Genomic DNA, 44,690 nt, shown 5'->3' on the forward strand with positions numbered 1-44,690 from the left:
GCAGAGGTTTGAACTCGCTTTCGCGGTCCCACCAGCGGTGTGCCAGGGCCTCGAATTTGGCGATTTCGGCGCGGTCGACGTTGCTCATAAGCATCTCTATTCAAAGCATGGAAAGCGTATCGCCGCTATGTTGCCAGTTTAGGAACGGGCGTGGGGCGGCGCGGATTCGTTCAATGTATGTCAGTTTGTCGCAGTGGTTTGGGAATGTTGTCGCGCCCAAGGTTTATCGGCTGCTCATTTATTTCGTTCATGCGCGGTCTGCCCCCTCTCCCATTTATGGGAGAGGGTTGGGGAGAGGGTCAGGCGAGTAGCTCGGTGTTACCTGGCAGCCCTCTCCCCCGGCCCCTCTCCCGCAAGCGGGAGAGGGGAGGATAAGCAGTGTTACTTGCTGGCAATCCTGGCTCCCCATTCCCTGGCCTTGGCGATCAGCTCGCTTTCGTCCATGCGCGTCAGGCGGCCGTCGTCCAGCAGCTGCTTGCCGCCAACCCACAAATGCTTGACGCAGTCGCGGCCGCTGGCATAGATGAGTTGCGACACCGGGTCGTAGATCGGTTGCTGGGCCAGGCCGGAAAGATCGAAGGCGACCACATCGGCCAGCTTGCCCAGTTCCAGCGAGCCGGTCTGTGTTTCCAGTCCCAGTGCGCGCGCGCCATTCAAGGTGGCCATACGCAAGGCGCTGTGAGCGTTCAGGGCAGTGGCGGAGCCGGCGATGGCCTTGGCCAGCAGGGCGGCGGTACGGGTTTCGCCGAGCAGGTCGAGGTCGTTGTTGCTGGCGGCGCCATCGGTGCCGATGGCGACGTTGACGCCGGCCTGCCATAGGCGTTCGACCGGGCAGAAGCCGCTGGCCAGTTTGAGGTTGGACTCGGGGCAATGCACGATGCTGCAGTTGTGCTCCACCAGCAGCGCCAGGTCCTCGTCATCGATCTGCGTCATGTGCACCGCCTGGAAGCGCGGGCCGAGCAGGCCGAGGCGAGCCAGGCGCGCCAGCGGACGTTCGCCGTGCTTGGCGACGGCTTCGGCCACTTCCTGCGCGGTTTCGTGCACATGCATATGAATGCCGGCATCCAGCTCGTCAGCCAGTACGCGAATCTGTTCCAGCTTGTCGTCGCTGACCGTGTAAGGCGCGTGGGGGCCGAAAGCGATGCGAATTCGCGGGTGTTGCTTGAGGTCATCGAACAGCTGCAGGCCCGTACGCAGCGCTTCGGCAGCGTTGAGTGCGCCGGGTACCGGGAAGTCCAGTACAGGGACGGTGATCTGCGCGCGCACGCCGGCGTTGTGCACACGTTCGGCGGCGGTCTGCGGGTAGAAGTACATGTCTGAGAAGCAGCTGATGCCGCCCTTGATCTGTTCGGCGATGGCCAGATCGGTGCCATCGCGGACGAAATCCTCGTCGACCCACTTACCCTCGGCGGGCCAGATATGTTCGTGCAGCCAGGTCATCAGTGGCAGGTCGTCGGCGATACCGCGCAAAAGCGTCATCGCGGCGTGGCCGTGGGCGTTGATCAGGCCGGGGGCAAGCAGGCATTGCGGCAGCTCGCGCACCTCGGTCGCCGGGTGGCGCAGGGCTTCGCTGCGCGGTGCGATCAGCGCGATACGTCCGTCGCGGATGCCCAGGCCATGGTCGCGTAGCACCACCCCGGCCGGCTCAACGGGCACCAGCCAGGTGGGCAGGAGCAGCAGGTCGAGAGGGGCTTCGGGCATGGGGGATTGTCCGTCTGGCTTGATCGATGCAAGGAAGGTCGCCAGTGTATAGATGAACGCGCGTGGCTTGAAGCCGTGAGGGCGAGCAGGATTGTTCGGCTGGTCTTGGTCGGTCTGCGTATAATCCGCGATTTTTTGGCGGTGACAGATGGAGTGCGCGATGCGCGAGCAATTGCTGGCGGTGGAGAAGGTTCAGGCAATCGAGTGGCGCGATGGCGCGTTGTACCTGCTCGATCAGCGCCTGCTGCCGCATCGGCAGACCTGGTTGCGCTTCGATTCTGCCGCCGAGGTGGCTGACGCGATTCGCGATATGGTGGTGCGCGGCGCGCCGGCTATCGGCATCGCTGCTGCCTATGGCCTGGTGCTGGGCGTCCGAGCTCGGCTGCAGGCTGGTGGTGACTGGCGCGAGGCGCTGGAGGCGGATTTTGTCAGTTTCGAGCGCTCGCGTCCTACCGCGGTAAACCTGTTCTGGGCTCTGCAGCGCATGCGTGAGCGCCTGGCGCGACTCAAGGATGGCGACGACATCCTGGCCCTGCTGGAGGCCGAGGCGGTGGGGATTCACCTCAGCGACCGTGAGGCCAACCTGACCATGGCGCAGTTGGGCATGGAGTTGATTCGCAAGCATCAGGGCAATCCGCAGGTGCTGCTGACGCACTGCAATGCCGGGGCCCTGGCGACCGGCGGCTTTGGCACCGCGCTCGGGGTGATCCGTGCGGCTTATCTGGAAGGCTTGGTCGAGCAGGTCTATGTCGATGAAACCCGCCCCTGGCTGCAGGGAGCGCGACTGACGGCCTGGGAATTGGCGGGTGACGGCGTGCCGGTCACGCTCAATGCCGATGCAGCGGCGGCTCACCTGATGAAGACCAAGGGCATCACCTGGGTCATAGTCGGGGCTGACCGCATTACTGCCAACGGCGATGTGGCCAACAAGATCGGTACCTACCAGCTGGCGGTCAACGCCATGCATCACGGCGTGCGGCTGATGGTGGTGGCGCCGAGTTCGACCATCGATATGAATCTGGAAAGTGGCGAGGACATCGTGCTCGAAGAGCGTGATGGTCGTGAGCTGCTGGAGGTGGCGGGGCATCGGGTTGCAGCGGATGTGCATGCCGTCAATCCGGTGTTCGATGTGACGCCGGCTGATTTGGTCGATTACATCGTGACCGAGAAAGGCGTGATCGAACGCCCCGACAGTACCAAGCTGGCGCAGCTGATGTGTCGCAAGCGCCTGCACTGAGCTGAACGAGCACGGCTTAATCCCTGTAGGAGCCCCGCCCCGGGGCGAAGCTTTTGCTTTTTCAGCTTTTTGCGCTTTATCACCTTCGAGGCATGGGCCGGATGTCGTGGAATGGCCGCCATTCGCCGCGGGGCGCGGCTCCTACACAGATTGCGGTGTTCGGTGGTTCGGCGTAGGAGCCCCGCCCCGGGGCGAAGCTTTTGCTTTTTCAGCTTTTTGCGCTTTATCACCTTCGAGGCATGGGCCGGATGTCGTGGAATGGCCGCCATTCGCCGCGGGGCGCGGCTCCTACACAGATTGCGGTGTTCGGTGGTTCGGCGTAGGAGCCCCGCCCCGGGGCGAAGCTTTTGCTTTTTCAGCTTTTTGCGCTTTATCACCTTCGAGGCATGGGCCGGATGTCGTGGAATGGCCGCCATTCGCCGCGGGGCGCGGCTCCTACACAGATTGCGGTGTTCGGTGGTTCGGCGTAGGAGCCCCGCCCCGGGGCGAAGCTTTTGCTTTTTCAGCTTTTTGCGCTTTATCACCTTCGAGGCATGGGCCGGATGTCGTGGAATGGCCGCCATTCGCCGCGGGGCGCGGCTCCTACACAGATTGCGGTGTTCGGTGGTTCGGCGTAGGAGCCCCGCCCCGGGGCGAAGCTTTTGCTTTTTCAGCTTTTTGCGCTTTATCACCTTCGAGGCATGGGCCGGATGTCGTGGAATGGCCGCCATTCGCCGCGGGGCGCGGCTCCTACACAGATTGCGGTGTTCGATGGCGTGGCGTAGGAGCCCCGCCCTCGGGGCGAAGCCTTTGCGTTCACTGGTCGTGCGGCAGCTGCTGCAGGTTGGTCGTTTCGCCTCTTTCCGTCTCGTTTGCTCCGCTTCTCCATGAGGGGGCTCGGGGTAGGTGTGTGGCGCGCTTTGTGGTAATCTCCGGCAGTTTTCAAGGGGGCTGACTACAGCCACCTTCACTGCATCGAATCGTGACATAACTCGTTGATTTGTCGTGAGTCGCTGATGGCTTGAGGCTATCGCGACGAGCTCCATGGCGTTCAGGAAGAATGGCGCGGAGTTTCACCAGAAAAAGGAACCAGGCTTCTCATGGGCGAACTGGCCAAAGAAATCCTCCCGGTCAATATCGAAGACGAGCTGAAACAGTCCTACCTCGACTACGCGATGAGCGTGATCGTCGGGCGTGCGCTGCCGGATGCGCGCGATGGCTTGAAGCCGGTACACCGTCGTGTGCTTTACGCCATGAGCGAACTGGGCAACGACTGGAACAAGCCCTACAAGAAATCCGCCCGTGTGGTCGGTGACGTGATCGGTAAATACCACCCGCATGGCGACACCGCGGTGTACGACACCATCGTACGTATGGCGCAGGACTTCTCCCTGCGCTACCTGCTGGTCGACGGTCAGGGCAACTTCGGTTCGGTGGACGGCGACAACGCCGCGGCCATGCGATACACCGAAGTGCGCATGACCAAACTGGCCCACGAGCTGCTGGCCGACCTGGAAAAAGAAACCGTCGACTGGGTGCCCAACTACGACGGCACCGAGCAGATCCCTGCTGTCATGCCGACCAAGGTGCCGAACCTGCTGGTCAACGGCTCGTCCGGTATCGCCGTGGGCATGGCCACCAACATCCCGCCGCACAACCTCACCGAGGTGATCGACGGCTGTCTGGCGCTGATGGACAACGCCGAGCTGACCGTCGATGACCTGATGCAGTACATCCCCGGCCCTGATTTCCCCACTGCGGGCATCATCAACGGCCGTGCCGGCATCATCGAGGCCTATCGTACCGGCCGTGGGCGCATCTATATCCGCGCTCGCGTCGAGGTCGAGGACATCGACAAGGTCGGCGGTCGCCAGCAGTTGGTGGTCACTGAGCTGCCGTACCAGCTGAACAAGGCGCGTCTGATCGAGAAGATCGCCGAGCTGGTCAAAGAGAAGAAGATCGAAGGCATCACCGAGCTGCGTGACGAGTCCGACAAGGACGGTATGCGCGTGGTGATCGAACTGCGTCGTGGTGAAGTGCCGGACGTGGTGCTGAACAACCTGTACGCCCAGACCCAGATGCAGAGCGTGTTCGGCATCAACGTCGTGGCGCTGGTCGACGGTCAGCCGAAGATCATGAACCTCAAGGACATGCTTGAGGTGTTCATCCGTCACCGCCGTGAAGTGGTGACCCGCCGTACCGTCTACGAGTTGCGCAAGGCGCGTGAGCGCGGCCACATCCTCGAAGGCCAGGCGGTAGCGCTGTCGAATATCGATCCGGTGATTGAGCTGATCAAGGCCTCGCCGACGCCGGCCGAAGCCAAGGAGCGCCTGATCGCCACCGCCTGGGAATCCAGTGCGGTGGAAGCCATGGTCGAGCGCGCGGGCGCCGACTCCTGCCGCCCGGAAGGGTTGGATGCGCAATACGGTCTACGCGACGGCAAGTACTACCTGTCGCCGGAGCAGGCTCAGGCTATCCTTGAATTGCGCCTGCACCGTCTGACCGGCCTGGAGCACGAGAAGCTGCTGGCCGAGTACCAGGAAATTCTCAACCTGATCGGCGAGCTGATCCGCATCCTGACCAACCCTGAGCGCTTGATGGAAGTCATCCGCGAGGAACTGGAGAAGGTCAAGGCCGAGTTCGGTGATGCCCGTCGTACCGAGATCGTCGCCTCGCGTCTGGACCTGACCATTGCCGATCTGATCACCGAAGAAGAGCGTGTTGTCACTATCTCCCACGGCGGCTACGCCAAGAGCCAGCCGCTGGCGGCCTACGAGGCGCAGCGTCGCGGTGGCAAGGGCAAATCTGCCACTGGCGTGAAGGACGAGGACTACGTCGAACACCTGCTGGTCGCCAACAGTCACGCTACCCTGCTGCTGTTCTCCAGCAAGGGCAAGGTGTACTGGCTGCGTACCTTTGAAATTCCCGAGGCATCGCGTGCTGCGCGTGGTCGTCCGCTGGTCAACCTGCTACCGCTGGACGAGGGCGAGCGCATCACCGCGATGCTGCAGATCGACCTCGAAGCGCTGCAGCAGAGCGCCGGCGCAGACGAAGATCTTGATGACGAAGGCGTAGTGATCGAAGGCGAAGCCACCGAGGTGGTCGAGGCCGAGGAAGTCGAAGAAGTCGAGGGCGAAACCCCTGAACTGGTCGCCGAGCCGACCGGCGCCTTCATCTTCATGGCCACCGCCTTTGGTACCGTGAAGAAGACCCCGCTGGTGCAGTTCAGCCGTCCGCGTAGCGCCGGTCTGATTGCCCTGAAGCTGGAAGAGGGCGACACCCTTATTGCTGCCGCCATCACCGACGGCGCCAAGGAAGTCATGCTGTTCTCCGACGCTGGCAAGGTGCTGCGCTTCGCCGAGAGCAAGGTGCGTACCATGGGTCGTACTGCTCGTGGCGTGCGTGGCATGCGCCTGGCCAAGGATCAGCAACTGATTTCCATGCTGATTCCGGAGTCTGGTGCGCAGATCCTCACCGCCTCTGAGCGCGGCTTCGGCAAGCGCACCGGTCTGGGCAAGTTCCCCCGTCGCGGTCGTGGCGGCCAGGGCGTTATCGCCATGGTCACCAGCGAGCGTAACGGCAAGCTGGTCGGCGCCATCCAGGTGCAGGACGGCGAGGAAATCATGCTGATTTCCGACCAAGGCACTCTGGTGCGGACCCGTGTCGACGAAGTCTCCAGCTCGGGCCGTAACACTCAGGGTGTGACCCTGATCAAGCTGGCCAAGGACGAGACCCTGGTCGGCCTGGAGCGTGTGCAGGAGCCGACTGCGGTGGACGAGGATGAGCTGGTCGAAGGCGAAGAGGGCACTGAAGTCGCCGAAAGCGCCGAAGCACCAGTCGCCGACGCCGAGGAAGGCAGCGAAGAGTGAAGTCGGGCTCTGTGGGAGGGGCTTTAAAAACTCCTCCCACAGACACGGTGACAGTGTGGACATGCCATCGCCTGGTGGTGGCGTTCTGTGAATCTGAGAGAGACAGACGTGAGCAAGCGAGCTTTTAACTTCTGCGCCGGCCCGGCCGCGCTGCCGACCGCTGTACTGCAACGCGCCCAGGCCGAGATGCTCGACTGGCAAGGCAAGGGCCTCTCGGTGATGGAGATGAGCCATCGCAGCGACGAGTACGTGGCCATCGCCAGTCAGGCCGAGCAGGACCTGCGTGATCTGCTCGCTGTACCCAGTGACTACAAGGTGTTGTTCCTCCAGGGCGGTGCCAGCCAGCAGTTCGCCGAGATTCCGCTGAACCTGCTGCCGGAAGACGGCGTGGCGGATTACGTCGAAACCGGCATCTGGTCGAAGAAAGCCATCGAAGAAGCGCGTCGTTACGGTGCCATCAACGTCGCCGCCAGTGCCAAGGCGCACGACTATTTCGCCATTCCCGGTCAGAACGACTGGCAGCTGTCGAAAGACGCTGCCTACGTGCATTACTGCAGCAACGAGACCATCGGTGGTCTGCAGTTCGACTGGGTGCCACAGACCGGCGATACCCCGTTGGTCGCCGATATGTCCTCGGACATCCTCTCGCGTTCGCTGGATGTTTCGCAGTTCGGCCTGATCTACGCCGGTGCGCAGAAGAACATCGGCCCGAGCGGTCTGGTGGTGGTGATCGTCCGTGAAGACCTGCTCGGTCGCGCCCGTTCCAGCTGCCCGACCATGCTCGACTACAAGATCTCCGCCGACAACGGCTCGATGTACAACACGCCCGCCACCTATTCCTGGTACCTCTCCGGCCTGGTCTTCCAGTGGCTGAAGGAGCAGGGCGGCGTCGAGGCTATGGAGCGTATCAATCGCGCCAAGAAGGACCTGCTGTACAAGGCCATCGATGACAGCGATTTCTACAGCAACCCCATTGCTCACAACGCGCGCTCCTGGATGAACGTACCGTTCCGCCTGGCCGACGAAAAGCTGGATAAAGCCTTCCTGGCCGGCGCCGATGAGCGCGGCCTACTCAACCTCAAGGGCCATCGCTCGGTCGGTGGCATGCGTGCCTCCATCTACAACGCCGTTGGTATGGATGCGGTCGAGGCGCTGGTGGCCTATATGGCCGAGTTCGAGAAGGAGCACGCCTGATATGTCCGAGCAGGAGCTGCAAGCGCTGCGGGTACGCATCGACAACCTCGACGAGCGCATTCTTGAGCTGATAAGCGATCGCGCACGCTGCGCCGAAGAAGTCGCGCGGGTGAAAATGAAGGAACTGAAGGAAGGCGAATCGCCGGTCTTCTATCGTCCTGAGCGCGAGGCTCAGGTGCTCAAGCGCGTGATGGCGCGCAACCAGGGCCCGCTCGGTAACGAGGAAATGGCGCGGCTGTTCCGCGAGATCATGTCCTCCTGCCTGGCGTTGGAAAATCCGCTGAAAGTCGCCTACCTCGGCCCTGAAGGTACCTTCAGTCAGGCCGCAGCGATGAAGCACTTCGGTCATGCGGTGATCAGCGTTCCAATGGCGGCCATCGACGAGGTGTTTCGCGAAGTAGCCGCTGGCGCTGTCAACTTTGGTGTGGTGCCGGTGGAAAACTCCACCGAAGGCGCGATCAACCATACCCTCGACAGCTTCCTCGAGCATGACATGGTCATCTGTGGCGAGGTGGAGCTGCGCATTCACCACCACCTGCTGGTGGGCGAGACCACTCAGACCGACAAGATCACCCGCATCTATTCCCATGCCCAGTCGCTGGCGCAGTGCCGCAAGTGGCTGGACGCGCACTACCCGAACGTCGAGCGCGTGGCTGTTTCCAGCAACGCTGACGCGGCCAAGCGAGTGAAGAGCGAGTGGAACAGTGCGGCCATCGCCGGCGACATGGCGGCCAACCTGTATGGCCTGACCAAACTGGCGGAAAAGATCGAGGATCGCCCGGACAACTCCACGCGCTTTCTCATCATCGGCAGCCAGGAAGTGCCGCCGACCGGCGACGACAAGACCTCGATCATCGTCTCGATGCGCAACAAGCCTGGTGCGCTGCACGAGCTGCTGGTGCCGTTCCATAACAACGGTATCGACCTGACTCGCATCGAGACCCGCCCGTCGCGCAGCGGCAAGTGGACCTACGTGTTCTTCATCGATTTCGTCGGCCACCACCGCGATCCGTTGGTCAAGGGTGTGCTGGAGAAGCTCGCTCAGGAAGCGGTGGCGCTGAAGGTGCTGGGTTCTTATCCGAAGGCGGTACTGTAAACCGCGTCCCTGTAGGAGCGGCTTTAGCCGCGATGTTCGCGATTGAAGTTGCTCCTGCGAAGCCTGTGGCGCTCGGTCGAGACAATGAGGTTTTGTAATGAGTTGCGATTTCCTGACCCTGGCCCAGCCAGGGGTGCAAAAGCTGTCTCCGTACGTACCCGGCAAGCCGGTCGATGAGCTGGCCCGTGAGCTGGGTCTCGACCCGGCCGGTATCGTCAAGCTGGCCAGCAACGAAAACCCGCTCGGCCCCAGCACCAAAGTGCTGGCAGCGATTCGCGCCGAACTGGACGAGCTGACCCGCTACCCGGATGGCAATGGCTTCACCCTCAAGACTGCGCTGGCTGCCCGTTACGGTGTCGACGCTGCGCAGGTGACGCTGGGTAATGGCTCCAACGATATCCTTGAGCTGGTTGCTCGCGCCTACCTGGCGCCTGGCCTCAACGCCGTGTTCAGTGACTACGCTTTCGCGGTTTATCCCATTGCCACGCAGGCAGTCGGCGCACAGGGCAAGATCGTGCCGGCCAAGGATTACGGTCACGATTTGCAGGCCATGCTTGCCGCCATCGATGGCAATACTCGCGTCGTCTTCATCGCCAACCCCAACAACCCGACCGGTACCTGGTTTGGCCCGGACGCGCTGGAAACCTTCCTGGCCAAGGTGCCGGAGTCGGTGCTGGTGGTGCTGGACGAAGCCTATATCGAATACGCCGAAGGCGACGAGTTGCCGGACGGCCTTGATTACCTGGCGCGCTACCCGAACCTGCTGGTCTCGCGCACCTTCTCCAAGGCCTACGGTCTGGCCTCGCTGCGCGTCGGCTATGCCATCAGCTCGCCGGCCATTGCTGATGTGCTCAACCGCGTGCGTCAGCCGTTCAACGTTAACAGCCTCGCGCTGGCAGCTGCCTGCGCGGCGCTGAGCGATGCCGACTACCTGGCTGAAAGCCGTCGCCTAAACGATGCCGGCATGCAGCAGCTGGAAGAGGGGTTGCGGGCTCTGGGGCTGAGCTGGATTGCCTCCAAGGCCAACTTCATCTCCGTCGATTTTGGCCGCGACACAGCTGCGATCAACCAGGCGCTGCTGCGTGAAGGGGTGATCGTGCGACCGATGGCTGGTTACCGCATGCCGAATTTCCTGCGTGTCTCCATCGGCCTGCCGCAAGAGAACGCACGCTTCCTCGAGGCTTTGGCCAAGGTGCTGTCGGCGTGACTGTCACTGCAGTGCAATCGTTTACCCCTAAGATCGGCCGCCTGGTAGTGGTCGGTCTCGGCCTGATCGGTGGCTCCTTCGCCAAGGGCCTGCGTGAACGTGGTCTGTGCCGGGAAGTGGTGGGTGTCGATCTGGATGCAGAATCGCGTCGCTTGGCGGTGCAGTTGGGCGTGGTCGATCGTTGTGAGAGCGATCTGGCCGCCGCCTGTCAGGGGGCCGAGGTCATTCAGTTGGCAGTGCCTATCCTGGCCATGGAGAAGGTGCTTGCTCAACTGGCTGCGCTGGATCTTGGCAACGCCGTGCTGACCGACGTCGGTAGCGCCAAGGGCAATGTCGTGCGCGCGGCGCGCCTGGCGTTTGCTGGAAAGGCAGTGCGTCTGGTGCCCGGCCATCCCATTGCGGGGTCCGAGCAGAGTGGGGTGGAGGCTGCCAACGCCGAGCTGTTCCGCCGTCACAAGGTCATTCTCACTCCGTGCGAATACAGTGATGAGGCCGCTCTGGCGCTGGTCGAAGGGCTATGGCGCGAGCTGGGGGCGGATGTCGAGGCGATGGAGGTCGAGCATCACGACCAGGTGCTTGCCGCCACCAGCCACCTGCCGCATCTGCTGGCCTTTACCCTGGTTGACTCGCTGGCCAAGCGCAGCGAGAACCTGGAAATTTTCCGCTATGCCGCTGGCGGTTTCCGCGACTTCACGCGGATCGCCGGCAGTGATCCGGTGATGTGGCACGATATCTTCCTTGCCAACCGCGAGGCCGTGCTGCGCACATTGGATACGTTTCGCGACGACCTCGACGCCTTGCGCGACGCGGTCGACGCTGGGGATGGGCATCAACTGCTGGGCGTGTTCACCCGCGCCCGCGTGGCCCGCGAACATTTCAGCAAAATTCTGGCCCGCAGGGCCTATGTGGACGCTATGCACTCGACCGATCTGATTTTCCTGGCAAAACCCGGTAGCAGCCTGTCCGGACGTATCCGCGTCCCCGGTGACAAGTCCATTTCGCACCGCTCGATCATGCTGGGTTCGCTGGCTGAAGGCACCACCGAGGTCGAAGGCTTCCTCGAAGGCGAAGATGCCCTGGCCACGTTGCAGGCGTTCCGCGACATGGGCGTGGTCATCGAAGGCCCGCACCACGGCCGCGTGACCATCCATGGCGTCGGCCTGCATGGTCTGAAAGCGCCGGCCGGCGCGCTGTACATGGGGAACTCCGGTACTTCCATGCGCCTGCTCTCCGGCCTGCTGGCTGCGCAGCCGTTCGATACCACGCTGACCGGTGACGCTTCGCTGTCCAAGCGCCCGATGAATCGCGTGGCCAAGCCGCTGCGTGAGATGGGCGCGGTGATCGAGACTGGCCCGGAAGGTCGTCCGCCGCTGACCATCAAGGGTGGCCAGCGCCTCACCGGCATGGCCTACGAAATGCCCATGGCCAGCGCCCAGGTCAAATCCTGCCTGCTGCTGGCTGGCTTGTACGCTGCGGGGAGCACCTCGGTGACCGAGCCGGCGCCGACCCGTGATCACACCGAGCGTATGCTGCGCGGTTTCGGCTACCCGGTCAGCGTCGAGGGCAGTACTGCCAGCGTCGAGTCCGGCCACAAGCTGACCGCCACGCGCATCGAAGTGCCGGCGGATATTTCCTCGGCTGCTTTCTTCCTGGTCGCTGCCAGCATCGCTGAAGGCTCCGAGCTGGTGCTGGAGCACGTCGGCATCAACCCGACCCGTACCGGCGTGATCGATATCCTCAAGCTTATGGGTGGCGACATCACCCTGGAAAACCAGCGTGAAGTTGGCGGCGAACCGGTGGCGGACATTCGCGTGCGTGCGGCCAAGCTGAAAGGCATCGATATCCCGGAAGATCTGGTGCCGCTGGCCATCGATGAATTCCCGGTACTGTTCGTCGCTGCCGCCTGTGCCGAAGGCCGTACCGTGTTGCGTGGCGCCGAAGAGCTGCGGGTGAAGGAATCCGATCGTATCCAGGTCATGGCCGACGGTCTGATCGCGCTGGGCGTCAAGGCCGAGCCGACTCCAGATGGCATCATCATCGACGGCGGCACCATTGGTGGTGGTGAAGTCTGGGCGCATGGCGATCACCGTATCGCCATGTCCTTCAGCGTCGCCTCGCTGTGCGCCAGTGCGCCGATCCGCATCCACGACTGCGCCAACGTCGCCACTTCATTCCCCAACTTCCTCGCCCTGGCAGCTGAAGTCGGTATCAATGTGGTCGTAGAGGGCAACGCATGAGCGCGCCGGTAATCACGGTCGACGGGCCGAGCGGGTCGGGCAAGGGCACGCTCTGTTCACTGCTGGCCAAGCAGCTGGGCTGGAATCTGCTCGACTCTGGTGCGCTGTATCGCTTGCTGGCCTTTGCTGCCGGTAACCATGGTATCGATCTGACCAACGAAGAGTCGCTCAAGCAGCTGGCCGCGCATCTGGATGTACAGTTCATCGACAAGCGCATCATCCTCGAAGGCGAGGAGGTGACCGACGCCATCCGTAATGAACAGGTTGGTGCGGGTGCTTCGATGGTCGCCTCGCTGCCTGCCGTGCGCGAAGCACTGCTGCAGCGTCAGCGCGCATTTCAGGAGATGCCGGGCCTGGTGGCCGATGGCCGCGACATGGGCACCGTGGTATTCGCCGACGCGCCGCTGAAGATTTTCCTGACCGCCAGCGCCGAGGAGCGTGCCCGTCGCCGCTACTTGCAGTTGAAGGCCAAGGGCGATGATGTTAATCTCGCGAGTCTTCTCGACGAGATACGGGCGCGCGACGAGCGCGATACCCAGCGCGCGGTGGCTCCGCTCAAGCCGGCAGTCGACGCAATCGTGCTGGATTCCACCGAACTTTCCATCGAGCAAGTGCTTGAACGAATTCTGAGCGAGGTCGCCGATCGCGATCTCGCCGGGTAAGGGCTCTCGGTTGCTTTAAATCGAAGGGTCCGCAAGGAGGCATACGGGAGACCAGTCCTTGTCCCGTAGGCCTCTTTTCATATGAACGAACCCACATGGTCTGGAATGTGGTTTGGGCGAATCCCCGCCCTTGATCAACAGGAATCAACATGAGCGAAAGCTTTGCAGAACTATTTGAAGAAAGCCTGAAATCCCTCGACATGCAGCCGGGCGCCATCATCACCGGTATCGTGGTCGACATCGACGGTGACTGGGTTACCGTTCACGCAGGTCTGAAGTCCGAGGGCGTCATCCCGCTCGACCAGTTCTTCAACGAACAAGGCGAGCTGACCATCAAGGTCGGTGACGAAGTCCACGTCGCGCTGGACGCGGTTGAAGATGGCTTCGGTGAAACCAAGCTGTCCCGCGAGAAAGCCAAGCGCGCTGAATCCTGGCTGGTTCTGGAAGCTGCGTTCAACGCTGAAGAAGTGGTCAAGGGCGTTATCAACGGTAAGGTCAAAGGCGGCTTCACTGTTGACGTCAACGGCATCCGCGCGTTCCTGCCGGGTTCCCTGGTTGATGTCCGTCCGGTGCGTGATACCACTCACCTGGAAGGCAAAGAGCTGGAATTCAAGGTCATCAAACTGGACCAGAAGCGCAACAACGTTGTCGTTTCCCGTCGCAGCGTCCTGGAAGCCGAGAACAGCGCCGAGCGCGAAGCTCTGCTGGAATCCCTGCAGGAAGGCCAGCAAGTCAAAGGTATCGTCAAGAACCTCACCGACTACGGTGCGTTCGTTGACCTGGGCGGCGTAGATGGCCTGCTGCACATCACCGACATGGCTTGGAAGCGCATCAAGCACCCGTCCGAGATCGTCAACGTTGGCGACGAGATCGACGTCAAGGTTCTGAAGTACGATCGCGAGCGTAACCGCGTATCCCTGGGCCTGAAGCAACTGGGCGAAGACCCATGGGTTGCCATCAAAGCTCGTTACCCGGAAAACACCCGCGTTGTTGCCCGCGTCACCAACCTCACCGACTACGGCTGCTTCGCCGAGCTGGAAGAGGGCGTGGAAGGCCTGGTGCACGTTTCCGAAATGGACTGGACCAACAAGAACATCCACCCGTCGAAAGTCGTTAACGTCGGCGACGAAGTGGAAGTCATGGTTCTGGACATCGACGAAGAGCGTCGTCGTATCTCCCTGGGTATCAAGCAGTGCAAGACCAACCCGTGGGAAGACTTCTCCGGTCAGTTCAACAAGGGTGACAAGATCTCCGGCACCATCAAGTCGATCACCGATTTCGGTATCTTCATTGGTCTGGACGGCGGCATTGACGGCCTGGTTCACCTGTCCGACATCTCCTGGAACGAAGCCGGCGAAGAAGCCGTGCGTCGCTTCAAGAAGGGCGACGAACTGGAAACCGTCATCCTGTCGGTTGACCCGGAGCGCGAGCGCATCTCCCTGGGCATCAAGCAACTGGAAGACGATCCGTTCAGCAACTACGTCTCCATCAACGACAAGGGCACCATCGTCCGTGGCGTTGTGAAAGAAGTAGACGCCAAGGGCGCCATCATTGACCTGGGCAACGAGATCGAAGCTACCCTGAAAGCCTCCGAAATCAGCCGTGACCGCGTTGAAGACGCGCGCAACGTCCTGAAAGAAGGCGACGAAGTAGAAGCCAAGATCATCAGCGTCGACCGCAAGTCCCGCGTCATCAGCCTGTCCGTCAAGTCGAAAGACGTTGAAGACGAGAAAGACGCGATGAAGGAACTGCGTAACAAGCAAGACGTTGAAAGCACCGGCCCGACCACCATTGGTGATCTGCTCCGTGCTCAAATGGAAAAACAGAACTAAGTTCGGTTAATCCATTCAGGAAAAGGGCGACCCTCGGGTCGCCTTTTTCATTTCTGCATTCTCAATGACACTGCCCTTGTAGGAGCGGCGCTCCGCCGCGAATGGCGGTCATCTCGCAATGCAAGCTTGACCTATGCCGCTGTGCTTAAATCCACAGCGCATCCCAGTGCGAATAATCGCCGACCCGCTCCACAAGTCCGGCTCTTATGGGATTTGCCACCACATAACGGGCTACATTCCGAACATCCTCTTCCCGTCGCAGGGCATGGTCATGAAATCCTTTCTGCCATATCGGTTGTCCCAGGTGTTTGGCGGATATTGATTTAACTCTGCCCACCAGTCGGGGCAAGGTTTCATCCTGTAATTGCAGCAGCCAATGCAAGTGATCCGGCATTACGACAAAGCAAAGGGTTTGGTGGGAGCCTAGCAATTCATCTTTGCGGATGACTTGTATGAGCGAGCGCGCCGCTGAGAAATCAGCAAAGACGGGTGTGCGGTTCTTGGTTACGGCCGTGACAAGATAGATTTGCCCGCTGCATGACCAGCGTCCTTTTCGAAGCCTGTCTGAGGCGTAGCGCTTCTCTGTCATCGGACTCCCTTCCGCAAGAGTGTGTCAGCCCAGCATAGACGAGTCTGGGCCTGGCAAAAGCTTCGCCCCGGGGCGGAGCTCCTACACGGATGCACCAAGCGAAGCAGTCCTATGTGGGAGCGGCGACCCGCCGCGAATGGCAGCCATCCTGCAATACCAAACACAGCCCCAAAAGCTTCGCCCCGAGGCGGGGCTCCTACACGAATGCGCCAGTCGACGCTCTCTGTAGGAGCTGCGCCCCGCAGCGAATGGTGGCCATCCCGCAATATCGAACCAATACCCAAAAGCTTCGCCTCGACGCAAGCCTCCTGCACGAAGCCCTGGTTATCACAACTAACCCCAAAACTCGCTAACACCTTGTTTTTTAGGCTGTTCAAAACCTGATCAGCGTGCTAAAACCAAACCGTCGAGTCTTCTAGCCGCTTGAAAAAGAAGGGAAAACCATGACCAAGTCGGAGTTGATCGAAAGAATTGTCACTCATCAAGGTCAGCTGTCCTCCAAGGATGTCGAGCTAGCCATCAAGACCATGCTGGAGCAAATGTCCCAGGCACTGGCCACGGGGGATCGCATCGAGATTCGCGGCTTTGGCAGCTTCTCGCTGCACTACCGCGCACCGCGCGTTGGGCGTAACCCGAAAACCGGGCAATCGGTGCGTCTGGACGGCAAGTTCGTACCGCATTTCAAGCCGGGCAAGGAATTGCGTGATCGGGTTAATGAGGACGAATGATGTTCCTGTAGGAGGAGTCGGCCTGACGGCGTCAGTATTTCGTTATGCTTGCCAAACAGAAAAAAACCGTCAAAATGTGCGGGTTCTCACGTTAGTGGCCTTTTGATGGCTTCATTGGACGCATTCGCGTTTAGCTATTCTCATTGTATTCCGTACTACTGGGCTGAGTCCCTTTAGATTTCGTCAGCGTTAAGGGATTAACTCGTGCGGTACCCCTCCATTGTTCATCACGGCGCTGTCACGGGCGTTACGGGCTCATGCCATCAGCTACGGATGGATGATGAGCATGCGCTGCTGATTGACTGCGGCCTCTTTCAAGGTGCTGAAACCTCCCCTGAAGGCCGGGCAGGCGCCGGCAAGCTCGCAATCGATTTCTCTCTGGACGGTATCAAAGCACTGGTCGCAACCCATGTTCATATCGACCACGTGGGCCGCATACCCTATCTCCTTGCAGCCGGCTTCAAAGGTCCGATTCTCTGTAGTGAACCATCGGCCAAGTTGTTGCCCATCGTCCTTGAGGATGCCTTCAAGCTCGGTTTCAGCCGTGACCAGAAACAAGTAGAGCGCTACCTCAAGCTGATCGAGCAGCGCATCGTCGCCTTGCCCTATAAGCAGTGGTTCACCCTGATCGACACGAAACAGCTCAACGCTCGCATTCGTTTACAACGCGCTGGCCACATCCTCGGCTCGGCCTACGTCGAGGTTGATCTGCACTACCCCGAGACGGGCGAGAAGAAGCGCATCGTGTTCTCTGGCGACCTGGGTGCACCTCATGCGCCAATCCTCCCGGCACCTAAAGCCCCATACAAAGCCGATATTCTGGTCATCGAAAGCACCTATGGCGACCGCCTCCACGAAGATCGCCGCAGTCGTCGCGCGCGACTGGAAAAAGTGCTCGAGCACGCGCTGAGCAATCAGGGCACAGTTCTGATTCCTGCTTTCAGCATTGGGCGCACTCAAGAGCTGCTTTACGAACTCGAAGACATCATCCATTGCAGAGCGCTGAAAGAGCCGGCTAAGGCCCAGTCGAGTGCTTCAAAGTCGAACACAAGCAAGGCGCCTGCGCTTGACTGGGCAAACTTGCCCATCATCCTCGACTCCCCGCTGGCCAGTCGTTTTACGGCGGTGTATCGCGAGCTCGATCACTTCTGGGACGTAGAGGCGAGGGGACGCTTGGCCAAAGGCCGTAACCCACTGGCTTTTCGTAATCTGCTAACGGTCGATAGCCACCAGGCCCATCTGGCCATGGTCAACCGTCTGACGCAAACCGCTCAGCCGGCTATCGTCATCGCTGGCAACGGTATGTGCTCCAGTGGGCGCATTGTCAACTACCTCAAAGCCATGCTCGGTGATGAGCGGCATGATGTGCTCTTTGTCGGCTACCAGGCTGAAGGTACGCCCGGGCGACAGATCCAGCGCTTTGGTCCGCGTAGTGGCCATGTGGAATTTGACGGGCAGCGCTATGAGATTCGGGCTCAGGTGCATACCATAGGCGGTTATTCTGCCCATGCGGATCAGAAGGGCTTGGTTAGCTTTGTTACCCGGATGACGCATTGGCCGTCAGAAGTTCGTATCGTGCATGGCGAGTCTGGAGCCAAGCAGCAATTCTCAACGGTTCTGCAGCAGCGCTACGACGCGACTGACAGGGCTTTAAAAATAGTAATTCCGTGAAGTTTTGATGGGGTGTAAGAGTGAAGGCTGATTCGCTGCAAGCGTATATCGATAAATTCAAAAGCCGGGATGCGTTGATCGGGATTGTCGGTCTCGGCTATGTCGGCTTGCCGCTGATGTTGCGTTACAACGCCATTGGCTTTCGCGTGCTTGGCATTGATATTGATGTCGAGAAGGTCGACCAGCTCAATGCCGGGAAGAGCTACATCGAGCACATCGCCAGCGAACATGTTTCGCGTGCACGCAATAGTGGCTTCGAGGCCACATGCGATTTCGCACGGGCCAGCGAATGCGATGCTTTGATCCTGTGCGTGCCAACGCCGTTGAATAAGTATCGCGAACCCGATATGAGCTTCGTGATAAATACCACTGAGGCAATCCAGCCTTATCTGCGCGCAGGGCAGGTGGTATCGCTGGAAAGCACCACCTATCCGGGGACTACCGAGGAAGAACTGCTTCCGCGCGTTGAGTCCGGTGGTCTGCGCGTCGGCGAGCACATCTTTCTGGTCTACTCTCCGGAGCGTGAAGATCCGGGCAACCCAGATTTCGAGACCCGTACTATTCCCAAGGTCATCGGTGGCCACACGCCGAACTGCCTTGAAATCGGTATCGCCCTGTACGAGCAGGCCATCGACCAGGTCGTGCCTGTCAGCTCAACGAAAGCGGCGGAAATGACCAAGCTACTGGAAAACATTCACCGTGCCGTGAACATTGGCTTGGTCAATGAAATGAAGGTGGTCGCTGATCGTATGGGGATCGACATCTTCGAGGTCGTTGATGCCGCTGCGACCAAGCCTTTCGGCTTCACCCCGTACTATCCAGGGCCTGGGCTGGGCGGTCATTGCATCCCGATCGACCCGTTCTACCTGACCTGGAAGGCGCGCGAGTACGGCTTGCATACCCGTTTTATTGAGCTGTCCGGTGAGGTCAACCAAGCCATGCCTGAGTACGTGCTCGGCAAGCTGATGGATGGCTTGAATGATCGTGGACAGGCACTTAAGGGCAGCCGCATCCTGGTGCTTGGCATCGCCTACAAGAAAAACGTCGACGACATGCGCGAATCTCCCTCGGTGGAAATCATGGAGCTCATTCAGGCCAAAGGTGGCGTGGTGGCCTACAGCGACCCGCATGTGCCTGCGTTCCCGGAAATGCGTGAGCATCACTTCGACCTGAGCAGCGAGGCGCTGAGCGCCGAGAATATCGCCAGCTTCGACGCGGTGGTTTTGGCGACCGACCATGAACGTTTCGATTACGAGCTGATCAAGGCCAATGCGCGCCTGATCGTCGACACCCGCGGCAAGTATCGCGCTGCCCATCCGAACGTTATCAAGGCCTGATCCTGCCAGGCGGGTCGGCTCAGTGCATGCAGGCCGGCCCGTTATACTTTTGCGAGATACAAACATGAAAAAATTCGCCCTGGTCGGTGCTGCCGGCTATATCGCTCCGCGCCACATGCGCGCTATCAAGGACACCGGCAACCAACTGGTCTGTGCCTACGACATCAACGACTCGGTCGGCATCATCGACAGTATCTCGCCGCAAAGCGAGTTTTTCACCGAGTTCGAGCGTTTCCACGATTACGCCTCGCGCCTCAAGCGTCATCCGTCGACTGCGCTCGATTACGTCTCGATCTGCTCGCCCAACTATCTGCACCATCCGCATATCACGGCAGGCCTGCGTCTCGGCTGCGATGTCATCTGCGAAAAGCCACTGGTACCGACCAGCGATTTGCTCGACGACCTGTCATTGGTCGAGCGCGAGACGGGCAAGCGCCTCTACAACATCCTGCAGCTCCGGCATCACCAGGCGATCATCGATCTGAAGCAGCGCGTGGGAGCTGGCAGCAAAGACCACAAGCACGAAGTGGAGCTGACTTACATCACCAGTCGCGGCAACTGGTATATGGAGAGCTGGAAGGGCGACCCGCGCAAATCTTTCGGCGTCGCCACGAACATTGGCGTCCATTTCTTCGACATGTTGCACTTCATCTTCGGCGCGCTGCAGCGCAACGTGGTGCATTACGTCGATAACTACAAGGCCACGGGATATCTGGAGTATGAAAACGCCCGCGTTCGCTGGTTCCTCTCCATCGATGCGAACGACCTGCCTGATGCAGTAAAGGGCAAGAAGCCGACTTACCGCTCCATCACCTGCGATGGTGTCGAGATCGAGTTTTCCGAGGGCTTCACTGACCTGCACACTGTTAGCTACCAAGCCATTCTCAATGGCGATGGATATGGAATCGAGGACGCTCGCCACTGCGTGGAAACCGTGGAGACCATCCGTACCCTGGTCGCTACTCGCGCTCAGAACGGTGAAGATCACCCGTTCCTTGCGCGCCTGCTGGGTTGCCTATGAGCTACTACCAGCATCCCAGCGCCATCGTCGATGAGGGCGCACAGATTGGCGAAGGTTCGCGTATCTGGCATTTCGTTCACGTATGCGCGGGCGCTCGGATTGGCCAAGGTGTGTCCCTGGGGCAAAACGTATTCGTCGGTAACAAAGTGCTGATCGGCGATCATTGCAAGATCCAGAACAACGTATCGGTTTACGACAACGTCACGCTTGAGGACGGCGTCTTTTGCGGCCCGAGCATGGTGTTTACCAACGTCTACAACCCGCGTTCGCTGATCGAGCGCAAGAGCGAATATCGCGATACCTTGGTGAAGAAGGGCGCCACGCTCGGCGCCAACTGCACCATCGTCTGCGGTGTCACCATCGGAGAGTTCGCCTTTATTGGTGCTGGCGCGGTCGTCAACAAGGATGTGCCGGCCTATGCACTGATGGTGGGTGTTCCTGCCCGGCATATAGGCTGGATGAGCGAGCACGGCGAGCAGCTGGATCTGCCGCTCACCGGGCAGGGGAGTGCGCCATGCATTCACTCCGGGGGGCGCTATGTGCTCGAGGGAAGCGTGCTTAGAAAGGAGCAAGCGCAGTGATCGAATTCATCGACCTCAAGACGCAGCAGGCGCTGATCAAAGACAAGATCGATGCCAATATCCAGCGCGTACTGGCCCATGGTCAGTACATTCTTGGCCCGGAAGTGGCCGAGCTAGAGGAAAAGCTGGCGGCCTTCGTGGGCGCCAAATACTGCATTAGCGTGGCCAACGGTACCGATGCACTGCAGATTGCACAGATGGCGCTGGGCATCGGTCCGGGCGATGAGGTCATCACCCCAGGCTTCACCTATATCGCCACGGCCGAGACAGTCGCTCTGCTAGGGGCAAAACCGGTGTACGTGGATGTCGATCCGCGCACCTATAACCTCGATCCGACACTGCTTGAAGCTGCCATCACTCCGCGCACCAAGGCGATTATCCCTGTTTCGCTATATGGCCAATGCGCCGACTACGATGCGATCAATACCATTGCTGCCCGGTACGGCATCCCCGTTATTGAAGATGCCGCGCAAAGCTTCGGTGCCACCTACAAAGACAAGCGTTCCTGCAATCTGACGACTATTGCCTGCACCAGCTTCTTTCCAAGTAAGCCTCTTGGTTGTTATGGCGATGGCGGAGCGATTTTCACCAACGATGACGAATTGGCCAAGGTAATGCGCCAGATCGCCCGCCATGGTCAGGATCGTCGCTATCACCACATTCGGGTGGGCGTAAACAGCCGCCTGGATACTCTGCAAGCTGCCATTTTGCTGCCCAAGCTGGAGATATTTGCAGAAGAGATTCAGTTACGCCAACAGGTTGCTGCCAGCTATGATCTCTGCCTCAAAGCGGCTGGTATCAACAGCTCTCCATTTACCGAAGCGCACAACATCAGCGCTTACGCCCAGTTCACCATTCAGGTGGAAAATCGTGACGCTGTACAAGCCAAATTAAAAGAGCAAGGCATCCCAACCGCGGTGCACTACCCAATCCCTCTTAACAAGCAGCCTGCGGTAGCCGATAACAATGCTTGCCTGCCCGTAGGCGATGCAGTTGCTGAAAGGGTCATGAGTCTGCCGTTCCATCCGTATATGAGGTCAGACGACATAGAAAGTGTCGTTCGGGCTCTCGTGTCTTAAGGCTGGCACTTATGAACTACCGCCCCGACATTCAGGGCCTGCGCGCCGTCGCGGTCCTGATGGTGATGCTTTTTCACTTCAACCCCGCCTGGCTGCCTGGTGGGTTTGTCGGTGTGGATGTATTTCTGGTGCTCTCCGGCTACCTGATTGTCAGCATTCTGCTGAATAAAAAACACCAGCTTGGCTACCGTCCTGTTAGCACCTTGCGCGGCTTTTACGTAAGCCGCCTCAAGCGTATCGCTCCGGCGTATTTCGCGATGTTGGTAGTGGTCTCGCTACTGGCTGCGGTGCTATTCCTGCCAGCAGATCTGGCTATCTATAAGCAAGGCCTTAAACAGGCTGCCTGGTTCAACAGCAATCACTACTTTGCCGGTTTCGGTGACTACTTTGCCCCAGCCAGCCACGAGCAGCCTCTGCTTCACACTTGGTCGCTGGCGGTGGAAATACAGTTCTATTTACTGGCTCCACTGTTGGTTCTGCTGTTGCCGGTCAAAGCGCTCAGATGGCTGTTTGTCATTTTGCTGATAACACTCACTGCAGTAGCCGAATACCGCCTGCGTGGGCTTGGCATCGAACAAGCCACTTACTACAGCCTGTATGCGCGACTGCCAGAGTTTTTTGCCGGCGGGATTCTTGCTCTTTATATGTATACGGGGTTGGAGGGTAGGTCGTGGTTTGCCAGCCTTGGGCTTGCATTACTGCTAGCCTCGGCCACACTACAGCCCCAACTAGGACACTTTCCCGGCTTACCTGCACTGCTCCCAGTCGCGGGTGCGCTGCTTATAATGGCGCAGCCAGCTCAGGCGCCGGCTGGGCAACTGCTGGGCAGCAAACCCATGGTCTGGCTGGGCGAATTGTCATACTCGCTTTACCTATGGCACTGGCCTGTGCTGGCGCTGCTGCGCTACTACACAGGCGCACAGGTGCTGGATATGCCGTTCAGCCTGCTGTTCATAACGCTCACCCTGGCGCTGGCTAGCCTCTCGTATTACGCACTCGAATCGCCACTGCGTGCTCGGCGCAGCCGTCTCAAGCACGTGTTCGGCTATGGTCTGCTGGCAGGTGCTGTTCTGGCCACCAGCCCCAGTATGGCCAGGCTCAACCAAGCGCTGACACCGCCTACGCTACCCGTCGAATACACCCGTTATGCCGACCCCGCCACAATCTGCCACGGTCTAATCGTCGCTGACTGTCTCAAGGGCGACTTAAACAGTGACAAGGAAGTGCTTGTATTGGGTGATTCCCACGCAGCCATGCTCAATCTCTTTTTTGATGATCTGGGCAAAGAGCTGGGCTTTAAGGCGCGAGTCATTACCGCCAGCAGTTGTGTGACGATCCCAGGATTTGATTACCAGCGAATTGCTGAGTGGGCACAAAAGGCCTGCCAGGAGCAAATTGAGCAAGCGCAAAAATACCTGATCAGCGGCCAGGTGATATTCCTTGCAGCCAGTTGGAACTGGCAGTTGGCCTCTGATGATTTTCAACATGCACTGAGCAACTTTTTAGCGGCGCAAAGTCGAGCCGGTTCAAAAATCTTCATTCTTGAGCAGGAGCCGCTACTCAGTAAAAATCCACTGCGCGCACTGCGATTCCAGGCACTAGGGCTAGCGCCGAGAGTCGAGATAGATCCTGCTTACCAACAAGCAAATGCTCGCCTGCGAAGGTTGGCAGCCAATTACAGCGGAGTCACCAGCCTCAATTTTGAAGCCAGTGGCGTGTTCGCCCAGGCACCTTTTGCCGATGGCCTTCCCATCTACCTCGATGAGCACCACCTCAACGAAGTCGGTGCCAGGCTCTATGCCGGCGTGGCGCGTGGCGCCTTTAGCCAAATTCTGGATTAATCACCAGTGCGCAAGCTTCTACCGCAAAGCCGCTACGCCCGTAACGTGCTCACCTTGATGACTGGTACGGGCTTGGCGCAGGCCATCCCAATTGCCATCAGCCCGATTCTTACGCGCCTTTATAGCCCGGAGGAGTTTGGTCTGTTTGCGTTTTACATGGCGGTCGTATCAATTGCCGTAGTGCTGGTGACGGGGCGTTACGAGCAAGCCATCCTGTTGCCTCGGCAAGATCGCGATGCGGGGCACATCGCTGCACTGGTGGTATTGCTCAGTGCAGTAGTTAGCGCATACCTGCTGCTATTAGTCATATTGTTCAACTCGCAGATTGTCCTGTTTTTAGGCGATCCGAAGTTGGCGCCCTGGCTATATTGGGTACCTGCCTCAACGTTTTTAATGGGCACATACCAAGGCCTCAACTACTGGAGCAACCGCAAAACTCAATACAAACGCTTGGCTATCAGCCGCACCGTACAAAGTGGTAGTGCGGCGTTGGCGCAGTTAAGCTTTGCACGCGTTGAAGGGTTAGGCTTGGTGGCGGGCCAAGTGACAGGTCAAGTGTTTGCTACCAGCGTCATGGCGCGCTTAATCTGGCGTGAAGATCATAAACTGATCCGTACCCTGCGGCCCCTGCGCAGTCTGGCTCTGGCCAGAAAGTACATCAATTTCCCTAAATACCTGATCGTCGCCCACGGCTTCAACACTGCCTCAGGGCAAATGCCGGTTTTATTGCTCAATGCGTTGTTCAGCGCAGCCTCCGCTGGATTTTTTACCCTGACGCAGCGTGTCATGGGGGCTCCTATGGCTCTGGTTGCCGGTGCTCTGGGTGATGTATTTCGGCAAGAGGCTAGTCAGGCATATAGCCATCAGGGCAATTGCCTTGCTATTTATAAAAAAACACTTAAGCGCTTGCTGCTGATATCTGTATTGCCGTTTCTTATGTTTTTCTTCATTGCTCCTGATATGTTTGCTTTTGTTTTTGGAGGGCAGTGGCGTATAGCGGGTGAGTATGCGCAAATTCTGACGCTGAAGTTTTTTTTCGACTTTGTTGCGGGGCCGCTTAGTGTAATGTTCATGATCGCTCAAAAGCAGCGTCTCGATTTGTTGTGGCAGATGGCCCTGGTTTCGATGGCAGTTGGTTCTTTTTATATGGGTTTTTGGTTATTTGATGTGAAGCTGGCCTTGGTTTTTTATGTGGTAAGTTGCTGTTGCATGCAGATGATTAACGTGGCTATGAGTTTTAGATTTGCAAAGGGTGATACCGCTATATGAGTGCAATAAGGGTGTTGCTAATAACTCAAGGTGTTTCTCGGCTGGTCAGTCCATTGTTCGGCACGAGGCACCAAGTTGTTGGTGTGTTGGAGTCCATGTCGCGTGGCTATGAAGGTTCAAAAAAACGATCGCTTTTGATTGATATTTTAAAAGATCTATATTGGTTTGTAACGGGGCGAAAGTCTGTATCTTTACGAGATTTCTGTAAGGGAAAGAATGTTCCGTATAATTTTATATGGAAGGGGAATGCAAAAGAGATTGCTGGCTGGGTTGCGGAGTTAAAGCCAGAGCTTATTGTGGTGTTCAGTATGTCTCAGCTTCTTAAGGACGATATTCTGAGGATCCCGTCCCGTGGTGTAATTAATTTGCATCCCTCATACCTTCCGGACTACCGTGGTCCGAATCCTGACTTTTGGCAGTATTATGATATGGAGATGTATCCCGGTGTCACTGTTCATTATGTCGATGCTGGCGAAGATACGGGGGATATTATTTATCAGGAGAGGATGCATATTCCCCTGGGTACCAAATCGCCTGCTCGACTTGATAAATTAATTGGTGAGCTGGGGGTGCCCCTTGTGTTGAAAACCATTGATGCCATCGCACAAAATAACGCGCCGCGCACGCCACAGTCTGTACAAGGCAGCACGCCCCGTGCTCGAAACCTGATCCCTGAAGAGCATTCACAAATCATTGATTGGGAGCATTGGCCGATTGAGAGGGTGTGGCATGTCTTGCGTGGTACAGAACTTTGGTTAAACGCAATTTCACCGCCCACTGGCTTGATGGCGGGGCAGCGCTGGACAATTCAGGAGTATGAAAAGACAGAGGCACCATCAGGCATCCCAGGCAAGGTTGGGAAATATAAAAATAGGCAATGCGTATTTGCCAGTGGTGGGGTTATTTATATTTATATTGATTTTGATATAAAGAAACTTATTCTAAAGATTCTTCAGAAGTGATTTGTTTTGGAAGCTAATTGGTGTGATCGCATAGACAAATACCGGGCTCTCTGCACCCAGGAGTCCTCCATCCCCTTATTCAGTCAAGCTTGGTGGCTTGATGCCACGGCTGGGGAAGGGAATTGGGATGTAGCCTTGGTTCATAAGGGCGACATCATTGTTGCCGCCATGCCCTACGTGCAGCGCAAGCGCTATGGCTTGCTTTTGCTCGGCCAGCCAGCTCTGACGCAGAGCCTCGGTCCTTGGCTGCGCGAGACAACCGGCAAGTCGGCCACCCAGCTGGCACAGCAAAAAGATTGGTTGCAAGCATTGATTGCTCAACTGCCACCCTTTGCCCAGTACACTCAAAACTGGCATTGGCAAATGGGCAACTGGCTGCCGTTTTACTGGGCGGGCTTTAAGCAGACCACGCGATACACCTACATACTGGACGCGCTGAACGACGAGCAACTCCTATGGCAAGGCTTGCAGGAAAATATCCGTCGAGAAATCAAAAAAGCCAGTGACCGTTTCAAGTTGCGCGTGCGCGAGGATTTAGCGCTTGAAGATTTTTTAGTGCTTAACCGAATGACATTTGCCCGCCAGGATATGGCTTTGCCTTATAACGAGTCATTCGTACGGCGGCTCGATCAGGCTTGTGCCACCCGGCAGGCGCGAAAAATTTTCATAGCCGAAGACGAGCAGGGGAACCGCCACGCCGGTGCCTATATAGTATGGGATGGCAATAGCGCTTATTACCTGATGGGTGGGGGCGACCCGAAGTTGCGCAACAGCGGCGCCACCAGCTTGTGCATGTGGGAGGCCATCAAATTTGCCGCAACAGTAACGCAGCGGTTTGATTTTGAAGGCTCGATGCTTGAGCCGGTAGAGAGGTTTTTCCGTGCCTTTGGCGCACAGCAAACACCGTATTTCACCGTCAGCAAAACCCCTTCGCGCGCGCTCAAAATCGTGCACGTTCTGCGCGAGTTGAAAAGAGACTGGAATAAATAGCCATGTGTGCCATCGCCGGAATTATTTCTCAAGTCCCCATTCGGGCAACAGACATTCAACTCATGAGTGATGTGCAGGCTCACCGTGGCCCGGACGGGCAAGGTTTTATGCTGTCCCAAGACGTACAGGCGGATAGACCGTTACCAGGTTTGATTGATTTTTCTCCTGCGTCGCCATACCACATTGCGCTGGCACATCGACGTTTGGCCATTGTTGATTTAAGTCCGCAGGGGCATCAGCCGATGGTCTGGCAAGAGCGCTATGCCATCACCTTCAATGGTGAAATTTATAACCACGTTGAATTGCGCCAGGAGTTGGAGTCGATAGGGTATAGCTTTGCCTCCCACTCGGATACCGAGGTGATTCTGGCCGCTTACGATGCTTGGGGCGTATCGTGTTTGAATAAGTTCAACGGTATGTGGGCCTTTGTGCTGGTGGATACACTGCTGCACCGAGTTTTCATCGCTCGTGATCGGTTCGCTATCAAACCGTTGTATTATGCACACGTAAATAGCACTTTTATTTTTGCATCAGAAATAAAGGCATTGCTTGAGCATTCGGCTATTACGGCCATTGCAGATCCGGAGTTTGCCAGAAACTACTTGAATAATGGCCCCTCGGAAACAGGTGTGAAAACTGCGTGGCAGGGCATATTGCGTTTTCCAGCGGCGAGTTTTGTAGAGTGTTCGTTCGCTGATTTGTGCAGTGAGAATATACAGCCACAAATTTATTGGGATGTGCGACCCAATTTAAGCACTGAGGCATTTGACGATGCGAAGGCACAGGTATTAGCCGATACCTATTACCAATTATTGGAAGATGCCGTCCGTTTGCGATTGCGTGCCGATGTCAAGGTGGGGTCAGCACTTTCGGGGGGGCTGGATAGCTCATCCATCGTCTACCTGATCAACAAGATATTGAAAGAGCAGGGCGTGGCTGATCGGCAAGAGACCTTTTCCAGTGTCTATAAATCGGCTGGTACACAAGATTGCGACGAGTCACCATTTATTGACCATCTGGCTCACGCCTTGGATGTGCGCTCCAATCAGATCGAACCCCATGTCGATGCCGTGCCGAGCGAACACGAAAAGCTCATCTATGCCATGGACTATCCGCCTGAGAGCACATGTATGTCCGGCTGGCACACCTTCATGCTTGTGGCGCAGACAGATGTTACCGTTACCCTGGATGGTCAGGGAGCTGATGAACAACTTGCCGGTTATTTACCCTATCTGGCACCTTGGTTTGCGCAAATGCCGCTGCGCCAAGTCGCTATGGAACTGCCCAAGGTTATGGCTATTCCAGGTGCTTACCGTTTTGCATTACGCGGCTTGGCGGTCGGACTGACGAGACGGATTTGTGGTAAATCCTTCGTGATGAAGCTGGTGCGCGGGCTCGGATATAAAATGGATCCCTTTATTCATTTGAATGAAAAGTTGTTGCAGGATCTGAAAGCGTCGCTGCGTGTGCTGATTCATTACTCTGATCGGGTATCCATGGCGCATTCTATTGAGTCACGTATGCCGTTCATGGATTATCGACTGGTAGAGTTTTTAGCCTCTGTGCCCGCCGCTTACAAGCTGCACGGTGGTTGGACCAAGTACCTTGCGCGGCGTGCGTTTTCGGGTAAGTTGCCTGATGAAATTGTCTGGCGCAAAGACAAAATGGGCTGGCCCATTCCCGAATCCCATTGGTTTGAAGGTAGTCTTAAAGACTGGATGGCCAAGCGGGTGAAAAATCCAGCTTTTCTTCAATGGTTGGGGGTTGCTGCTAGCGATGTACCGCTAGATAGAGCGGACGCTTCTATGACTCACAAGATACGTTGGCTCAATTTAGCCACGTGGTATCTTTTGTTCGTAGAAAAGTCACAAAAACCACCTCGTTTGGCAAATAAAAAGACGGCTGCACGAGTATGAGGTTTTGGCATACTGCGGCTGCGCTCACTTGGCTGCAAACTATTTTAAAAGAGCGCTTTGGCCATACCTTTGACTTATTGCCTCAGCCAGAGGCTAACCACATTGCGCTATGCGTTCCTGGTGATGCGCGCTGTATCCAGCTAGCACTGGACGGCAGTACTTTCACTCGCACTGACTCTAGCCTCGGCTGCGCCAGGTGGAATGCGCTTGACGAGGGCTGGGATACGGCCCTACCAGGGTCGTTGCCCGCTCCGGGTGGCCACGACTTGTGCGCGCCCCTAATTACAGCAACGGAAAGTGGCTGGCACATTGGCTACGATATTCTCGGGTTGACCTATTGGATGCTTACGCGCCAAGAGGAAGTAGGTCGCACTGATTTGGATAATCATGCTCGATTTCCTGCTACCGCTTCCCATGGCTATATGCACAATTATCTAGAGCGCCCCATTGTGGATGAGTGGCTGCATGTGTTGGGACAGGTAATTGGCAGAACATGGCCAGGCATCAGGCTTACACGGCATCGCTTTGAGGTTAAGGTGAGCCACGATGTGGATAGTCCAAGCCTCTATGCATTCAAGCCCTGGCGACTGGTGGCCCGCATGATGGCTGGCCATATCCTGAAACGACGCGACTTAGGCGCATTCTGCACCGCTGCCTTGGTAAAGCAGATGACCAAAGGCACACTGCATCCTGCCGACCCCCATAATACCTTCGAGTGGCTTATGGATGTCTCCGAAGCCAATAATCTGACTAGCGCTTTTTACTTTATTTGTGGGCGAACCAGTGATATGGATGCCGACTACGAGCCAGGGCACCCCATTATTCGCGCATTGATGCGGCGCATCCATGAACGCGGTCATGAAATTGGTTTGCACCCCAGCTATGGCACTTATCAGAGACCAGCATTGGTTGCGCAGGAGGCGGAACGTCTGAAGGCAATCTTGGCCGAAGAGAACATTCAGCAAAGCGCCATCGGTGGACGTATGCACTATCTGCGCTGGGAGCAACCAACAACACTACAGGCTTGGAATGATGCAGGGCTGGCCTATGATTCAACTCTTGGGTATGCCGACCGTCCAGGCTTTCGCTGTGGAACTTGCTTTGAATACCCAGCGTTCAACCCTGCATCATTGCAACCAATGAGCCTTCGTATTCGACCCCTGGTTGTTATGGAGTGTACGATAATTGGTGGAGTTTATTCGGAAGCCATAAGTCTCGGATCGGCTGAAAGCAAGATATTGGAATTGAAGGGAAAATGCCGTGCGCTCGGTGGATGTTTTACCCTTCTATGGCATAACTCATTTTTTACTGGTGGGGTAAGTCTCAAGAAAGTCTATGAAAGACTTATCGAAGATAAATCATGATCGTATATAAAATATTTAATGAGGATGAAGCTGGCTATGTGATGTCAGGTAAGCTTTTGCTGCTCTTCACGTATCTTGTGCTTAATGTATTGAATGTTGGCGATGGCGGTACAGCATTGCCGCTACTGGGGGCCTTCTTTGTGCTCTCGGGTATTTCTTTGCTGTTAGATTTTTTTCGGTGCCGCACCGCAGTTCATGGGCACTTCTTCGTGTTTCTTCTTTTTGTCGTATGGCTAACATATCGCATTCTAGTGGACTTAAACGACCTCGCGCATCTAAAGAAACTAACCGTTGCCACTACGAGTGGTATTCTCTTGTTCTTCTTGCTGGGTACTTTTGCGCGTCAGGCATTGGATAAGATTAACACGATTGGGAAGCTCTTTTGGTTAAAGTTTTTATTTGCTGCGCTCTTTCTTTTCTATGTGTGGGTTTTTATCTCATTTAATAATAGGCTGTTGAGTAGTGGTGAGATATTCTACATGGATGGCGTGAATGGTGACTATCAGCGTCCTGGGAATTTTATGATATGCTTATTTCTAATGTGTTCCTTTGTTCTTTTAAATCTGGTTTCTCGCCTCAAGGCAAACAAAAAAAAGAGCTTGCTTGTATACTTGGCTGCTTATTTTTCAATGACAATCTTGAATCTGGTGAGTAGTCAAGCGATGGGTGCCAATACTGCAACTGCATGTATTTTGGCAATTTATATGATGAGTTTCGTGCTTGCATTGTTGTATGTCGATGAAGATGTTCGCGATCAATACTTACGAGGAGTGCTGTCTATTCCTTTTTCTGTGTGTATTTTTAAGGGGCTGTTTAAGTACTCCCTGGTTGTAGTGAGTTTTAGTGCTTTAGCTGCTTTTGCTTTGGTTCAGGCAACATCATTTGATTTGCAGAAAACTAGGATATTTGGTTTTGGTTCAGGAGTAAATTCTTCGATAACTTCCAGGATGGAGATACTCAGGGAAGAAGGGGCAGAGCAGATTGGTAATGCATTATTATTTGGTAATCTAGATGTCGCACGATTAGTCAGTGATGATCCTAGTCGAACGCTTCATAGCTTTTTCCCTAATATTATCGCCGAGCTTGGATTGATAGGGTTCTCGATAGTGGCGCTACTACTAATCCTCATAGTGCGGCATATTTTTGTTTTTATGAGGTGTTCCGCTAGAGAGGAATCCGGTTTCCTTTTGGTATCCATAGGTCTATGGTTGTTTTTTATATTAGGTTTTCTATTCTTTTATGCAAACTTGGCTGTTGGTAAGGAATGGTCAGTCATGTGGTTTTTCCTGGGTTTTGCAGTCAATGTATTTCCCAGTCGCTCATCCTTTAAGAGTTGGGAGGATGAGCGAGTTCCGATGAAACTAAAGGTTGTATGAAGTTGGCGTTTGCTACCTTATAAGCGTTTGACTTATTGAATTGTTTTGGGGGTCTCTGTGTGCGGGTTTTTAGGTTTTGTTTCAAATGCTGATAAACACAGCGATCTTTCGTCTGCGCTGAGTATGATCAAGCATAGAGGTCCAGATGCGCAGCGCTTTAATGTGTACCACCTTGGCGCTAAGGTGGTAGGCTTCGCCCATGCGCGTCTATCAATTATTGATCTGAGTAATGCCGCCATTCAGCCATTTGAGTCTCGCTGCGGTGATTTAAGCATTATTTTTAATGGTGAGATTTATAATTATTGCGAATTGCGTGATGAACTAAGATTGTTAGGGTATGAGTTTCTTACTGAGTCGGATACCGAGGTCTTACTTGCCGCTTGGCAAGCGTGGGGTATTGATTCCTTGCGTAAGCTTATTGGGATGTTCGCTTTTGCAGTGCTAGATAAAAAATCAAAAAAAGTCACATTGGTTCGTGATGCCTTTGGTGTTAAGCCACTTTTTTATGCTCCTGATGGTGGTCAGCTTTTTTGGGGGTCGGATATTCGTGGTGTTATTAGGCTGATTAATAAGCCAGTTCGACCCGACTTGCAGAGAGGTTACGATTACTTAGTGCATGGTGACTATGATTCGACTGAGAATAGTTTCGTGGAGGGTGTGTTTAATTTATTGCCAGGGCATTTTTTTGAGTATGATCTAGATAAAGGAGAAGCCTGTAAGCCGGTTTCGTGGTGGAGGCCAGATTTAATTCCTAGATCATTTTTGAATTTTGCTGAGGCTTCTAAAAAAACCAAAGAATTATTTTTGGAAAGTATTAAGTATCATTTGCGAAGCGATGTGCCGCTTGGGGTTGCACTTTCTGGCGGAATAGACTCTTCAGCGGTAGTTTGTGCTGTCAGAAAATTACAGCCTGACGCAGAAATTCATACATTCAGTTATGTTGCTAGTGACGAGGCGTTGTCTGAGGAAAAGTGGGTAGATGGCGTTAATGATTATGTCAACGCTATTTCCCATAAAGTATATTCTTCTGGCGAAGAAATGCAGCGCGATTTGGATGACATGATATTAATGCAAGGTGAGCCTTTTGGGGGGACTAGTATTTATGCTCAATATAGGGTTTTTAAGCTAGCTAAAGAGTGTGGGATTACGGTTACTTTGGATGGGCAAGGGGCTGATGAGCTACTGGCGGGCTATTCAGGTTATCCAGGGCAGCGTATTCTTAGCCTTCTTGAGAGGCGCAAGTTTTTAGCGGCGCACAAATTTGCATGCAAATGGTCAAAATGGCCGGGGCGTAGTTATAAGCTGGCGTGGATGTATTTGGCTCGAATTGTACTACCAGACTCGTGGTATGCTCGAGTGAGAAAATATATGGGGCGAGACTTTCGCCCGGCTTGGTTGAACTTAGATCCTCTTATTCGAAATAATATAAACTTTTACGAAAAGAGAGAGCCGCGTCATAATGTGAATAAAGGTCATCGTGTGCTTGAGGCGCTGGCCGGTGCGCTGCAGGGACGCGGTTTGCCTTCTTTGCTGCGTCATGGCGATAGAAACTCTATGGCTTTTTCCGTTGAGAGTCGTGTGCCTTTCTTGACGTTGCCACTGGCTGAGTTCCTGATGAGTTTGCCTGAGGAGTATCTCATCTCGGATGAGGGCGAGACCAAGCATGTGTTCCGTGAAGCTATGCGTGGCATCGTTCCTGATGCTCACTTGGATCGGAGGGATAAAGTTGGCTTCGCAACGCCTGAGTCCGATTGGTTGCTTGGCATGGCGAGTGAAATAAGAGGCTGGCTTCACGAGGCGCCAAGTATTGCTTTTCTTAATAAAGATGAGCTGATTAAAGAGTTTGAACGTGTGGTTTCAGGTGAGAAGAAATTTGACTCGCGCGTGTGGCGCTGGGTGAATTACCTGCGTTGGTATACGTTAGTGGTTAAGGGGGCGTAGATGCGTAACGCGCACATTAATATGAATGAGTTTACTAATGCTAGTCGCGTCCTAAAGCAAGTGAGCTCCTTGGTGGAATCCAATGTGTTTGAGTCAATAATGATCATCGCTCTCGGGACGGATGCCTTGAGGAAGCATGAAGTTCTTGCTCCACGTGTTGAGTTGTATCGTATTAGTCTTCTAACTAGGAAGCTGCCAAAGAACCTGCTATTTCAAAGTGTGAAGTATATTGAATTCTTCTTTCGTTCTATTTGGTTGCTGGCTAGGTTCAAGCCGCAGGTGGTGAATGCGCATGCTTTATTGGTTATGCCAATAGCCTGCGCTTACAAACTGATTTTCAAGGCTCATTTGGTTTATGATGCGCATGAGTTAGAAACCGAGCAGGAGGGCGGGGGTGGTCTTCGGAAGTCAATGTCTAAATGGCTCGAGAGAAAGCTTATTTACTCTCATGACTTAATGTTTGTTGTTAGTGAAAGCATTGCCGATTGGTATGTCCGTGTCTATGGCATTGCTCGTCCCTTAGTTGTGTTGAACGCGCCGGTGCGCCGCGCTATAAAAAAAAATAACCATTTTCGTCAGCAATTGGGTATTCGCGAGAATCAGATCATTTTGCTTTACCAAGGGGTGCTGGGGGCGGGGCGTGGGGTGCAGTTGATTGTAGAGGCGTTTAAACAGCGGTTTGATGATCGTGTGGTTGCTGTTTTTATGGGCTATGGTGTGCTTCAAGCAGAGGTTGAAGCGGCGGCTGCGCAGTATAACAACATCTTTTTCTACCCGGCTGTACCCTCTCAAATTGTGCTCGAGTACACTTCGTCTGCTGATCTGGGTGTATCTTTAATAGAGAATACGTGTTTGTCATATTTTTATTGTATGCCTAATAAGTTGTTTGAGTACTCAATGGCGGGGCTGCCTGTCGTGGTATCAAATATGCGTGACATGTCGGATTTGGTGAGCAAGAATAAAATGGGGGTTGTCGTTGAGGACTTGACTGCTGCCGGTATCAATCGCGTAGTTGATGATTTGCTAGTGCAAGATCTTGCATCTATGAGCGACTGTGCTTATCGTGTTGCTTGTGAATATGCATGGGATGTGCAGGAGCAAAAAATGCTGAACGCCTATCGAGTGATGCTTGAGCTTAGGGCATAGAAATATGAGCTTATATAAGGTCGCACATCTGACTTCTGCTCATCCCCGCTATGACGCTCGCATCTTCCTTAAGGAATGTACTTCGCTTGCCAAGAATGGTTACAGTGTCAGCCTCGTGGTGGCCGATGGGCAAGGTGATGAGCAAAGAAACGGCATCTCTATTTATGATGTTGGTTCATCCAGCGGACGATTTGACAGGATGCGTCATGCGCCTGCGCGTGTTTTGGCTAAAGCTCGCCTACTGAATGCGGATGTCTACCACCTGCACGATCCGGAACTGATTCCTATCGGTTTGACGCTGAAGAAAGCTGGTAAGAAAGTTGTATTTGATGCGCATGAAGATGTACCTAGGCAGATTCTTGGTAAGTCCTACTTAAATAAGGTCGCAAGGTTTATAATATCCAATGCATTTGCAGTCTATGAGCGTTGGGCCTGTCTTAAGTTGGATGCCGTAATTGCAGCTACGCCTTTTATACGTGATAAATTTATCCAGCTCGGGGTGCGCGCTGTCGATATCAATAATTTTCCGCTTCTCGGTGAATTGTCTTCTGGCACTCCGGATTGGAGCAAGAAACATGATGAGGTTTGCTATATAGGTGGTCTCGGTCGTATTCGCGGTATTCTTGAGATCGTTCAGTGCATGGAGCTGACCAAGAGTGCAGCACGCTTACAGTTAGCTGGCGAGTTCTCAGAGCTTGATTTCGAGCGTATGGTGCGTACTCAGCCTGGCTGGCAGCGTGTTGACGAGTTAGGCTGGCTGGATAGGATCGGAGTAAAGGCAACGCTGGATCGCTCAAAGGCCGGCTTGGTTACCTTACACCCCGTTGTTAACTATCTTGATGCGCTGCCAGTGAAGATGTTCGAGTACATGGCGGCCGGGGTTCCAGTTATCGCTTCTCATTTTCCAGTGTGGCGTGAGATTGTTGAGCTTCATGAGTGCGGATTGTGTGTGGATCCGCTAGATCCTGCTGCAGTTGCCAAAGCTATAGATTTTCTCATCGCTCACCCTGAAGAGGCTCAGCGCATGGGGGGTAATGGTCAGCGTGCAGTGCAGAATATATACAACTGGCGAATTGAAGAAGCGAAATTGCTGGCTTTCTATTGTAGCCTATGAAACAAGCGCCAAGTGCTCGTTAGCTTGCTGTTGATTTATATTGGCGGATCTTGAGCTCGGGTGTAGTGAAATGGAAGTATTGGCTACATTTGTTTTTTATTAATTTGGATTAAATATGTGCGGCATCTTTGGCATTATTGCTAGGCGTGTAATTGATAAGGCCAGTCTCCAGACGCTCGCTTTGCATGCCAGGCAGCGGGGGCGTGACTCCAGCGGACTGATCTATGCGGATGCTTCTGGGTTTCAGGTTAAGCGTGCAGATTATGACATCAAGAAGCTGATTTCCCAGGTCAAGCCTTTTGACTCCGCCTTTGTATTGGGCCACAGCCGTCTGATTACAAACGGACTCGCTGACAACCAGCCAGTCGTGCGTGGTGATATTTGCGTCATCCATAACGGTATCATCGTTAACGACGCAGAGGTTTGGAATCATATCAAACCTGCTCGCGCTCTGGAAATCGACAGTGAGGTTATTGCCGCCATAGCTGAGCAGCACTTGGAGGAGTCCGGTGACGATCTAGAGGGGCTGTCGAAGAAAGTATTGGAGTTGTGCGTCGGTGTAATTGCCTGTGCCATTGTTATTCCTCGGCTCGGCAAGGCCTTGATCTTCTCCAATAATGGCAGCCTGTATGTCGGTAACGCTCAGGAAGGTGTTTGCTTTTCCTCGGAAATGTACCCGCTCACGCAGATAGGTTGCTCGAATATTCAGCAGATACGACATGACGCAGTCGTGCTGGATCTACCTGTTGCAAAGAATATCAAGGTTACTGACAACAACCAGCGTGTTCATAATCTGATTCCGCCGTTTCAGTTTATTTCGTCTGAGGAGAAACAGCTGCTTTACCCGCAGCCGAACCTGCGTCGCTGCACTCGTTGCATTCTTCCCGAAACGATGCCTTTCATCGAGTTCGATGCCGAGGGCGTTTGCAACTATTGTCATGCCTATACTCCACGTAATGTGCCTAAGCCCAAGGAAGAACTCTTCAATCTGGTTGAAGGGTATCGGCGTGCTGGGGTGACTGACTGTATCGTGCCGTTCTCCGGTGGTCGTGACAGCTGCTACGGGCTGCACCTTATCGTCAAGGAACTGAAGATGAACCCGGTCACCTATACCTATGACTGGGGTATGGTGACGGATCTTGGTCGGCGCAATATCAGCCGGATGAGTGCGGCTCTGGGGGTGGAAAACATCATCGTTGCCGACGATATTGCCAAGAAGCGCAGTAATATCGCCGTTAACCTTAAAGCGTGGCTGAAAGCTCCGCATCTGGGCATGATCAGTATCCTGACTGCGGGCGACAAGCATTTCTTCCGCCATATCGAGACGGTGAAGCGTCAAACTGGCGTTAGCTTGAATCTCTGGGGTGTCAACCCGCTTGAGGTCACGCATTTCAAGGCTGGCTTCCTCGGTGTGCCGCCGGATTTCGAAGAAAAACGTGTCTATATGCACGGCTGGCAAAAACAGATGGAGTATCAGAAGCTTCGTTTCAAGGCGATGCTGCAAAGCCCCGGATACTTCAATAGTTCCTTGTGGGACACGCTGTCTGGTGAGTACTACCGGAGTTTCACTGAGAAGAAAGATTACTACCACATCTTTGATTACTGGCGCTGGGACGAAAAGGCCATCGATGACACCCTGATCAATGAATATGATTGGGAGTTGGCGGTAGACACCAGCACCACATGGCGTATCGGTGATGGTACGGCAGGGCTGTATAACTACATTTACTACCTTGTTGCCGGTTTTTCCGAGCATGACACGTTCCGCAGTAATCAGATTCGTGAAGGGGAAATCACACGTGAGCGTGCTCTGGAACTGGTGCGTGAGGAGAACCGCCCGCGCTATCAGAATATTCGCTGGTATCTTGACGCACTCGGAATGGATTTCACCGAGGTGATCAAAGTCGTCAATTCAATTTCACGTTTGTACAAAGACTGACGGGCCAGCCGACACGATGAATAATACGATCTGGTATGTCACGAAATACTTTTCACCCAGGACTGCCAACAGTCCCGGCGGACGGGGTTGGTTTCTAGTGGACGAGATGCAGCGTGCCGGATACCAGGTCGTTGTGATCAGCTCTGATTCCAACAATCTGGTAGACCTGCCAGTTTTGAACAAGCGTGTAACGCTGCAGGACCGCGATGGTGTAAAGATCGTCTGGCTGAAAACGATGAAATACTCGGTCGCCAAGTCCGTGCGCAGGATTCTGAGCTGGTTCCATTTCGAGTGGAATTTGTTCTGGCTCAACAAGAGCCGGTTGCCGCGGCCTGACGTGGTCATTATTTCCAGCCTATCGTTGCTGACCATCCTCAACGGCCTGTTGATGCGCTTCAAATACAAGTCAAGACTGGTATTCGAAGTACGTGATATTTGGCCGCTCACCATAGTGGAAGAGGGTGGTTTCAGCAGCGGCAATCTTTTCGTCAGAGGCCTGGCTTGGCTGGAGCGACTGGCTTACAGAAAGTCCGACGCCATTGTCGGCACTATGCCTAATCTCGCTGCGCATGTGCGCCAGGAGCTTGGCGTCGAACGGCCAGTTTTCTGTGTGCCGATGGGAGTGAGTCAGGATCACCTGAGTGACGTTGCCAATCTCCCCATTGATTATGTTGAGCGCTACCTTTCTAGTGATAAATTCAAGATCGTGCATGCAGGCACCATTGGGATCACAAATGCTCTGGACGTGTTTTTTAACGTCGCGCGCACCATGCGCGAACACACCGACATCGAGTTTGTCATTGTCGGTGATGGCGCCTTAAAGCAAAGCTACCAGAATCAGTATGGCGACCTTCCCAATTTGGTGTTCGCACCGAAAGTACCGAGAAATATGGTTCAGGCAGTGCTGGAGAAGGGCGATCTTCTCTATTTTTCGGTGCATGATTCCAAGGTCTGGGACTACGGCCAGTCATTGAACAAGGTCATTGACTATATGCTGGCGGCCAAACCTGTTGTGGCCTCCTACAACGGTTATCCCTCCATGATCAACGAATCAGGATGCGGCGTGTTTGTGCCCGCGAATGACGTTGGTGCGGTGGTTGCAGCAGTACTCGATATGAAGTCGAGAAGCGAAGAGGAGCGTTCTTTGATGGGCTCTCTAGGGCGTGAATGGTTGTTGCAGAATCGCAGCTACTCAAAGCTTGCCAGCGATTACCTGGAGATTCTTTTTCCAGAGGTCGGTAAGTGAAGCGGCTTCAGGACATCGTGCTGGCCTCGTTCGGTCTGATCCTCCTCGCGCCCATCATTGCCATCGTAGCGGTGTGCATCCGTCGCAAACTTGGTTCGCCGGTGATCTTTTCGCAGGTTAGGCCGGGTCTGCACGGAAAGCCATTCAAGATGGTGAAGTTTCGTACCATGCTTGATGCTTTCGATGTTGATGGCAATCCGCTGCCTGATTCACAGCGTATGACTCGTTTCGGCAGTTTCCTGCGCTCGAGCAGTCTCGACGAGCTCCCCGAGCTCTGGAATGTGCTCAAGGGAGATATGAGTCTGGTGGGGCCTCGTCCACTGTTGATGGAGTACCTGCCGCTTTATAGTCCAGAGCAGTATCGCCGTCATGAGGTGCGACCCGGTGTTACCGGCTGGGCGCAGATCAATGGTCGTAATGCATTGAGCTGGGAGGACAAGTTCAGGCTGGATGTCTGGTACGTGGATAACCGGTCGTTCTGGCTGGATTGCAAGATCATTTTCCTCACAGTGAAGAAAGTTCTGGTGCGCGATGGCATCAGTGCGGATGGCGAGGCAACCATGACCAAGTTCACCGGTAACAGGCCGTGAACAGGCTTGCAATCCTTGGTGCCAGTGGGCACGGCAAGGTGGTGGCCGATACAGCAGAGTGTTGCGGCTGGCAGGTCATTGAGTTCTTTGACGATGCGTGGCCGCAAACTACGCGCAACGGCGCCTGGAATGTGGTCGGCGACACCGCATTACTCAAAGCTGCGTTGCACACCTATGACGGGGTTCTGGTCGCTATTGGCAACAACCACATTCGCCATCGCAAACTGCTGGAGCTCGAGGAAGCGGGGGGGCGTTTGTGCTGCCTGGTGCATCCTGCGGCAACGGTGAGCCGACATGCCTTGCTGGATCGGGGAGCGGTGGTATTCGCCGGCGCCGTGGTCAACGCTGATGCAAGGGTTGGGCTGGGCGCTATCCTGAACACAGGATGCAGTGTGGATCATGACTGTGTGCTTGGAGCCGCTGTGCACGTCAGCCCGGGCGCATGCCTTGCTGGCGGTGTCAGGGTCGGGGATTTGAGCTGGATAGGTATCGGTGCTAGTGTTCGCCAGCTAGTCCACATCGGCAGGCAAGTCACGGTTGGGGCTGGCGCTGCGGTGGTGGCCGACGTGGCTGACCTGCTGACCGTCATCGGCGTACCCGCCAGAACTCTATCCGCGAAGAGCTCTGGCTGAACCTACTCTTGTCACAACCCTACGGTGAGATAGCGCCGCCGATCATCGTACGCTTCCTTTGCCGGCACGATAGAAGGGCAAGGATCAGAGATGCTCTTTGTCTGTCCGCTATTTCGAACCCCATACTGAAGAGTCTCCGCTGTGCTGAATACTCCTTTCTCCCCTTGGCCCTCTTTTTCCGAGGAGGAGGCCGACGCAGTACGTGGCGTCATTCTTTCCAATAAGGTCAACTACTGGACGGGGCAGGAATGTCGCGAGTTCGAAAAGGAATTTGCTGCCTGGGTAGGTAGCGAGCATGCCATTGCCCTGGCTAATGGTACGGTTGCGCTTGATTTGGCTCTCAAGGCGCTTGGGATCGGGCCGGGAGACGAAGTGGTAGTGACGCCGCGAACGTTTCTGGCATCGGTTTCTTCGGTAGTAAATGCTGGTGCCGTTCCGGTATTCGCCGATGTTGACTGCGACTCGCAGAACATTACGGCCGAGACCATTTCTGCGGTACTGACCGCACGCACCAAGGCAGTGATATGCGTGCATCTGGCGGGCTGGCCGTGCGACATGGATCCCATCATGGAGCTTGCTGCTCAGCACGACCTCAAGGTCATTGAAGATTGCGCGCAGGCTCATGGCGCTCAGTACAAGGGGCGCTCGGTAGGCTCCATCGGGCATGTGGGAGCCTGGTCGTTCTGTCAGGACAAGATCATGACCACCGGTGGCGAGGGCGGCATGGTGACCACGAATGACCGTGATCTCTGGTCCCGGATGTGGTCGTACAAGGATCATGGCAAAAGTTGGGAGGCCGTCTACGAGCGTCAGCATGCGCCAGGCTTCAGGTGGGTGCACGAGAGTTTCGGTACTAACTGGCGTATGTTGGAAGTGCAAGCCGTAATAGGGCGGATACAGCTGCGTCGTATGAGTGACTGGCAAGCCAGTCGCCTGAATAATGCACGGCAAATCTGGTCATGTGCCGAGGGCTTGCCAGGCTTGCGGGTGCCCGAGATTCCCTCTCACATCATGCATGCTGCCTATAAGTGTTATGTGTTCGTCGAGGCTGACAAGCTTCGAGAAGGATGGACGCGTGATCGCATCCTGACCGAAATTTCTGCGCAAGGCGTACCTTGTTTTTCAGGGTCTTGCTCCGAGGTGTATCTGGAGAAGGCATTCGATGGCACGGGGTGGCGTCCGGCGAGTCCGCTACCCGGCGCCCGTCGCCTGGGTGAAGAGAGCTTGATGTTTCTGGTTCATCCGACGCTGACGGCTGAGGAACTGATGAAAACCTGCAGTGTGCTTGCCGGCGTGATGACGGCGGCTGCTTGCTCGTCTTAGCGGTTGGCGAGTTTATCCCGCTTCGATAGCGCCGGTGCGGGAGGTGCGGCGGCTGATGAAATCTGGCTGTCGCCTGATAAGCTGAAATTTCCAGTTTGTTGCTGGTGATTGACCTTGCGCATTCAAGGGATATGAGTAGTTGAGAGGGTGTGATGTTAAAGGCCGCTGATCGCTTGCGAGCGCGTCTGATTGGATTGTCCCGGCGCTCGAAGCGCCTTCTCCAGGTCGGTGCGGATATCGTTCTGATCTGGTTCGCCCTATGGTTGGCCTTTGTGGTGCGTCTGGGTGAGTTTGGCGCGGCTGAGCCCTTCGATGATCATGCCTGGTTGTTCGCGTGTGCGCCTGCTCTTGCCATTCCGATTTTCGTTCGTATGGGGATGTACCGTGCGGTAATGCGGTATTTTGGCAACGACGCGCTTAAAAGCATTTTCAAGGCCGTCTCTCTCTCTGCACTGTTGTTGGCGCTGGTGATCTACTGGTATCGGGATTCGTCCTCGCTAATCCCCCGGTCCATGGTTTTCAATTATTGGTGGCTCAGCCTGATGTTGGTGGGGGGGCTGCGCTTGCTCATGCGTCAGTACTTCATGGGGGCTTGGCTTGATCCTCTTGGGCATCAACCTGTTCACAGGCACGATGTTTCACGGGTTGCCATCTACGGTGCAGGCACCGCTGGCAATCAGTTGCTGGCGGCTTTGCGCTTGAGCAAGACCATGCGTGTGGTCGCATTCGTGGATGATGATTCCGGCGTTGCAAATCGAGTTATTGCCGGCTTGCGCGTATATAGGCCGAAGCACATCGGGCAGATGATCGAAGAAGCGGGAGCTGAAGAAATTCTCCTGGCGATGCCGTCTATCTCGCGCGCGCGCAGGCGCGACATTCTCGGCGCACTGGAACCTTATGCCCTGCATGTACGTAGCGTACCGGGGTTCACCGACCTAGCCAGTGGGCGGGTAAAGGTCGAGGACATCCAGGAAGTGGATATCGCCGATCTTCTCGGGCGTGATGCGGTGCCGCCTCGGCAAGACTTATTTGAGCGCTGTATCAAGAATCAGGTGGTTCTGGTGACCGGAGCTGGTGGCTCTATCGGTTCTGAGCTGTGTCGGCAGATTCTCGCTAGCGGCGCGCGTACGTTGCTGCTCTTCGAGCACAGCGAGTTCAATCTCTACAGCATCCATGGCGAGTTGCAGCAGCGAATCGAGCGGGAGTCACTGCCGATCAAGCTGGTGCCGATTCTCGGGTCTATCCGTAACTTCGAGCGGTTGTTCGACATTCTGCAGACCTGGCGGGTCAACACCATCTATCACGCCGCTGCGTACAAGCATGTTCCGATGGTCGAGCATAATGTCGCCGAGGGCGTGCTCAATAACCTGGTTGGTACGCTCAATGCGGCGCAAGCGTCGATCAAGGCGGGTGTTGCCAATTTCGTTTTGATTTCTACCGACAAGGCGGTGCGGCCCACTAATGTCATGGGCAGCACCAAGCGCCTGGCCGAAATGGTGCTGCAGGCGTTGAGTCGTGAGCCTGCGCCATTGCTGTTCGGTGATGACTCAGGTGTTCATCACGTTAACAAGACCCGTTTCACCATGGTGCGTTTTGGCAATGTGCTGGGCTCTTCCGGGTCTGTGATTCCGTTGTTCAGGGAGCAGATCAAGCAGGGCGGGCCGGTGACGGTTACGCATCCGAACATCACCCGCTATTTCATGACGATCCCCGAGGCGGCGCAGCTCGTCATTCAGGCCGGTTCGCTGGGGCAGGGCGGTGATGTGTTCGTGCTGGATATGGGCGAGCCGGTGAAGATCGCTGATCTGGCCGAAAAGATGATTCGTCTATCTGGCCTGACTGTGCGCGATGAGCGTACTCCGCATGGCGATATCGGTATTGAGTTCACCGGGTTGCGCCCAGGTGAGAAGCTCTATGAGGAGCTGCTGATTGGCGAGGATGTGAAGCCTACGGAGCATCCGATGATCATGCGCGCGGAAGAGGATATGTTGCCCTGGGACGAGCTCAAGGCACGCTTGCAGGCGCTGCTGGCTGCTGTCAGCGAGGATGACTACGCGCGCGTACGCGTGCTTCTGCGTGAGACGGTGCATGGTTATGTGCCGGAAGGTGAGATCGTCGACTGGATTCATCTCAGAAACCGGGAGCGTTGAGGCTTTGATTTGACAGCTGGGAGATAGCGTCTAGTTTGAAAAGCGAGGCTATGGTTGCCTTGCTTTTCATAAACAAAGGAGTGTTTCCCATGTTGAAAGTCCGTCTATCTTCCTTTCTGTTCGCTGTTCTCGCTTTCTTCTCTCTGGCTGCCGCCGCAGCTGAAACCCCAAAAACCGAAAGTGCCAAACCGGCTGCAGTGCAAGTAGCGCAGGTTGCCGTGGTCAATCTGAATACCGCCGATGCTGCAACGCTGCAGAGTGAGTTGGTGGGGATTGGTGCTACCAAGGCGCAGGCTATTGTGGCTTATCGGGAGGAGCACGGTAATTTCGCCTCGGTCGATGAGCTGTTGGAGGTGAAAGGCATCGGCGAGGCGACGCTGGAGAAGAATCGCGACAAGTTGAGTGTTAACTGACGCCTGGCGGCGTGTTTTCTGGGCCGGTCTTTTGACCGGCCTTTTTCGTTTTTGTGGGGCGAAGGTTTTGTGTGAGGGTACTGGTTATCGGGGAATGGCCGCTATTCGCCGCGGGGCGCGGCTCCTACAGGTGCGGTGATCTCCCTCGGGGAGGTGAATAACCTGGATGTAGTCCCTAGTGAGAGTCCCGCAGGCAATAAAAAGCCCAGCACGAGGCTGGGCTTTCGAATTTGGCTCCGCGACCTGGACTCGACAGCGCAGCTGAACGCGCCTCAGCGCGGCCCCGAAGGGGTGAGCGAAGCGAATAACCTGGGACACCGTCCCTGGTGAGAGTCCTGCGGGCAATAAAAAACCCAGCGGTTAGGCTGGGTTCTTGAATTTGGCTCCGCGACCTGGACTCGAACCAGGGACCCAATGATTAACAGTCATTTGCTCTACCGACTGAGCTATCGCGGAAC

General features: G+C 55.6%; 34 protein-coding genes and 1 tRNA gene (1 of these 35 running past the window's edge). 31 read left to right on the top strand and 4 right to left on the bottom strand.

Going from position 1 to position 44,690, the window contains the following annotated elements:
- Together ubiG and CXP40_RS12590 are read right to left on the bottom strand one after the other, a co-directional pair.
- A protein-coding gene (gene ubiG / locus CXP40_RS12585) for a bifunctional 2-polyprenyl-6-hydroxyphenol methylase/3-demethylubiquinol 3-O-methyltransferase UbiG (RefSeq protein WP_106733989.1) crosses the window boundary here: on the bottom strand, nucleotides 1–88 show its 5' portion. The gene continues 611 nt to the left of window position 1, outside the view; only the first 88 of its 699 coding nucleotides appear in the window; the start codon lies at nucleotides 86–88; its stop codon lies beyond the left edge, outside the window.
- Between the two features lie 293 nt (nucleotides 89–381).
- Entirely contained in the window at nucleotides 382–1,701 is a 1,320-nt protein-coding gene (locus CXP40_RS12590; RefSeq protein ID WP_106733990.1) for a TRZ/ATZ family hydrolase, read from the bottom strand.
- A gap of 160 nt (nucleotides 1,702–1,861) precedes the next feature.
- Here CXP40_RS12590 and mtnA point away from each other — a divergent pair, with 160 nt between their 5' ends.
- The 8 genes from mtnA to rpsA all read left to right on the top strand — a co-directional run bounded on the left by mtnA (nucleotide 1,862) and on the right by rpsA (nucleotide 15,014).
- Nucleotides 1,862–2,938 (top strand): S-methyl-5-thioribose-1-phosphate isomerase, encoded by a 1,077-nt coding sequence (gene mtnA, locus CXP40_RS12595; protein ID WP_106733991.1) that lies wholly within the window; start codon nucleotides 1,862–1,864, stop codon nucleotides 2,936–2,938.
- Between the two features lie 1,079 nt (nucleotides 2,939–4,017).
- A complete protein-coding gene (gene gyrA, locus CXP40_RS12600) occupies nucleotides 4,018–6,786 on the top strand; it encodes a DNA gyrase subunit A (RefSeq protein WP_106733992.1) in 2,769 nt (922 codons plus the stop codon).
- 108 nt (nucleotides 6,787–6,894) lie between these two features.
- A complete protein-coding gene (gene serC, locus CXP40_RS12605; RefSeq protein ID WP_106733993.1) occupies nucleotides 6,895–7,980 on the top strand; it encodes a 3-phosphoserine/phosphohydroxythreonine transaminase in 1,086 nt (361 codons plus the stop codon).
- A gap of 1 nt (nucleotide 7,981) precedes the next feature.
- Complete coding sequence (gene pheA / locus CXP40_RS12610) at nucleotides 7,982–9,076, top strand: prephenate dehydratase (RefSeq protein WP_099525371.1); 1,095 nt, start codon at nucleotides 7,982–7,984, stop codon at nucleotides 9,074–9,076.
- Between the two features lie 97 nt (nucleotides 9,077–9,173).
- Nucleotides 9,174–10,283, top strand: a complete 1,110-nt coding sequence (hisC, locus tag CXP40_RS12615) for a histidinol-phosphate transaminase (protein ID WP_106733994.1) — start codon at nucleotides 9,174–9,176, stop codon at nucleotides 10,281–10,283.
- Complete coding sequence (locus CXP40_RS12620) at nucleotides 10,280–12,520, top strand: bifunctional prephenate dehydrogenase/3-phosphoshikimate 1-carboxyvinyltransferase (RefSeq protein ID WP_106733995.1); 2,241 nt, start codon at nucleotides 10,280–10,282, stop codon at nucleotides 12,518–12,520. The genes hisC and CXP40_RS12620 overlap by 4 nt, the downstream gene beginning before the upstream one ends.
- Nucleotides 12,517–13,182: a (d)CMP kinase gene (cmk, locus tag CXP40_RS12625; protein ID WP_106733996.1), complete on the top strand. Its 666-nt coding sequence runs from the start codon at nucleotides 12,517–12,519 to the stop codon at nucleotides 13,180–13,182. Before CXP40_RS12620 ends, cmk begins: the two co-directional genes overlap by 4 nt.
- A 149-nt stretch (nucleotides 13,183–13,331) precedes the next feature.
- A complete protein-coding gene (gene rpsA / locus CXP40_RS12630; RefSeq protein ID WP_099525375.1) occupies nucleotides 13,332–15,014 on the top strand; it encodes a 30S ribosomal protein S1 in 1,683 nt (560 codons plus the stop codon).
- 145 nt (nucleotides 15,015–15,159) lie between these two features.
- Here rpsA and CXP40_RS12635 read toward each other — a convergent pair whose 3' ends face one another.
- On the bottom strand, nucleotides 15,160–15,603 hold the full coding sequence (locus CXP40_RS12635) for a transposase (RefSeq protein WP_106733997.1): 444 nt from the start codon (nucleotides 15,601–15,603) through the stop codon (nucleotides 15,160–15,162).
- A gap of 443 nt (nucleotides 15,604–16,046) precedes the next feature.
- On the opposite strand from CXP40_RS12635, the gene ihfB reads away from it, so the two are divergent.
- The 23 genes from ihfB (at nucleotide 16,047) to CXP40_RS12750 (ending at nucleotide 44,232) form a co-directional block, all read left to right on the top strand.
- Complete coding sequence (ihfB, locus tag CXP40_RS12640) at nucleotides 16,047–16,331, top strand: integration host factor subunit beta (protein WP_003243558.1); 285 nt, start codon at nucleotides 16,047–16,049, stop codon at nucleotides 16,329–16,331.
- Nucleotides 16,332–16,535: 204 nt separating this feature from the next.
- Nucleotides 16,536–18,002, top strand: coding sequence for an MBL fold metallo-hydrolase (locus tag CXP40_RS12645; RefSeq protein WP_106733998.1), 1,467 nt, complete (start codon nucleotides 16,536–16,538; stop codon nucleotides 18,000–18,002).
- 35 nt (nucleotides 18,003–18,037) lie between these two features.
- Nucleotides 18,038–19,339, top strand: a complete 1,302-nt coding sequence (gene wbpA / locus CXP40_RS12650) for a UDP-N-acetyl-D-glucosamine 6-dehydrogenase (RefSeq protein ID WP_106734026.1) — start codon at nucleotides 18,038–18,040, stop codon at nucleotides 19,337–19,339.
- A gap of 64 nt (nucleotides 19,340–19,403) precedes the next feature.
- The gene (locus CXP40_RS12655) at nucleotides 19,404–20,360 is read left to right on the top strand and encodes a Gfo/Idh/MocA family protein (protein ID WP_106733999.1); all 957 of its coding nucleotides are present in this window, start codon (nucleotides 19,404–19,406) and stop codon (nucleotides 20,358–20,360) included.
- On the top strand, nucleotides 20,357–20,941 hold the full coding sequence (wbpD, locus tag CXP40_RS12660) for a UDP-2-acetamido-3-amino-2,3-dideoxy-D-glucuronate N-acetyltransferase (protein WP_106734000.1): 585 nt from the start codon (nucleotides 20,357–20,359) through the stop codon (nucleotides 20,939–20,941). Before CXP40_RS12655 ends, wbpD begins: the two co-directional genes overlap by 4 nt.
- Nucleotides 20,938–22,020, top strand: a complete 1,083-nt coding sequence (locus CXP40_RS12665) for a DegT/DnrJ/EryC1/StrS aminotransferase family protein (protein WP_106734001.1) — start codon at nucleotides 20,938–20,940, stop codon at nucleotides 22,018–22,020. The genes wbpD and CXP40_RS12665 overlap by 4 nt, the downstream gene beginning before the upstream one ends.
- 11 nt (nucleotides 22,021–22,031) lie before the next feature.
- Nucleotides 22,032–23,861: an acyltransferase family protein gene (locus CXP40_RS12670; RefSeq protein ID WP_218239015.1), complete on the top strand. Its 1,830-nt coding sequence runs from the start codon at nucleotides 22,032–22,034 to the stop codon at nucleotides 23,859–23,861.
- Nucleotides 23,862–23,867: 6 nt separating this feature from the next.
- Complete coding sequence (locus CXP40_RS12675; protein WP_106734003.1) at nucleotides 23,868–25,130, top strand: oligosaccharide flippase family protein; 1,263 nt, start codon at nucleotides 23,868–23,870, stop codon at nucleotides 25,128–25,130.
- A gap of 95 nt (nucleotides 25,131–25,225) precedes the next feature.
- Nucleotides 25,226–26,092, top strand: coding sequence for a methionyl-tRNA formyltransferase (locus tag CXP40_RS12680; RefSeq protein WP_218239017.1), 867 nt, complete (start codon nucleotides 25,226–25,228; stop codon nucleotides 26,090–26,092).
- A gap of 6 nt (nucleotides 26,093–26,098) precedes the next feature.
- Nucleotides 26,099–27,082, top strand: a complete 984-nt coding sequence (locus CXP40_RS12685; protein ID WP_177429658.1) for a GNAT family N-acetyltransferase — start codon at nucleotides 26,099–26,101, stop codon at nucleotides 27,080–27,082.
- Between the two features lie 2 nt (nucleotides 27,083–27,084).
- Nucleotides 27,085–28,998 carry an asparagine synthase (glutamine-hydrolyzing) gene (gene asnB / locus CXP40_RS12690; protein ID WP_106734004.1) on the top strand — a complete coding sequence of 638 codons (1,914 nt, stop codon included), beginning with the start codon at nucleotides 27,085–27,087 and terminating at the stop codon, nucleotides 28,996–28,998.
- Complete coding sequence (locus tag CXP40_RS12695; RefSeq protein ID WP_106734005.1) at nucleotides 28,995–30,362, top strand: polysaccharide deacetylase family protein; 1,368 nt, start codon at nucleotides 28,995–28,997, stop codon at nucleotides 30,360–30,362. The genes asnB (CXP40_RS12690) and CXP40_RS12695 overlap by 4 nt, the downstream gene beginning before the upstream one ends.
- Nucleotides 30,359–31,738, top strand: coding sequence for a hypothetical protein (locus tag CXP40_RS12700; protein WP_106734006.1), 1,380 nt, complete (start codon nucleotides 30,359–30,361; stop codon nucleotides 31,736–31,738). Before CXP40_RS12695 ends, CXP40_RS12700 begins: the two co-directional genes overlap by 4 nt.
- Nucleotides 31,739–31,795: 57 nt before the next feature.
- Entirely contained in the window at nucleotides 31,796–33,679 is a 1,884-nt protein-coding gene (gene asnB / locus CXP40_RS12705) for an asparagine synthase (glutamine-hydrolyzing) (RefSeq protein ID WP_106734032.1), read from the top strand.
- The gene (locus CXP40_RS12710; protein ID WP_106734007.1) at nucleotides 33,680–34,825 is read left to right on the top strand and encodes a glycosyltransferase; all 1,146 of its coding nucleotides are present in this window, start codon (nucleotides 33,680–33,682) and stop codon (nucleotides 34,823–34,825) included.
- 4 nt (nucleotides 34,826–34,829) lie between these two features.
- Nucleotides 34,830–35,939 (top strand): glycosyltransferase family 4 protein, encoded by a 1,110-nt coding sequence (locus CXP40_RS12715; protein ID WP_106734008.1) that lies wholly within the window; start codon nucleotides 34,830–34,832, stop codon nucleotides 35,937–35,939.
- A gap of 115 nt (nucleotides 35,940–36,054) precedes the next feature.
- Entirely contained in the window at nucleotides 36,055–37,878 is a 1,824-nt protein-coding gene (locus CXP40_RS12720; protein ID WP_106734009.1) for a glucosamine 6-phosphate synthetase, read from the top strand.
- A 16-nt stretch (nucleotides 37,879–37,894) separates the two neighbouring features.
- On the top strand, nucleotides 37,895–39,124 hold the full coding sequence (locus tag CXP40_RS12725; protein WP_106734010.1) for a glycosyltransferase family 4 protein: 1,230 nt from the start codon (nucleotides 37,895–37,897) through the stop codon (nucleotides 39,122–39,124).
- Nucleotides 39,121–39,714, top strand: a complete 594-nt coding sequence (locus tag CXP40_RS12730) for a sugar transferase (protein ID WP_106734012.1) — start codon at nucleotides 39,121–39,123, stop codon at nucleotides 39,712–39,714. The genes CXP40_RS12725 and CXP40_RS12730 overlap by 4 nt, the downstream gene beginning before the upstream one ends.
- On the top strand, nucleotides 39,711–40,346 hold the full coding sequence (locus CXP40_RS12735) for an acetyltransferase (RefSeq protein WP_106734013.1): 636 nt from the start codon (nucleotides 39,711–39,713) through the stop codon (nucleotides 40,344–40,346). The genes CXP40_RS12730 and CXP40_RS12735 overlap by 4 nt, the downstream gene beginning before the upstream one ends.
- Nucleotides 40,347–40,487: 141 nt before the next feature.
- Complete coding sequence (locus tag CXP40_RS12740; RefSeq protein WP_106734014.1) at nucleotides 40,488–41,669, top strand: DegT/DnrJ/EryC1/StrS aminotransferase family protein; 1,182 nt, start codon at nucleotides 40,488–40,490, stop codon at nucleotides 41,667–41,669.
- 152 nt (nucleotides 41,670–41,821) lie between these two features.
- Entirely contained in the window at nucleotides 41,822–43,819 is a 1,998-nt protein-coding gene (locus CXP40_RS12745) for a nucleoside-diphosphate sugar epimerase/dehydratase (protein WP_106734015.1), read from the top strand.
- A gap of 89 nt (nucleotides 43,820–43,908) precedes the next feature.
- Complete coding sequence (locus CXP40_RS12750) at nucleotides 43,909–44,232, top strand: helix-hairpin-helix domain-containing protein (RefSeq protein ID WP_079783968.1); 324 nt, start codon at nucleotides 43,909–43,911, stop codon at nucleotides 44,230–44,232.
- 380 nt (nucleotides 44,233–44,612) lie between these two features.
- Here the strand turns inward: CXP40_RS12750 and CXP40_RS12755 are convergent.
- Nucleotides 44,613–44,688: transfer RNA gene (locus CXP40_RS12755), tRNA-Asn, on the bottom strand.
- Nucleotides 44,689–44,690: the final 2 nt, after the last annotated feature.

It is taken from the genome of Pseudomonas sp. YY-1 (genome assembly GCF_002843095.1).
In the GTDB taxonomy this organism is placed as follows: Bacteria; Pseudomonadota; Gammaproteobacteria; order Pseudomonadales; family Pseudomonadaceae; genus Aquipseudomonas; species Aquipseudomonas sediminis_A.

Excerpts from the sequence above, each read along its gene's own strand:
- CXP40_RS12590 (WP_106733990.1), bottom strand. The coding sequence starts at position 1,701 with ATGCCCGAAGCCCCTCTCGACCTGCTGCTCCTGCCCACCTGGCTGGTG.
- mtnA (WP_106733991.1), top strand. The coding sequence starts at position 1,862 with ATGCGCGAGCAATTGCTGGCGGTGGAGAAGGTTCAGGCAATCGAGTGG.
- gyrA (WP_106733992.1), top strand. The coding sequence starts at position 4,018 with ATGGGCGAACTGGCCAAAGAAATCCTCCCGGTCAATATCGAAGACGAG.
- pheA (WP_099525371.1), top strand. The coding sequence starts at position 7,982 with ATGTCCGAGCAGGAGCTGCAAGCGCTGCGGGTACGCATCGACAACCTC.
- hisC (WP_106733994.1), top strand. The coding sequence starts at position 9,174 with ATGAGTTGCGATTTCCTGACCCTGGCCCAGCCAGGGGTGCAAAAGCTG.
- cmk (WP_106733996.1), top strand. The coding sequence starts at position 12,517 with ATGAGCGCGCCGGTAATCACGGTCGACGGGCCGAGCGGGTCGGGCAAG.
- rpsA (WP_099525375.1), top strand. The coding sequence starts at position 13,332 with ATGAGCGAAAGCTTTGCAGAACTATTTGAAGAAAGCCTGAAATCCCTC.
- CXP40_RS12635 (WP_106733997.1), bottom strand. The coding sequence starts at position 15,603 with ATGACAGAGAAGCGCTACGCCTCAGACAGGCTTCGAAAAGGACGCTGG.
- ihfB (WP_003243558.1), top strand. The coding sequence starts at position 16,047 with ATGACCAAGTCGGAGTTGATCGAAAGAATTGTCACTCATCAAGGTCAG.
- CXP40_RS12655 (WP_106733999.1), top strand. The coding sequence starts at position 19,404 with ATGAAAAAATTCGCCCTGGTCGGTGCTGCCGGCTATATCGCTCCGCGC.
- wbpD (WP_106734000.1), top strand. The coding sequence starts at position 20,357 with ATGAGCTACTACCAGCATCCCAGCGCCATCGTCGATGAGGGCGCACAG.
- CXP40_RS12670 (WP_218239015.1), top strand. The coding sequence starts at position 22,032 with ATGAACTACCGCCCCGACATTCAGGGCCTGCGCGCCGTCGCGGTCCTG.
- CXP40_RS12680 (WP_218239017.1), top strand. The coding sequence starts at position 25,226 with ATGTCGCGTGGCTATGAAGGTTCAAAAAAACGATCGCTTTTGATTGAT.
- asnB (WP_106734004.1), top strand. The coding sequence starts at position 27,085 with ATGTGTGCCATCGCCGGAATTATTTCTCAAGTCCCCATTCGGGCAACA.
- CXP40_RS12695 (WP_106734005.1), top strand. The coding sequence starts at position 28,995 with ATGAGGTTTTGGCATACTGCGGCTGCGCTCACTTGGCTGCAAACTATT.
- CXP40_RS12700 (WP_106734006.1), top strand. The coding sequence starts at position 30,359 with ATGATCGTATATAAAATATTTAATGAGGATGAAGCTGGCTATGTGATG.
- CXP40_RS12710 (WP_106734007.1), top strand. The coding sequence starts at position 33,680 with ATGCGTAACGCGCACATTAATATGAATGAGTTTACTAATGCTAGTCGC.
- CXP40_RS12715 (WP_106734008.1), top strand. The coding sequence starts at position 34,830 with ATGAGCTTATATAAGGTCGCACATCTGACTTCTGCTCATCCCCGCTAT.
- CXP40_RS12720 (WP_106734009.1), top strand. The coding sequence starts at position 36,055 with ATGTGCGGCATCTTTGGCATTATTGCTAGGCGTGTAATTGATAAGGCC.
- CXP40_RS12725 (WP_106734010.1), top strand. The coding sequence starts at position 37,895 with ATGAATAATACGATCTGGTATGTCACGAAATACTTTTCACCCAGGACT.
- CXP40_RS12745 (WP_106734015.1), top strand. The coding sequence starts at position 41,822 with ATGTTAAAGGCCGCTGATCGCTTGCGAGCGCGTCTGATTGGATTGTCC.
- CXP40_RS12750 (WP_079783968.1), top strand. The coding sequence starts at position 43,909 with ATGTTGAAAGTCCGTCTATCTTCCTTTCTGTTCGCTGTTCTCGCTTTC.